Below are 54055 nucleotides of genomic sequence, written 5' to 3'. Positions count from 1 at the left end.
CCCACCAGGAGCGCGTCGCCACGACCGTCTCCTCGGTGCCGGTGCTCTTGTGGGTGTACCTCACCTCGCGCTCCCCCGTCTCACGCACCGTCACCCGGCCCCGTTTGCACCCCGCCGGGTAGTCGTTCCAGTTGATGCCGTGCCGCGACCACAGCATCTCCTGGGCCTGGGCCGAGTTGACGCCGTGCAGTTCGCGCTGCGAGAACCTCGCCTGCGCGGCCATGGAGACGCTGTTGCGGACCGCGTCGCGCTGGCGCCAGATGAAGTAGTTCGCCACCTCGACCGGGTCGCAGATCGCGAAGACGCGCGCGTCGAACAGGGCGCGCGCGCCGGGCCGGCGCTCGTTGAGCACGGCGGTGGCGAGCGAGGCGGCGACCGAGCACCACTTCTGCACCTCGCCCCCGAACCACGGCTGCGTGCCGGGCGTGGCGAAGTCGACGGCGAGCACGGAGACCTCGTCGGACTGCGTGTAGGCGAACACGCTGCCGGAGATCTCGGCGCACAACACCTCGGCGACGGCGTCCATGCCGGCCATGAACCCCTCGTCGTAGGGCTTGGCCGCGCCGCGCAGGTACGTGTGGAACGCCCGGCCGTCGACGCGCAGCAGACTGTACGTACGGCCCGGCAGGATCGCCTTCGAGACCCGCTCGTACCCCTTCATGCGGTCGCCGAGACCCGTGCCGTCGGTGCTCACGATCACTCCCCGGGGTGCGCTGCTGATGGTCGCCCTCGATGGCAACACGTCCGAGCGCCCGCCGCACGCACATTTCTCACGCGGCCCGGCTCATCGCTGTTGCCGTTCCCGGCCGACCTGGTGACGGAGCCAGAAGCAGGCGCTCGCGCTGCCCAGGCACCAGCCCGCCCACATCATGGCGTCGGCCGCGGTGCCGAGCTGGCGCCTGGCGAACAGGGCCGTCAGCACCACCGCGAGCAGGGCGCCGTGCGCGACCACCACGCCCACGGCCAGCAGGACCTTGCCCGTCCATTCCAGGATCGCCACGGCCGACTCCCGAATCTCGATTTCACCGATGTCACCCTCAGGATGCGGTCCGTCACCCCCTGCGCGCCAGTACGGATCGCGGCCTGTGGATAACTCCGCGCTGTTAGCGTGGAAGGGCACAGACGCTGAGAGTGAGGCTGCCTTGGATCCGCGACGGGCGGTGCCCAGGACCGACACGGTGCTCGATGATCCGCGGCTCGCCGGGTTCGCGCGCGACCCCGCCCGGGTGGTGGTACGCGAAGAGCTCGACCGGGTCCGCCGCGGCGAGATCGCGGCCGGCGACGTGGTCGAGGCGGCCGAGCGGCGGCTGCGCCGGGCGCACAGCATGCGGGCCGTGCTCAACGCGACAGGCGTCGTGCTGCACACCAACCTGGGGCGGGCCGCGCTGTCGGCCGAGGCGGTCGACGCGATCGCGGGCGCGGCCGGGTACACCGACGTCGAGCTCGACCTCGAGACCGGCCGGCGGGCGCGGCGCGGGCGCGGGGCCCTGGACGCGCTGGCCCGGCGGGTGCCGGCGGCTGAGCGGGTACACCTGCTGAACAACGGGGCGGCCGCGCTCGTCCTGGTGGCCACGGGGCTCGCGGCCGGCCGTGAGATCGTCGTCAGCCGCGGCGAGCTCGTCGAGATCGGCGACGGGTTCCGGCTGCCGGACCTTCTCGTGTCGACCGGGGCCCGGCTGCGGGAGGTGGGCACGACCAACCGGACGTCGCTGGAGGACTACCGGGCGGCGCTCGGGCCGCAGACCGGGTTCATCCTCAAGGTGCACCCGTCGAACTTCTTCCAGCGGGGGTTCGTTTCGGCGGTACCAACGGACAAGCTCGCGGCCCTCGAGGCGCCGCTCGTCGTGGACATCGGCTCCGGGCTGCTCGGGCCCGACCCGCTGCTGCCCGACGAGCCCGACGCCGCCACGGTGCTGCGCGACGGCGCCGACCTCGTGACCGCCAGCGGCGACAAGCTGCTCGGCGGGCCGCAGGCGGGGCTGCTGCTCGGCCGGGCCGACCTGGTCGAGGCGCTGCGGCGGCACCCGCTCGCCCGGGCGCTGCGCGTCGACAAGCTCACCCTCGCCGCGCTGGAGGCGACGCTGCTTGCGCCGGACACGCCGACCTGGCGCGGGCTGCGCGCCGACGTGGCGCAGCTGCGGCGGCGGGCGGAGGCGATCCGGCAGGAGCTGGGCGACCTCGACGCCGAGGTCGTCGACTGCGTGGCCGTGGTGGGCGGCGGCGGCGCGCCCGCGGTCGAGCTGGCGTCGGCGGGGCTGGCGCTGCCGGCGGTACTGGCGCAACCGTTGCGGCTCGGGGAGCCGCCCGTGCTCGGCCGGGTCGAGCGGGACCGGCTGCTGCTCGACCTGCGCTGCGTGCCCGAGGCGGAGGACAAGGCCGTCGCGGCCGCCGTCCTGCGCGCGGCGGGCCGCTGAGCATGTGGGTCGTCGCCACCGCCGGGCACGTCGACCACGGCAAGTCCACGCTCGTGCGGGCGCTCACCGGGATGGAGCCCGACCGCTGGGCCGAGGAGCGCCGCCGCGGGATGACGATCGACCTCGGCTTCGCCTGGACGCGGCTGGCGTCGGGGGCGACGGTGGCGTTCGTGGACGTACCGGGGCACGAGCGGTTCGTGCCCAACATGCTCGCGGGCGTCGGCCCGGTGCCGGCCGCGATGCTCGTCGTGGCGGCCGACGAGGGCTGGAAGCCGCAGTCGGCGGAGCATCTGGCGGCGCTGGAGGCCCTCGGGGTACGCCATCTGCTGCTCGTCATCAGCCGGGCCGACCTCGCCGACCCCGCCGCGGCCGTCGTCGCGGCCCGCGCGCGGCTGAGGACTCCCGTGGAGGCGGTCGCGGTCAGCGCCGTCACCGGCGCCGGCCTGGACGAGCTGCGCGCCGCGCTGGACCGCCTGGGCTCCGCGCTACCCCCGCCCGACCTCGAAGCGCCCGTCCGCCTGTGGATCGACCGCGCGTTCACCATCCGCGGCAGCGGCACCGTGGTCACGGGCACCCTCGGGGCCGGACGCCTCGCCACCGATGCCGAGCTGGAGCTGAATTCCGCGGCAGTACGCGTACGAGCCCTGCAGTCGCTCGGAGCCCCCGAGTCCACAGTGGACGCCGTGGCCCGCGTCGCGGTGAACCTGCGCGGCGTGGAGCGCTCGTCCGTGAGCCGCGGCGACGCGCTCGTCACGCCCGGCCGGTTCGTCTTCACCGACCTGCTCGACGTCCGCGTCCACGGCGACCCGGTGGCGGACCTGCCGGCGACGGTGGTGTTCCACATTGGATCGGCGTCGGTCGCGGCGCGGGTACGCCCGCTGGGCCCCGACACCGCCCGCCTGCGCCTGGCCCGCCCGCTGCCCCTGCACCTGGGCGACCGCGCCCTGCTGCGCGACCCGGGCCGCCACCGCATCCCCGGCGGCGTAACGGTCCTGGACGTGTCCCCACCCCCACTGACCCGCCGCGGCGCCGCGGCCGCCCGCTCCCTGGAACTGTCCAAGATGGACGGCGAACCCGACCTGGCCGGCGAGCTGCACCGCCGCCGCCTGGTGCACGCGGACAACCTGCGGCGCATGGGCATCCCGGCGCCCGGCGAGGGCTGGCTGCTGGGCCCGGACCACGCGGCCTCGCTGCGGACCCGGCTGGCGTCGGAGGTCCAGGCCTACGCGGCGCAGCACCCGATGGACCCGGACCCGCCGGTGGACGCGATCAGCCGCCGCCTGGGCCTGCCCCACCGGTCCCTTGTGGAGCGCCTGCTGACCCCGCCCCTGACAATCAGGAACGGCCGCATCGGTACCGGCACGGCCCTGCCACCCCGCCTGTCCCGCGCCATCGACGCCGTCCGGGCCGACCTCTCGGCGAACCCGTTCACCGCCCCGGAGTCCGACCGCCTGGCCGCCCTGGGCCTGGGCCCGAAGGAACTCGCCGCGGCGGCGAAGGCGGGCCTGCTGCTGCGCATCGCGGACGGCATCGTGCTGCTGCCGGACGCCCCATCGGCCGCGCTGGAGCGCCTCACGCGGCTGCCGCAGCCGTTCACGTTGAGCGAGGCGCGGCAGGCCTTGGGAACGACGCGGCGGGTGGCGGTACCGCTGCTGGAGTTCCTGCACCGCCGGGGATCGACCAGACGCACCGCCGACGGCCGCCACACGACGGACACCGCGAGCTAGGTCGGTCGGCTGCCGGAGCGGGATCTGCGCGCCGTCGCCGAGTCGGTTTCGACGTTGTTGTCGGCTCTCGCCGTCGCCGGCGGGCAGGTGACGGCGGCCGGCAACCGGCGGATCGAGGAGATTCGCAGGGCCCATCCGAACGCGTACCAGCCGTGGACCGGTGAGGATGACCGCCGGCTGGTGCCGCTGCACGCCGAGCATATCCCGATCAAGGAACTGTCGGCGATCTTCGGCCGTCAGGTGGGTGCGATCGCTTCGCGGCTGCGCCATCTCGGGCAGGTTGTGCCGGAACCGGACTGAGCTCCGGCCGGAATGGCCGGGCCATCGATGGCCGGCGTATGTCAGCCTGATGACTGTGTACAAGAAGGCGACGATCCCGCTGGTCTGCACCTACGACGACGAGGCCGACGCGGCCTACGTCTATCTGCAGCACCCCATCGCCGACGCCGGGGTCGACCGGACCATCACGTTCGACTCCCGGCACGGCATGTTGAACATCGACCTGGACGCCCGCGGTCACGTCCTCGGTCTCGAAATCATCGGGGCCCGCGCGCACCTGCCGCCCGCGCTCCTGCAGGCCGTGCTCGACGCGGAGCGGTGAGGGCTACGGGCCGCTCCAGACGCACAGGGCCAGCACCACCACTACCGCGACCACCACCAGGGCGACCGTGTAAGCCGGGGGCAGCCCCGGCGGCTTCTGGCCCTCCTGCCTGGCCTTGGCCCGCTTCCACTCGCGGCGGTCCTTCGCCGTCGGGGTCTCGGCCGGCCTCTCCTGGTGCAGGCCGCCCGCCAGGCGGGTCAGCAGGGCGTCGACCGCCTCCGGGGTCGCGCCGCGCTCCGACAGCCACTCCTTCACGTCGGCGGGGCCCGTGCGGACCAGGGCGGCCAGCAGGTGCTCGGTGCCGATGTGCTCCGCGCCCGTGGCCAGGGCGATGTGCAGGGACTGCTCCAGCGCGACCTTCGTCGGCTTGTCGAAGGACATCTCCGGGGGCGACGCCGGTAAGTCCGTGGCCGGCCATGGGGACGTCCAGATCTCGGCCGCGTTGCCGTTGCGGTGGGCGTGCAGGGCCTGGGCCAGGTCGATCGGCTCCATGCTCGGGCGGGACGCGGCGTGGGCGAAGCCGGGCACCTGGGTCAGCACGGCGCGGGCGTCGGTGGTGAAGTGCGCAAACACGAGTCATGTTTCTACCCCACGCCGGCACCGCCCCGCCGAGCCGGGCCCGGTCGGGCCGCAAAGCCCGACCGGTCCCAGTCCGCGTTCCTCACGACCGCTGGCCGGAGATCAGCTGGAGAACTCGATACGCGCGTTCTCGAAGTCCAGCGCGCGGATTCGCACGGCCAGCGTGCTGCCGACGGCCGGGCGCTGGGATGTCACCAGCAGGCCCGGAATGTCGCCGGCCACCGTCAGGAACACGCCGAACGGCGTGAGCCGGGTGACGACGCCGGAGACGACGGAGCCGACGCCGTGGCGCGCGACGAACGCGTCCCAGTTCGCAGAGCGGATCATGCACTTCACCTCCCTTCTACGCAGACTCCGCTGAGCGAGCGCGAGGGAGGGCGGGCCCCGAGGGCCGATCAACAGTGCGCCGGGCGCACCTTCCGTGAACGGCCCACGGCCGACCCGGCAGTCATGCGCGCAATCGTACATCCGGCGCATGGCGCCGGCGATCACCCGTCCGTACGCTACGACGAACGCCGATGCGTCCTGCTGCGACCCGCCACGTCTCGCAGGCCGCCTCAGCCCGCCGCGCACCGAGGCCGGCCGGGCTCGGGAGGCCGTGCACTGCCGTCACGAGGATGGGAGGGCCGGCGGATGCCTGCTGCGCCGGAGCGAGTCAGCGTCGGGTTCGAGGGCGGTACGGCGGGCGAGGGCCCGCTGTCCTGGGGCCAGCTGGAGAACTGGTCCGCGATCGTCAAACAGGGCACGTGGCTGCCGCTGGGCGGGGTGAAGCCGCTGCCCCCGGGCACCACCGTCGACGAGGTGGCGGCCGAGCTGCGGTACCTCATGACCCGCTACGAGCCGATGCGCACCCTGCTGCGGTTCGCGCCCGACGGCACGCCCACGCAGGTGGTGTACGGCAGCGGCGAGATCGACCTCGAGATCATCGACGCCGGGGCCGCCGATCCCGGCGAGGCCGCCGAGAAGCTCTGCGACGCCTGGCGGGCCAAGCAGCTCGATTTCGCCACCGAGTGGCCGCTGCGCATGGCGATCGTGCGGCAGAACGACGAGCTCACGCACATGGCGGTGCTCGTCTCGCACTTCGTCACCGACGCGGCCGGTGCGCTCACGATGCTCACCGAGGTCGCCGCGCGCACCGGGACGCCTGTCGACGGGTTGCAGCCCCTCGCGCAGGCGCACTGGCAGGCGTCGCCGGCCGGGCGGCGGCACAACGCGGCGGCCCAGCGGTACTGGGACGAAATCCTGCGCACGGTACCGCCGAAACGTTTTCCACCAACCGGGAACTCCACGAAACCGCGGTACTGGCACGGCGAGTACACGTCCCCGAGTCTGGGTATCGCCGCGCGGCAATGGGCGCGGAGCACCGGCCTCGACAGCTCGACCGTGCTGCTGGCGGCCTTCGCCGGCGCGCTGCACAACGTGCTCGGCTCCGACCCGGTGGTCATCCGGCCGATGGTGAGCAACCGGTTCCGGCCCGGCCTCGCCCGGGTCGTGTGCACGCTCGCGCAGGCCGGGCTGCTCAGCCTGCCGGCCGCGGCCGGGGACTTCGCCGAGCTGCTCGGGCGCGCGCGGCGGGTGACGATGGCGGCGTACAAGTACGCGTACTTCCACCAGGGCGAGATGCAGCGGCTCATGGACCGGTACGACGTCGAGCTGGGCTGCTACTTCAACGACCGCCGCGGCCCGTCCCGCGACGAGCCGATCGAGCCCGGCGAGTCCGCGTTCCGGTGGGTCACGGCCCAGGACGCGCCGACGTTCGAGCCGCTGTTCGTGCACATCGACGACGTGCCGGGCACGCTGCGGCTGAGCGTCTACCTGGACGCGGCGCACCTCGACCCGGCGGCGGCCGAGGCGGTCATGCGGGAGATGGAGCGTCTGTCGGCGCCGTAGCCGAGTCGAGCGCGTCCGCCGGCGCGACCTCGGTCAGCGGGCCCGACGCCCCGAAGCGGTGGCCCTGGCCGTAGCGGCAGCCGATCGCGGCCATGGCCACCGCCTGGTCGGCGCTCTCCACGCCCTCGGCCACCACCGTCACGCCCATGCCCGTGCAGATCTGCACGATCGAGCGGCAGATCGCCTCGCTGCGGCCCCCGGCCACGGTGAACGTCCGGTCGAGCTTGACCTCGTCGACGGGCAGCGCGTGCAGCTGGGCGAGCGCGTTGTACCCGGTGCCGAAGTCGTCGAGCGCGAAGCGCACCCCGAAGCGGCCCAGGCGGCGCACGGCCCCGGCGGCCGCGGAGAGGTCCGGCAGCGGCGCGGTCTCGGTGAGCTCCAGGAGCAGGCGGTGCGGGGCCAGGCCGTGGCGGCGCACCGCCTCGCGCACGGTCGCCTCGTGCTCGGGGCGGCCCAGGCGGGCGGCCGAGGTGTTGACGTGCACGGCGATGCTCGCCCACGAGCCGCGGAAGGCGGCGGCGTCGCGGCAGGCCCGGTCGAGCACGAAGTCGTCGACGAGCCGGATGAGGCCGATCTCCTCGGCGGTGGCGATGAACACGTCGGTGGAGACCGGGCCGAGGCTCGGGTGGTTCCAGCGGGCGAGGGCCTCGACGGCGACGACGGTGGCGTCGGCCAGCCGGACGATCGGCTGGTAGTGCACGTCGAGGCCGTGCCCGTCGCGCAGGGTCGCCGCGAGCGCCTCGGCCAGGTCGGAGCTGCCCGTGCCGTCCGGGAGGTCGACACGGTACCGCACGAGCGCGCCCTTGCCCTGGCGCTTGCCCGCGTACATGGCGGCGTCGGCCCGGCGCAGCAGCGCGTCGGCGCTCGACACGGCGCCGTGCTCGCCCGCCTCGACCAGGCCGATGCTCACGCCGACGTTGACGGTCTCGCCGCCGACGTCGAAGGGGCGGCCGATGGCGGCCATGATGCGCTCGGCCGGCTCGCCGGGGTCGCCGCCGCCCTCGAGCAGCACCGCGAACTCGTCGCCGCCGACCCGGGCGATGGTGTCGCTGTCGCGCACGGCCGAGCGCAGCCGGGTCGCGACCTGGCGCAGCAGCCGGTCGCCGGCGTGGTGGCCGAAGCGGTCGTTGACGCCCTTGAAGTCGTCGAGGTCGCAGAAGAGCACGGCGAGCGGGCGGCCGTCGCGGTGGTGCAGGGCGAGGGCGTGCTCGAGCCGGTCGTGGAACAGGACCCGGTTCGACAGGCCGGTGAGCGCGTCGTGGAAGGCCTGGTACGTCAGGCGCGCCTGGCTGTCGGAGACGCGGTCGAGCAGCACCGCGTTCTCGATCAGCGTCACCGCCTGGCGGATGATGAGCAGCGAGATGACCGCGGTCTCCACGGCGATCTCGACGCCGTCCATGCTGATGCCGCGCACGAGCTGGACGATGAGCAGCACGCCGGTGCCGGCGACCGGCAGGTACGGCAGCATGAGGTGGGCCCAGCGGCCGTGCCGGGCGGCCGGGCGCGCCGCGGCCGGATGGGCCGGGGTGAGCGCGGCGACGGCGACGAGCGCCATGCCGGCCACGAACCCGGCGTCGGCCAGCGGCGGCATGCTTTCGGCGCCCTTGGAGACCAGGTACGCGAAGAAGCTGTCGGAGAACGACAGGCACAGCAGCCCCGCGCCGAGGACGGTCAGCTGGCCGCGGGCGGCAGGAGCGGACGTGGCCACCAGCAGGATCACGATGACGGTCAGCAGGAGGTCGGTGACCGGGTAGGCGATGGCGACGGAGTACGCGAACGGCGTCGCCGCGCCCGCGCGCGCCACCGAGCCGAGGGTGGTCCCCCAGGTCAGCACGAAGAGCGCGCCGACCACGATGAGCCCGTCGAGCACCATCACGAGCTGGCCGGGGCGGCGGCGGGGGCCGTCGCCGGGCGGGCGGGCCACCGCGAGCGAGACGATGGCCGGGAGCGCGAAGACCGGCAGCGTCAGGTAGCCGGCGTCGGCCGCGCTCGGGGACGGCAGGGCGTCGTCGCGGAACAGCTGGTACCAGCTCCAGATGAACTGCCCGATGGTCCAGCCGCAGGCCGCGCCGCCCATCCACAGCCGCCAGCGCCGCTGGGCGCCGGCGTGGCGGGCCGCGGTGAGCCAGCAGGCCAGGGTCGCGGCGAGGCCGGCGCCGAACTGGCCGAGGTCGTCGACGAACTGCGACCACCACGGCGAGAGCAGGCCCGAGCCGCCCAGCGCGACGACGACGGCCACGGACACGGCCGCGACGAGGAGCGGCTTGGAGGCGGTTCCGCGCGGCAAAGTGGATCCATCCTCACCACAGGTGATTGGACGGGTACGGCGGATACGGTACCGCACCGCGCGGGCGTTTCGCGGGGGTTCGGCTATCGGTGCCATCACGATCGCGATTGGCCGCGGCCGGGCGGGCGGGCCTAGCGTCGGGGCATGCTGAATCTCGCGGGGATGCCTGTCTACGTGGCCCGGCCGGACGGGCCCGGCCCGCACCCGGGGGTGGTGGTCCTGCACCAGCTCTTCGGCGTGGACGGCAGCGTGCGGCGCGGCGCCGACCGGCTCGCGGCCGCCGGTTTCCTGGCCGTGGCGCCGGACCTGTACCACCGCACCGAGCCGGGCGCCGAGCTGCCGCAGGACGACGAGGGCCGGCGGCGCGGCTTCGCGCTCATGCACCGGATGGACCGCGACGAGGTGGTCGCGGACGTGGGCCGGTGCCTGGACTGGCTGCGGGGGCCGGGCGGGGCCGGCCCCCGCACGGGCCTGCTGGGCGTGAGCCTCGGCGGGCACGCCGCGTTCCTGGCCGCGGCGCGCCTCGACGTCGACGCGACGGCGGTGCTGTTCCCGGGCTGGCTCACGGGCACCGAGATCCCGCTGAGCCGGCCCGAGCCCACGCTGTCGCTCGCCGCGGACATCCGCGGCCGGCTGCTGTTCCTCGTCGGCGAGCGCGACCACGTGGTACCGCCGGCGGAGGTCGCGCGGATCGCCGCCGCGATCCCCCGCCACGAGGTGGTGGTCTACCCGGACACGCCGCACGCGTTCTTCCTCGACGGCACCACCCCGGCGGCCGAGGACGCGTGGCGGCGGGTGATCGAGTTCCTCTAGAGCTTCTTCGCGGCGTCGGCGGCGTCGGCGCGGGCCTGTTCGCGGCGCGCCCCGACCTCGGTGGTGGCCAGGTTGGGCCGGAACTCGACGGACGCGATGTCGGTGATGCCGGCCCAGCGCAGCCAGCTCTCCAGGTAGGGGGCCTGGAAGTCGGCGCCGAAGGCCGGGCCGCGCCCCTCGCCGTAGACGGCGCTGGTGTAGATCACCGCGGCCCGGCGGCCGGTGACGAGGCCGGAGTAGCCCAGCTCGCCGTCGAAGCCGAAGACCATCCCGGGCTGGCTCACCACGTCGATGAACTGCTTGAGGATGTACGGCACGCCCGCGTTCCACATCGGCACGGAGAACAGGTACTTGTCGGCGGCCGCGAAGCGCTCGAACGCGGCCCGGGCCCGGCGCCACGCCTCGGCGCCCGCCCCGGCCGGCTCCTGCCCCGCGAAGACGTCCATCTTCGCGGCCGCGGCGGCGGGCCCGAACTCGGGCAGGCTCCCGTCCCACAGGTCCCACTCCTCGACCTCGTCGCCGGGGTTCAGCCGGCGGTACCCGTCGAGGAACGCGGCCGCGAGGGCCAGCGACTCCGACCGCTCGCCCCGCGGGGACGCCGAGATGTGCAGCAGCTTGGGCATTGCTCCTCCTCATATTAAGTGCGTGCGCACGCACCTTATGAGAGGGAAGCTAGCCGTGTGCGTGCGCGCGCACAAGACTGCTACGGTGTGAGCATGGACTCCACGGCCGCCTGGGCGGCGCTGCTGCGCGTGCACGCGGCCCTGACGCCGGTGCTCGACCAGGAGCTCCAGGCCGCCCACGGGCTCCCCTTGACCTGGTACGACGTGCTGCTCGAGCTCAGCGCCGCCCCCGGCCGCCGGCTCACCATGTCGGCCCTGGGCGCCGCCGCGGTGGTCAGCCGCAGCCGGGTGAGCCGCGTCGTCGACGAGCTCGTGCGGGCGGGTCTGGTCGAGCGGGTGGCCAACCCCGACGACAAGCGCTCGGCCTTCGCCAAGCTCACCCCGGCCGGCCGCGCGCGGCTCAGGGCGGCCGCCCCCACCTACCTGGCCGGGATCGAGCGCCACTTCACCGGCCGGATGACCCGCGCCGAGGCGCAGGCCGTGACGGCCGCGCTGGGCAAGGTCCTGCGCGCCCACGACGCATCGACAATCATCCCGCTCGGCCCGGCGCGCTGACGGGTTCGTGCGGGGGCCGCCCGCACGGTAGGGTCACGCCTCGTGATGCGCGTGCTGCCGCCCCTGCTCGTCATCGGCGGCCCGGCGGGGGCGGGCAAGAGCACCATCGCCGACGCGGTGGCCCGGCTGCTCGACGCGCCGGTCGTGGGGCTCGCCGACAGCGCCGGCCCCGACCAGCACAGCGTCGACCTGCCGTCCCTGCAGCAGCGCCTCGACTCGCACGAGGAGGCCCCGCTCGTCGTGGTCGAGGGGGTGTACGCGCTCGCACTGTCGCCGATCCGGTGGGCGGCCCGCTGGACGGTCTACGTCGACACGCCCCTGGACCTGAGCCTGGCCCGGCGCGCGCTGAGCCAGGACGACCCGCGGGAGGTGCTGCGCGCGTACCTCGACGGCGGGCGCGAGGCCCACGCCCGCACCGTCGCGCCCGGCCGCCAGCTCGCCGACCTCGTGGTGGACGGCATGCAGGAGCTGCCGGAGATCGCGGCCCGCATCCACACGTTCATCAGCCGCCGCTCGTAGTCACCGCGGCACCGTCAGGGGCGGCGGGGGCGCGCGGCCGTCAGCACCGCCACCGCGGCCAGCACGAGCAGCGCCGCCCCCAGGGCCAGGGCCGGCGGCCCCAGCGACGGCACGCCGCGCAGTTCGGGCGGGGCCGCGGCCGCCCAGGCCGCCACCGTGGCCGGCACCGCCACCACCCCCGCGAACGCGACGAGCAGGAGGGCGGCGAGCGGCTCGACGACCCGGGCCCGCCGCGCCGCCAGGCCCTGGGCCCGCAGCGCCCGCAGGTCGCCGGAGGAGCCCTCGACGGTACCGCTGAGCAGGGCCGCCGCCGCGAGGACCACGGCCAGCAGGCCGGCCACGAGGTAGAAGCGCAGGCCCAGCGCCGAGCCCTCCCCCGCCAGGGCGGCCCGGGCGTCGGCGATCGTGCGCCGCTCGGTGACCGTCACCCCGTTGGCGGCGAGCGCGTCGAGCAGCGCCGGCGGCGCGTCGGCCGAGAGCCACACCTGCGCGCCGGTCGCGGAGCTGTCGGTGGAGAGGCGGTCGGCGTACTCGAGGTCGACGAGCAGGCCGCTGGTGCCCAGGCGGGGCAGGCGCGGCACGGTCGCGGCGACCGTCGCCGGCAGGGGGCGCTGGCGGTCGAAGACGGTCAGCTGGCCGTCCGGCGGCAGCGGGCCGGTCGACACCACGGGCAGGACCGCCGGGCCGTTGCCGGGGCGCAGGACCCCGGTGCCGGCGCCCGGGCCGGGCGGCAGCTTCAGCAGGACGTCGGCGCCCTGGGCCGTGGCGGTACCGCCGGGCGGGGCCTGCCAGGCCGTCGCCGGGGCGTTGTGCAGGGTCAGCTCCAGGGCCGGGCCGGCGTACGTGGCCAGGCGGAACGCGATCTGGAGCAGGCGGCAGCCGCCGGAGCAGGGCGCGGCCGCCGTGTAGGTGTGGCGGTCGGGCCGGACGGCGCCGAACTCGACGGTGGCGTTCGGGCGGCCGTCGAGCGGGGCGACGACGGCGGAGAACGCGTCGTCGGTGCGGTCCAGGTGGGTGACGGTGATGTCGAGGCTGAGGCTGCTGCCACGCACGACCGCCGGCTCGCCGAGGTCGCTCGGGTGCAGCCGCGCGGACAGGCCGTCGCCGAAGGTGAGGCGCGGCGCGTCGACGGCCAGGCCGCCCGGGAACGGCACGACCGCCATCGCGTGGCGGCCGCCCGGGTCGGCGGCGTGCACGGCGTCGAGCAGCGCGCGGCGGCTCGGGGCGCTGACCGACAGTACCGTCGCGGCGCCCATCTCCCGATCGGCGCGCTCGTCGCGGCGCTGCCCGGCGGTGGTCGTGGCCGCGGCCGCGAACGCCAGCGAGGACAGGGCGACCACCAGCACGGCGAGCAGGCGGGCCGACGACGGGCGGCGGGCCAGCCCGAGCCCGGCGAGCGCGCCGGTCAGCCGGCCGCGGCGCAGGGCCAGCCGGCCGAGGCGGGCCGCGAGGGGCGGGGCGGCGACGGCGGCCAGCAGCGCGGCGGCCAGCAGGACCAGCGCGGGGGCGAGGCCGGCCACGCCGCCGCTGGAGCCGCGGACCTGGAACGTGGCGGCGGCCGCGGCCACGGCGGCGAACGCGGCGAGCCGGGCGCCCCACCGCCCGCCGCGCGCGTCGATGCGGCGCAGCAGCGTGGTGACCGGGCCGGAGACGGTGCGGATGCCGACCGCCAGGCCGGCCAGCAGCGCGCCGAGCACGGCCACGGCCGCGTAGAGCGGGGCGCCGGGGGTGCTCCAGCCGCCGATCGCGGTGAACCCGGCCAGGGCGCCGAGCAGCATCGGGACGAGCGTCTCGCCGGTCGCCAGCCACCAGCGGCCGGGGCGGGACACGCCGCGCAGCGCGATGATGCCGTGCTCGAAGCGGCGGGCCCGGGTCGCGGCGGCCACGGCGAGGATGATGACGGCCCAGGCGAGCACCAGGATCGGGGCGACGGCGAACGGCACCGTCCGGCGCACGTCGGCCCGGCGCGCGTCGATGCGGTCGAGCAGGTTGCCGAGCTCGGTGGTGAGCCGCGCGCCGCTGTTGCTGCGCCGCTCGGACTCGTCCACCCACTCGCGCAGCTGGGCGAGGTGGGCCACGCTGATCGCGCCCGGCTCCGGGTACGCGTCGAAGGTCTGCAGGTCGGCCGGGCGGGCGATGGTGGCCAGGGTGCGCCGGTCGACGACGTACGCGGGCCCGCCGGCGTCGGTCAGCGCGCCGCCGCTGCCCCAGTAGGGCTCGGTGCCGTCGGTCGCGCGCACGATCCCGACGACCGTGAGCGGGGTGGGCGGGCCGGCGGCGAGGTAGCGGTTGTTCGTCGAGTCGTACATCGAGCCGGTCAGCTCGACCGCGTCGCCGGGCCGCAGGTGCAGCCGCTCGGCCGCGTTCACCCCGAGCACCGTGTCGCCCGTGCCCATCAGGCACCGCCCGGCGACGACGGCGACGTGGTCGCACAGGCCCTCGCGGTACACCACCCGGGAAAGCTGCTCGGGATCGGCGACCGGCACGGCGGCCGGCTGCGCGGCGAACTGGGCGGTGAAGACCGACGTGTAGCCGGGCGCGTCGAGCCAGCCCGAGCCCAGGCGCTCGAACGTGTTCGGGATCGTGCCGTCGTTGCCGGACTCGACCGTGCCGCTCACGAGGATGTTGCGCTCGCTCACCGAGGCCTGGGCGACGGCGGCGTCGACGATCTGCCGGTCGGTGCGGGCGACGTAGACCGGCGCGGCCACGGCGGCGACCGTGGCCAGCGCGGTGAGCAGCGCCACGGTGAGGGCCCGGCCGAGGCGGGAGCGCAGCATCCCGAGCACGAGCGCGGTCATCGGCGGCCCGCCCGGACAAGCGCCACGGCGCCGAAGAGCACCAGCGCGGCCGCCCCGGCGACGAGCAGCGCCAGGGGCTGGACCGCGGGCGTCGGCACCGGCCACTGGTCGGTGAAGGCCCGCACGGGCGGAGGGGCAAGGGCCCGCAGCAGTACCGCCGCCAGGACGCCGAGCACCACGGCGACGAGCACGGGGACGACCGCGGTGCGCCGCTCGACCCGCGCCAGCAGCCGCCGCGGGAGGCCCTGCCGGCGCAGCGCCGCCCGCTCCGCGTCGCGGTCGCGGCGGTCGACGGCGGCGACCACGAACGCGGCCACGGCGGCGAGCAGCAGCACGATCCCGGCGCCGGCCACGTCGCCGAGCGCGGTGACGGCCGGGGCGAGCCGGTCGGCGCGGGCGGTGGCGGCGGCGAGGCTGTCGCTGCCGGTGATGTCGAGCCCGGCCGAGCGCAGCCGGGCGATGACGGCGTCGCCGGCGCCCGCGGCCAGCCACACCTCGGGGCGCTCGGCGGACGGGACGGTGCCGACGGCCACGGCCGTGATCCGGGCGGCGTACTCGAGGTCGACGAGGATGCCGGAGCCGCCGCCGCGCGGGACGAGCGCGGCCGGGCGCGGGGCCAGCGGTACCGACGCGCCGAAGACGCTCACCGCGGGCTGGTCGTGGCGGTCGTTGTCCGCGGCGCCCCCGGCGGCGAGGGCGGGCAGCGGGACGGGGGCGTCCACGACGTACAGCCGGCTGTCGACCGGCCGCTGGGTGCGCGGCTGCGCGTCGCCGAGGCGCAGCACCCCGGCGGTCTGCACGACCTGGATGCCGGCCGCGGCCTGGGCGACCGTGGTGCGCCAGCGGGCCGGGTCGGCGAAGACGTCCCCGGCGACGACCGTCGCGCCGCCGGCGGTGAGCTCGCGCAGCTCGACCGTCCCCCGGTCGGCCTCGACCGCCTCGACGCGGCAGCCGCGCGCGCAGGCCGGGACGACGGCGGTGAAGGGCTCCGGCTGGTGCGACAGCGGCCCGAACTCGGCCACGGCCTGCTCGCCGGTGCCGTCGGCGGCGAGCAGGACCCGCACCCGGTTGCCGTCGCCGCCGGCCCGCAGGGCCAGGTCGGTGCCGGTGAAGCGCAGCGGCGCCGGGGCGGCCGGGTGCAGGGCGGCCCCGTCGACGCCCGCGACCGCGCGCAGCCGCCCGGCGTCGACGGCGACGACGGGCGAGGGTCCGGCCGCGCCGGTGACGACCACCGCCATCGCCTCGCGCCCGCCCGGGTCGGCCGCGCGGACCGCGGCGAGCAGCCGCTCCCGCGCGACCGGGGCGACGCGCAGCACCCGGTCGGCGCCGAGCTCCACCCGGGCCCGGTCGGCCCGGGCGGCGGCCCCGCCCTGCCAGTCCTGGGCGGCCAGGGCCAGCACGCAGGTGGCCGCGGCGAGGACGGGGATGATGCGGAAGGCCGTGCGGCGCCGCCCCAGCGTCAGCCCCGCGAGGGCCGCGCTCAGCCGGCCCGCGGCCAGGGCGTGGCGCCCGTAGAGGCCGGCGCCGGCCAGCAGCAGCCGGGTGCCGAGCACGCCGAGGCCGGCCGCGACGAGCAGCGGGGCGACCTGGGCCAGGCCGAAGCCGGTGTCGCGGCGCACGTCGGCCGCGGGCGCGGCGACGATCTGGAACAGGGCGGCGCCGGCGAGGCCGAGCGCGCAGACCTCGGCGGTGGCGGCGGCGAGCGGGCGGCGCGGGCGCACGTCGCGCATCAGGTCGGTGACCCCGCCGCGGGTGGCGCTCCAGTCGGCGGCGGCCACGATCACGACCCCGGCCGCGAACAGCCGCGGCGACCAGATCGAGCCGACCGCGAGCGGCACCAGGCTCTGCCCGGCGGTCGCGGCCCGGATGCGCCAGCCGGGCAGGCCCCGCACGGCCAGCCGGGCGGCGTCGCCGCGGCGCTCCTGGGCGGCGTAGGCGGCCGCGACCGCGACCGCCAGCCCGCCGAAGAGCAGGATCTGGGCCTCGGCGAGCCCGACGCCGCGGTGCACCGAGCGCCGGTCGGCGGCCACCGCTTCGGCGAGGGCGGGCGCGCCGGAGGTGACCTCGAAGCGGGCGTTGCGCAGCCGGTCGAGGACGGTCCGCAGCTCGGCGGCGTCGTCGAACGCCCCGGGCTCCAGCACCGCGTCGAACGTGGCGGTGAGGGTCGCCTCGGCCGCGGTGACCGTGGGGGCGGTGGTGTAGGCGGCCACGCCGTCCTGCCCGGCCCAGAACCAGCCGGCCGGGTCGGCGGGGGTGAAGATGCCGACGACCTCCAGGGCGACCGGCACGCCGGTCAGCCCGGTCTCGTGCACGAGCTTCGCGCCGACCTCGACGCCGAGCAGCCGGGCCAGCTCCTCCGGGAGCACCACCTCGCCGTCGGCGCCGACGCACCGGCCCTGCCGCAGCTTCAGGTTGCCGCACAGCTGCTCGGCCGAGCGCAGCTCGGCGCTCTGCCGCCGGGGGCCGGCCGGGTCGACCAGGTCGCCGGGGACCCGCAGGCCGCCGGCGCGCTCGTCGACCGGCACGTCGACGAGGGCGGACATGTGCCGCAGCGTGTCCTCGGGCCGGTCGCCGCTCGACACGGTGCCGCGCACGCGCAGGGTCCGCTCGGCGACGGTGGCCGCCGCGACCCGGGCCCGCACGGCGTTCTCCCCGGCGGTGCCGGCGGCCCCGGCCGCGATCCCGGCCGCGACGGCGGTCACCGCGGCCAGAGCCAGCATCACCAGCGCCTGCACCCGCCGCGCCCGCAGCGCCCCGAACACCAGCCCCCACATCGGCCTGACCCTAGCGTCAGCCGAGCACGGCCACCAGGAACTGCGATGCCGCGGTGAAGGGGCGGAGGTCCCACGTCGACAGGAGCAGGTCCTCACGCAGCCCGGCGGCGGCCGCGTCGGCGCGGAAGTCGTCGAAGGCGTAGCCGCGCCCCGCGCCGAAGCCGACCACGACCCGCCCGCCCTCGCCCAGGTGGGCCTTGAACCGGCGCAGGATCTCGACCCGGGTCGAGGGGGCGACGAAGGCGATGACGTTGCCGGCGCAGACGACGGCGTGGAAGCCGGCCACCGGCAGCTCCAGCTCGGCGAGGTCGCCGACGAGCCAGGTGGGGCCCGGGTGGTCCTGCTCGGCGACGGCGACGAGCTCGGGGTCGAGGTCGACGCCGACCACCTCGTGCCCGGCCGCGTGCAGGAACGCCCCGACCCGCCCGGTGCCGCTGCCGGCGTCGAGGATCCGCGCGCCGCGGGGCACCATGGCGTCGATGAGCCGGGCCTCCCCCGCCAGGTCGGCCCCGCCCGCGGCGAGGTCGCGGAAGCGCTGGACGTACCAGCCGACGTGCCCCGGCTCCTCGGCCTTGCGCCGCAGCCAGGCGTTCTCGTCCTCGGCCACGCGGGCCCCCTCTCGTGAAACTTGCGGTGCAAACCTATCCAAATGCTCAACCGGGCCGCCCGCCGGCCGATCAGCAACTCATGCGCTCCGAACTCGACGACGGGGTGGTCGGCGCCGATGCCCTGCAGGGGATCGTGTGGCAGGTGTGGACCGCGTACCCGGGCGGGACGCCACCCGCCGGTCCGCCGCCCGCCGATGCCTGCGCCGGGCCGTTCGACGTGACGGCCGGCGTGTCGATCGCGGGCGCCTGGAACGGGCACGTGCTCCTGCGCTGCCGGGCCGACGGGGCCGCCGCCATCGCCGCGGCGATGCTGGAGATGCCGGCCGGCAGCGTCCGCCCCGAGGACGTCGTCGACGCCGCCGGGGAGCTCATGAACATCATCGCCGGCAACGTGAAGAGCCTCCTGCCGCAGCCGTCGGTCGTGGCGCTGCCCCAGGTGGTGCTCGGCGAGGCCGACGTGGTCTGCCCGGGCAGCACCGCCTCGTGCGAGCTGCGGACCGCGTTCGAGCAGTGGCCGGTACACCTGTCGGTGCTGGAGGTGCCGGCTAGCCGAGCAGGCTGACCACGTCCACGACGCCGTCGACGCGCTCGACCCGCCGCACGAAGGACGGGATCGCCGCCTCGCGCCGGACCGCGCCCAGCAGCGTCACCACGCCGTCGGCCACCTCCACCTCGACCCCGGACCGCGAGCACAGCCCGGCGACCTCGCGGCGGATCTCCTCGTCGCTGCGCAGGAACACCTTGAGCAGGTCGCGGCGGGTCACCAGGCCGACGAGGCGACCGGTGCCGTCGACGACCGGCAGGCGCCTGAGCCCGGCCGACTCCATGATCCGGGCCGCCGTGGGCAGCGGGGCGGTGCCCGCGACGGTGATGGCCGGCGCGCTCATGAGCTCGCCCGCCACGGCGGCGCGGGCCTTGCCGGAGCCGGCGTGCTCGATCCGGGGCAGCAGGTCGGCGGAGGACACCACCCCCACCACGTGATCGGCGGCATCGACCACCGGGACCGCGTTGACGCCGTGCGCCTCCAGCAGGTCGACGATCGCCTTGAACGGCGTGTCCGGGGTCACCGACACCGCGCCGAAGGTCATGACATCCGCGACATTCCACCGGCTCATTCCGGGCCTCCTTCGCATCTGCCCCGACCGTAGGCGGGGCGCGGAGCCGGGTCGTAGGGCCGAAGGACCCGTCCGTGGGGTACCATGGCCGCGTGATGCTGGGTTATCGCGCGTTTACCGTGGCTCCGGGTGGAGCCGGCGGCCGCTTGCGCTGACCTAGTACACCCGGAGCCAGCAAGGGCAGAGACGTCGGAGTCTCTGCCCTTCGTCGTGTCAGACGGCGGGCTGGTGTGACCGGGCCCGCCTCCCATTTCAGCGGTGAGGACCCAAGGCATGGAAACCAGCAACCTGCGCGTCACCGGATACCGCCCGCTGTTCTCGCCGCGGGAGCTCGTCGCCGAGCTGCCGATGGACGACGAGCGCGCCGCGGTCGTGCAGCGCGGCCGCGACGACGTGCACGGCATCGTGACCGGCGCCGACGACCGGCTCCTCGTGGTCGTCGGGCCGTGCTCGGTCCACGACCCGGTGGCGGCGGTGGACTACGCGCAGCGCCTGGCCGTCGCGGCCGGCCGGCTGTCGGCCGACCTCGCCGTGGTGATGCGGGTGTACTTCGAGAAGCCCCGCACCACCGTCGGCTGGAAGGGCCTCATCAACGACCCCGGGCTCGACGAGACCTTCGACGTGCCGCGGGGGCTGCGCCTGGCCCGGCGGCTGCTGCTCGACGTGCTCGGGCTCGGCCTGCCCGTCGGGTGCGAGTTCCTCGAGCCGACCAGCCCGCAGTACATCGCCGACGCCGTGTCGTGGGGCGCGATCGGCGCCCGGACGCCGGAGAGCCAGGTGCACCGCCAGCTCGCTTCGGGCCTGTCGATGCCGGTCGGGTTCAAGAACGGCACCGACGGCGACGTGCAGGTGGCGATCGACGGATGCCGTACCGCCGCGAGCCGCCACGTGTTCTTCGGCGTGGACGAGGACGGCCGGGCCGCGGTCGTCTCCACGGCCGGCAACCCCGACTGCCACATCATCCTGCGCGGCGCCCGCACCGGCCCGAACTACGGCCCCGGCGACGTCGCCGACGCGCTCGCCCGCCTGGAGAAGGCGCAGATGCCGCGCCGGCTCGTGGTCGACGCGAGCCACGGCAACAGCGGCAAGGACCACGTGCGCCAGGCCGTCGTGGCCCGCGAGGTCGCCGAGCAGGTGGCGGCCGGCCAGGAGGGGATCGCCGGGGTCATGCTGGAGAGCTTCCTCGCGGCCGGGCGGCAGGACCTCGGGGGCGAGCTGACCTACGGCCAGAGCGTCACGGACGCGTGCATGTCCTGGGACACGACCGAGGCGCTGCTGGACGACCTGGCCGCCGCCGTGCGCGCCCGCCGCGGCTGAGCGTTCAGGCGAAGACCGGTGGCTGTCCGGTCGCCTCGAGCACGGACAGCCACAGGTCGCCGTCGGGGTCGACCAGGTTGCGGGAGCTGATGGCCAGAGCGATCGGCACGTGCACGAACCGGCCCCGCCAGCGGCCGACGACCATCTCGGTGCGCCCCGCCATCGCGGCGTGCGCGGCGGCGTGGGCCAGGCGGATGCAGTACACGCTGTCGTACGGGTCGGCCGGGACGCTGCGGATGGTGTAGCTCGGGTCGATGTACTTGAGGTTCGCCTCGACCCCGGCGGCGGCGAAGTGCTCGGCGATGCGCCCCCGCAGGTAGCGCCCGAAGTCCTCCAGCCGCACGTTGCCGGACGCGTCGCGGCCGCTCGCGGTGAGGTACTCCTGCCCCGCCCCCTCCGCGACGACCACCATCGCGTGCCCGCGGTCCACGACCCGCCGGCGCAGGTGCTCGAGGAACCCGCCGGGCCCGTCGAGCGCGAACGGCACCTCGGGGATGAGCACGTAGTCGGCGTCGTTGTTGGCCAGCGCCGCATAGCAGGCGATGAAGCCCGAGTGCCGGCCCATGAGCTGGACCAGCCCGATGCCGTTGGGGAACGCGGTCGCCTCGACGTGCGCGGCGCGGATCGCCTCCGTCGCCTTGCCGAAGGCCGTCTGGAAGCCGAACGAGCGCTCGATGTACGGGATGTCGTTGTCGATGGTCTTCGGCACCCCGACGACGGCGATGCGCAGGCCCCGCTCCGCGACCGTCTCGGCGATGCGCAGCGCGCCGCGCATCGAGCCGTCACCGCCGATGACGAACAGCACGTTGATGCTGAGCTGCTCCAGGCAGTCCACGATCTCGTCCGGGTCCTGGTTGCCCCGCGACGTGCCGAGAATGGTGCCGCCGTACTCGTTGATGCCGGCCACCGCGTCGGGGTCCAGGTCCACGACGGGCCGGCCGTAGCGGGCGGTCATCCCCTGGTACCCGTTGCGGAACCCCACGATCCGGCGCACGCCGTAGTGGTTCGTCAGCTCCAGCACCAGCGCCCGGATGACGTCGTTGAGGCCCGGGCACAGCCCGCCGCACGTGACGATGCCGACCCGCGTCTTGGACGGGTCGAAGTAGATCTTCGAGCGCGGACCGCCGGGCTCGAACCCGGGCAGCTCCGCCACCGGCACGCCGCGCGCGGCGACCAGCGCGACGGTGTCGTCCAGCAGCACCCGGTCGGCCTCGTCCACGTAATGCCACGTCGTGCCCTGGCGGCGCAGCAGGGCCGAGAGCGGCGAGTCGATCCGCCCCTCGCCGAGCCGGGCGATCTCGAGCCGCGCGCGTTCGTCGACCATGCGCACCATCGTCCGCCCGCGGCGTTTCGCGCCGGTTAATCGGTTGAGGCGGCCGGCGGTGGCGCGCCAAGCTGAGGGCATGCGGGTCACCTTCATCCGGTTCCCCGACCACCAGCGGGCGCATGTCGTCGTCGAGCGCGACGACGGCGTCGTCTACCGGCTCGACTCCGGCCCGGCCGGCCCGGAGACGCCGCACGACCTCGTGCACTACACGGTCGAGGACGCCCTCGCGGTGCCCGACGGCATCTGGGGCGCGATCGCCGGCGGCGTGGTCTTCCACAGCATGCGGCACGTCGCGGGCCGGCGGCCGCCGCACGCGGCCGAGCGCTCCAAGGACATGATCCGCGAGCACCGCGACCGGCTGCAGCGCGCCGAGCTCATCGGCGGGCTGTGCGAGCGCGCCGCCGCGCTGTCCGATGCCGACCTGCCCCGGTTCGCCGCGCGCGAGCCGTTCATGCCGCTGACCGTCGAGCAGCTGCGCACGGCGGCGCGGGCGCTGCACCGGGCCGCCGCGGCCTGGGCGGAGCTGGGCGCCGGGGAGGAGCTGCGCCTGGAGTGGCCGGGCTGGCGCCGGCTCACAGCAGCGGCGACGCCTGAGCGGACGCAACGACCGGGACGATCTCGAAGTCGACCAGGTCGTTCCAGCGCGCGACCCAGGTCATGAGCAGGGTCAGGTCGTCGCACTCCATGAGCTGGTAGCAGCGGCCGAAGTCGGCCGTGACCCAGCTGTCGACGTACCGCAGGCCCTCCGGGATCATCCGGCCCTGCTCGCGGGCCCGCTCGTACACCGGCCGCGCCTGTCCGCCGCGGAACGTCTCGACCACCATGAACAGCATGTGCTCACGGTAGCGACCGGGTCCCGGACGACCACCCCACCGGCGTCGTCCGGGACCCGGGCGTCCTCATGCGGGCAGGTTCCAGCGCTGGTTCGCGCCCGCGAAACAGGTCCAGATCTGCAGCCGCGCGCCGTCGGCCGTCGAGTTGTCGGTGACGTCGAGGCACTTGCCGAGCGCCCGCAGCGTCCCGTCCGCGTTCGCCGTCCAGGTCTGCGCGGCCGAGCCGTTGCAGTCGTACAGCTGCACCTTCGTCCCGTCCGTCGCGGTCGCGCCGGTCACGTCGAGGCACTTGCCCAGGGCGCGCAGGGTGCCGTCGGTGCCGACCGTCCACTGCTGGGCGCCGGTGCCGTTGCAGGTGTACAGCTGCACCGCCGTGCCGTTGGCCGAGCCCCCGCCGGCGACGTCGACGCACTTGCCGCCGAGCCCGGTGATCTGGCCGGTCCGGGTCGGCGTCGACGTGCCCGCCTTCCACGTGAACGTCGCCGACGTCTTGGCCGGCAGGCTGTACGTGAAGTGCTGGCCGCTCCAGTTGACGGTCACCGCCTGGGTGCTGCCGGTGTTGTTGTACGCGATGAGCGCGCGGGTCCCGTCCGGGTTGAGGTACGCGATGTTCGGCACGCTCGCGTTCGCCGTGGAGTCCACCCGCGAGGCGCCGGGCCGGACGAACTTGGTGAGGTGGCCCATCGTGTAGTACTCGATGGTGTAGTCGACCTGCCCGGAGCGCGAGTCTCCGTTGTGGACGGTGATCAGGCCCGTGCAGGTACCGCAGCCGCCGTAGTGCGGGCCCATGTTCTGGTCCACGGCCAGGCTCCACTTGGTGAAGCTCTTGGACCAGTTCCGGCCGTAGTCGATCATGTTGAGCATGTCTTCCTGCTGCTGGTTCGCGATCCACGTGCCGCCGGAGTGCTCGGTGCTGTAGGCGTTGACCGCCGGGTACTGGTTGTGCACCGACGTCTGCTTGGTGACGTCGCCGCCGTAGCCGTGCCAGGCGATGCCGCCGAACAGGGAGTCGTTGCGGATCGCGGCGTCGTTGACGGACTGGGCGGCGTAGGAGTCGTACACGTCCCAGTTCCAGTCGTGCACCAGCACCTTGGTGGACAGCCCGGCCGCGTGGAAGGCGGGCAGCAGGTTCGAGCCGACGAAGAAGTCCAGGCCATTGGCGTTCCAGCTCATCGACGGGTACCCGGCGCAGCAGGTGGGCTCGTTCTGCGGGGTCACGAAGTCGACCTTGACGCCCTGGGCCTGGTACGCCTGGACGTACTTCACGAAGTACTGGGCGTAGGCCGCGTAGTACTGGGACTGCAGCCAGCCGCCGTTGAGGCTGCCGCTGTCCTTCATCCAGCCCGGCGCCGTCCACGGGCTCGCCATGGTCGTGAGCTGCGGGTTGAGCTGCTGGGCCTGCTTGGTGAGCGGCAGTACGTCGGCGAGGTCGTGGGCGATGCTGAAGTTGGCGAGGCCCGGGTCGGTCTGGCCGGCCGGGCGGTCGTCGTAGGAGTACCCGCTGCGGGCCAGGTCGGAGGCGCCCATCGGGTTGCGCAGGAAGCTCAGCCCGATGCCGTTGACCGGGTCGAAGAGCTTCTGCATGACGGCGGTGCGGGTGCTCGCCGACAGCGCGCCGGAGCTGTTCATGAGCCAGGCCGCGGTGTCGGTGAAGGAGGCGCCGCCGCCGGTGAACGTCTGGTACTTGGTGGCATCGTTGACCGTGATGGTCTGGCCGCTGCCCACGCCGGTGGTGAAGGTCAAGGCCGGCTGCTGGGCCAGGCCGCGGGTGACGGTGCGGCCGCCGGCGTCGCTGGTGGTCGTGAGCCAGACGTTGACGGACTCGCCGGCGGCGAGCGCGTTCGGCGCGGCGATGAAGCCGGCCACGCCGACGGTCGCCGCCGCGAGGGCGGCGATCCCGTAGCGGAGCTTGATGCGGGGGCGGTGCATTGCGGCCTCCTCGGCCAATATGAAGGCGGTGCGGACGCCGACGGCGATGTAACGGAATGAAACGTCCTGTAACATCGCTGGGCATCAGCAAACCGCTGCGGGGATTGACTGTCAAGAGTCCTTATAGAAAGAGGCGCGCCGATGGCGGGGCATCGACGGGTGACCGTGCGCGACATCGCGGCCGAGACGGGCATGTCGATCGCGACCGTGTCGCGCGCGCTGAACGACCACCACGCGGTCACGCCCGCCACCCGGGCGCTGGTGCACGAGGCGGCCGAGCGGCTGCGGGCCCGCATCGGGGTGAGCGGCCGGTCCAAGGGCGGGGCCGTCTTCGTGCGCTGCCCGTACGTGCTCACCGACTACTTCGGCCTGATCGTCTCCTCGATCGCCGAGACGCTGACCCTGCACGGCCGCCAGCTCGTGCTCACCGCCGGCGAGGCGGGCCAGCGCACCCCGCTGCTGGCCGACCTCGACGGGCGCGAGGGGGTCACCGGTGTCATCGTGATCCTGCCCCCCGAGCCCGGCGACGACCTCGTGGAGCTGCAGCGGCGCCGGATGCCGTTCGTGGTCGTCGACCCGCGCACCACCCTCCCCCGCGACATCGTCTCGGTCTCGGCCGCGCACTTCGCCGGCGCCCGCCGCCTCACCGGCCACCTGGTCGAGCTCGGCCACCGCCGCATCGGCGTGATCGGCGGCCCGACCGAGTGGCTGGCCAGCGACGCCCGCCTGGCCGGGCACAACGCGGCCCTCGCCGACGTCGGCGTGCTCCCCGCCGCGGAGCTGCTGCGCAGCGTCGAGCCGACCACCGGGCGCGGCCACCGCGCCGCCGGCGAGCTGCTCGACCAGCCGGCGCGCCCGACCGCGCTGGTCTGCTTCAACGACAAGGCCGCGGTCGGCGCGCTGCGGGCCGCCGCCGAGCGGGGCCTGCGCGTGCCGGAGGATTTGTCAATCACCGGTTTCGATGACCTCGACCTGGCCCAGGCGACCGGCCTGACCACGGTGCGCCAGCCGCTGCAGGAGATGGGCCGCATGGCCGTGTCGCTGCTCGTCCGGCTGCTGGAGCAGCACGAGCTCGACGCCCTGCACGTCGAGCTGGCCACCGAGCTCGTGGTGCGCTCCTCGACCGCCCCGCCGCCGCCCGTGTGACGGGTGCGATCCTGGTGGCTATGACCCCGCGCATCTGGTTCGTCCTGCAGCACCGCCCCGGCCCGGCCGCCACCCCCGGCGTCCGCATCACCGACCAGCCGGGCTTCCAGGAGCACCTGGCGTTTCTCAACCGGCGGGCGGAGGACGGCACGTTAGTCGCGGCCGGACCGTTCGACGATACGGACGGCGCGGTGGACGAGGGCATGACGGTACTGGCCGCGCCGACCCTCGAGGACGCGCGGCGCCTCGCCGAGTCCGACGACGAGGCGGTGCGCTCGGGCCTGCTCGCCGTGACCGTCCGCACGTGGACGGTCGTCATGACCCCCGGCGTCGCGGAGGACTGACCCGCTCGCCGGTTGACCCGCTTCGCTCGGGGGTCAGTCGCCTCCCGGCCCGGGAGTGCGATAGCGGAGGTACACGACGCCGTTGGCGAACCGGTGCTCGTCGAGCAACTCGAGGGCGCCGCGCATGTCGGCCGGCAGGGCCGGCTTGCCGCCGCCGACGACGTGGGGCCAGACGAGGAGCTGGCACTCGTCGACCAGGCCGGCCGCGAAGGCCTGCGCCGCGAGGTTCGCCCCGCCGATGAGGAGATCGCGGCCGGCGGTGGCCTTCAGCTCGCGTACCGCGGCGGGGTCGCCCTCGAGCAGCTCGCCGTCGACGACGTCGGTGAGGTCGACGCGGAGGCCGGCTAGGAGATCAACGCGTTTGCGGCGGCCTTGCGCGCCGGGTTGGCGCTGCCCCGGCTCGCGTCCGGGTGGACGCGGTTGGTCAGCAGGACCAGGATCGCGCGGCGGTGCGGGTCCAGGACCATCGACGTGCCCGTGAAGCCCGTGTGGCCGAAGGCGCCGCGGCCCGCCAGGCGGCCCATGTACCAGCTCTGGTCGATGTCGAAGCCGAGCCCGTGCGCCGCCGCGGCGCCGAAGCGCGTGTTCTGGTTCGTCCGGAGCTGCTCCACAGTGGACGGTTTGAGCAGCGGGCCGCCGCCGTCGAGCAGGGCCCTTCCGAACCGGGCCACGTCGGCCGCGGTCGAGAAGATGCCCGCGTGGCCGGCCACGCCGCCCAGTCCGGCCGCGGCGGGGTCGTGGACGGTACCGCGGATCCCACCCTCCGTCGCGGCGATGCGGTGCAGCAGCGAGGGCGGCGGGAGGTACCCGGTGTCGGCCAGGCCCAGGGGCGCGGCGATCTCGCGCCGCACGAGGGTGTCGAGGTGCTCGCCGTGCAGGCCGGTGACGATCGCGCCCAGGGCGATGAAGTTCTGGTCGGCGTACAGGAAACCGGTCCCGGGCGCGGCGACCGGCGGCTGCCCGAGCACCGACGCGAGGCGCTCGTCGGGGGTGTCGCCGGACAGCGGCGTGTCCTTCGACAGGCCCGAGGTGTGGGTGAACAGCATGCGGACCGTGATCCCGGGCTTGGCCTCGAAGAACGGCACGTACCGCGACACCGGCGCGTCGAGGTCGAGTTGCCCGCGCTCGACCAGCCGCAGGGCGAGCACGGCGGTGAACGTCTTGGTCAGTGAGGCCAGGTCGTAGAGGGTGCCGGGGCCGGCCGGGACCCGGCCGGCGGCGGGCAGCTCGGTCTTGTCCGCCGCGTACCGCACCGCGTCGCCGACCGCGAAGTGCGCGGCGACGCGGCCGTCGAGCGCGGCGAAGGCGACGCCGCCGGGGTACAGCGGGTGCTGCGGGTTCTCCGGCGTTGTGCTCAGGTAGCGGCCGACCGCGGCGCGCAGCCCGGCCTCGTAGCGGGTCACCGGCGGGGTGGCCCAGGCCTCGGGCGTCCCGACCGGGATCGACCACGCCGAGGTGCCGGCCGGGGGTGCGGCCTCGGCCGGCGCGTGGACGGTCCTCGGCGGCGCGTCGCACGCCGCGGTCACGGATGCGGCGCTCAGCAGCAGCAGGCCGCGCCGGGTCAGCCTCACTCGGGCGAGCGGACGGCCTCGTACACGGCCGCCATGTCGTCCTCGCCGAACCCGCGGGCGACCGCCTCGTCGAGCAGGCCGCGGGCCGCGTCCACCACCGAGGAGTCAACGCCGACCGCCGCGGCGAGCTCGCCGACGAGCCGGGCGTCCTTGGCCGCGCCCGCCGCCGGGAACGCCACCGGGTAGTCGCGCCGCTGCATGAGGGGGACCTTGAACTGCGCGTACGGCAGGTCGAGGGCCCCGCCGGCGACCAGCGGCAGGAAGTCGACGCCGATCGCGTCGGCCAGGGCGGCGCTCTGCGCGAGGGCGGCGGTCGCGGTCACCACCCAGCTGTTGACGACGAGCTTGGTGCGGCTGCCCCGGCCCGCCTCGCCCAGCCAGGTGACCTTCGCGGCGATGGGCCCGGCCAGCTCCTCGACCCGGCCCCGGACGTCCTCGGGCCCGGAGGCGAGCACGTGCAGCTTCCCCTGCTCGGCCGGGCCGCGGGTGCCCAGCACGGGCGCGTCGACGTACACCAGACCCAGCTCGTCGGCGAGCCCGGCCAGCTGGTCGGCGCCGTCCGCCCCGACGGTGCTCAGCTGCAGCCACAGGGTGCCCGGGGCCAGCCCGGGGGCCGCGGCCCGCATGACCTCGGCGACCGAGGCGTCGTCGAAGAGCATGGTCACCACCGGGTCGGCCCCGGCGACGGCGTCGGCCGGGCTGTCGGCCACGACCGCGCCGTCGGCCGCGAGGGGCTCGGCGTGGGTGCGGGTACGGTTCCACACCCGCACCTCGCGCCCGGCCCTGAGCCAGTTGCGGGCGACGGCCGCGCCCATGATCCCGGTGCCCAGTACTGCCAGTGTCATGCCCTCGATCGTGCCACGGGGCCCGCGGCTCAGGTGACGTGACCGCACACGCACGCCTGCGAGATGCTGCGCAGCATCGGGCGCGTCTGCACGGTCTTCAGCCCGGAACCGATCACCACGACCGTGGTGCCGTCGACGAGCGAGGGGACCATGCCCAGCTCGTTGTCCACGTAGTCGTTCATCGTGTGGGAGTCCTGGAAGGTGAGGTAGACGGCCTGCGCCACCCGGTGCGGGATCATCTCGCCGTCCGCCAGGTGGCAGTCGTACTCCCCGAACGCCGTCACGTTCGCGCGGTACTTCGCGTCGATGTTGGCCGGGTCGGTGACCCACTCCCCCTTCGGGCAGTCCGGGTCCTTGACGAACACGGGCTGGATCTGCGACTTGACCACGTCGAGGGTGAGCTTGCCGGCCGCCGCGGTCGTGGGTGCGGCGGACGTGGGTGCGGCGGACGTGGCCGGGGCCTGACTCGCCGCCGGGGCAGCGACCGTGGGGGCGGCGGTCTTCGGGGAGGAGCAGGCCGCGAGCAGCAGCAGGGCGGCGGCCGTGGCCGAAACGGTGAGGGTTCGCATGCCGCTCAAGGTAGAAATCGGCCCGGATCCCGGACATCAGTGTCAGCACGTATTCCCCTGATACGTCGGGTGCCCGACGATACGGTGGTGCGCACGGCCCTGCGGAGTCTGGCGGCGGCCGCGGCCGTCGCCGTCGCGGTGCTGGGCCGCGACGCCTTCGGCGCGTGGGAGCTGGCCTGCTTCGTGGCCACCGGCCTGCTGCACACCGAGGTCGGCCAGCGCATGTGGCGGGAGCGGCCGGACTCGCGGATGGGCCCGCTCATGCTCGCCGCCGGGCTGTGCTGGCTCGCCGACGGGGCGGGGCGGATCGCGCTACCGGGGCTGTTCCGCGACGACCTGATGCTGGGGATGGTGTACCAGCCGCTGGTGCTGCACTGCGCGCTGGTCATCCCGATCGGCCGGCTGCGCGGGAGGCTGGACCGGGCGACCGCCCTGGCCGGCTACCTGTTCTGGCCGGCCGCGCTCCTGGCGTGGTGGCTGACGCCCGGGCACCCGCCGGGGACCGCCGGCCTGCTGCAGCTGCGGGCCGCGACCTACCCGGCCGTGGGCGTGTTCCTGCTGCTCTTCCTGTTCCATCGGTACCGTGCGGCAACCCCGCTGTACCGTGCCGCCTACACCCCGTTCTGGATCGCCAACCTGGGCAACGTCGCCGCGACCGCGGTGGTCAGCGCCGACTGGTACGTCGGCGGCTCCATCCCCGAGATCGTCTACTACGCCGGCAGCGCCGCGATCCCGGTCGGCGCCTGGCTCAGCCTCGCCCGCAGCCAGCCGCCCCCGCCGGCGATCCGCTCGCTCGTCGCCGCCCTCGGCGCCGAGCAGCCCGCCCCGGCCGCCCTGCGCGACGCCCTGCGCACCTCCCTCGGCGACCCCAGCCTGGAGGTGCTCGCCCTCGACGAGGTCGCCGCGCACGCCCGCGACCACCCGCACACGGTCGTGACCCCGCTGCGGGCCGGCGGCCGCGCGGTCGGCGCCCTCGCCCACGACCCGGCGCTGGCCGCCGCGCCCGACGTGCTGCACGCGGTGCTGCGCATGGCCGCGCTGGTCCTGGACAACCAGCTGCGCCTCGACGAGGTCCAGCGCTCCCGGCGCCGGATCGTCGAGGCCGCCGACGCCGAGCGGCGCCGCATCGAGCGCAACATCCACGACGGGGTACAGCAGCGGCTCATCGCCGCGTCGCTGCTGCTGCGCCGCGCCCAGCGGGCCGCCGGGACGACCTCGCCGCTGCTCGACCAGGGCCTGGCCGAGCTGGACACGGCGGTGGCGGAGCTGCGCGAGATCGCGCGGGGCATGAACCCGCCGGCGCTGGTCCTGCACGGCCTCGCCGGGGCCCTGGAGAGCATCGCGGAGCGGTCGGCCGTGGCGGTGCGTGTCGACGACCGGGTCGGCGGCGCGGCGCTGAGCGACGAGACGGCCGTGACCGCGTACTACGTGGCCCTGGAGGCGGTGACGAACGCCGAGAAGCACGGCGGCGCCGACGAGCTGGAGCTGCGGCTCACCACGGCGGACGAGGAGCTCGTCGTGCTCGTGCGCGACACCGGGGCGGGCGGCGCGGCGTTCGTGCCCGGCGGCGGCCTGGAGGGGCTGCGCGACCGGGTCGAGGCGTGCGGCGGCCACCTGCTGCTGGACAGCCCACCCGGCGGCGGTACCCGGCTGACCGCCCGACTGCCGCTGACACCCGAGGAGTCGCTGTGACCGACCGGATCGTGCTCGCCGACGACTCCCTGCTGCTGCGCGTCGGGCTGGAGCGGCTGCTCGCGGCCGAGGGCTTCGAGATCGCCGGCTCGGCCGGCGACGCGGACGAGCTGCTGCGCTGCGTCGCGAAGGAGCGCCCCGACGCCGTCATCGTCGACATCCGCATGCCGCCGACCTTCACCGACGAGGGGCTGCGGGCCGCGCTGCGCCTGCGCCGCGAGGAGCCGGGGCTGGCGATCCTGCTGCTGTCGCAGTACATCGAGACCCGCGACGTGGTCACGATCCTCGAGCAGGGCGAGGCCGGGGTCGGGTACCTCCTCAAGGACCGCATCACCGACATCGACCGCTTCCTGGCCGACGTGCGCCGGGTCCTCGCGGGCGGCACGGCGATCGACCCGCTCGTCGTGGAGCGGGTCATGCGCCGCCCGCGCCGCCGCGCCGACGAGGGCATCGGCGCCCTGTCCGAGCGCGAGCGCGAGATCCTCGCCCTGATGGCCGAGGGACTGTCCAATGTGGCCGTCTCCGAGCGGCTGTTCCTGGCCGAGCGCACCGTCGAGGCGCACATCCGCAGCATCTTCCTGAAGCTCGGGCTGCCCGCGCTACCGGACACCAACCGCCGCGTGCTCGCCGTCCTGTCGCTGCTGCGCGCCTGAGCCGCGCTCCGGGCGCCGCCCCCCGAAGCTGCCCAGCGCCGCCTCCAGCAGCGGCAGGGCGTGCAGCACCTGGCGGGTGCGGATCAGGGCGTCCCAGACGCGCTCGAACTTCTTCCAGGCCCCCGCGTACGCCAGGTGCCGCAGCCGGTCGCCGGCCCGCCCGTGGCTCGCGGCGCCCCGCCAGAGCGCGCCCCAGCGGTAGAAGTCCTTGTACGCGCGCCAGTACCCGTCCTCCAGCTGCCGGGCGGTCATCCCGCGCGGCTGGTAGACGACGTGGCGGGTGTCGTACAACTCCCAGTCGCGGTGCACGATGCGCCCCTCGGCCTCGATCCGGCGGAACAGGCCGGTGCCCGGGTACGGCGTCATGATGTGGAAGGTCGCGGTCTCGATCCCCTGCGCGACCGCCCACTCCACCGTCCGGTCGAACACGTCGGGCCCGTCCTCGTCCATGCCGAACACGAAGCTCGCGTTCACCATCGCCCCTGCGTCGTGGATGCGCCGGGCCACGGCCGCGTAGTCGCGCCCGATGTTCTGCCGCTTGCGCTGGGCCGCGAGGTTGGCCGCGTTGACCGACTCGAAGCCGACGAACAGGCTGCGCAGCCCGGCGCCGGCCGCCGCCTCGAGCAGGTCCGGCGCGAGCACGGCGTCGACCGTGGAGGCCGCCTGGAACACGCGGCCCATGCCCCGCATCCCCTCGAACAGTGCCAGCGCGAAGCGGCGGTTGCCGAACAGGTGGTCGTCGAGGAAGTACAGGTGGCGGCCGGGCAGCCGGTCGATCTCGGCGAGCGCCGCGTCGACGGCCTGGGTATAGAACGACTTGCCGCCCTCGAAGAAGGCGTCCTTGTAGCAGAAGTCGCAGTGGTGCGGGCAGCCGCGCGACACCACGATCGAGTTGGGCACCAGGTAGCGATGCCGCTGGATCAGGTCGCGCCGGATCGGCGGCAGGTGCTCGAGGGTGCGTTGCTTCGAGGTGTACCGCGGCCGCGGCGCCCGGCGCCGCAGGTCGGCCAGGAACACGGGCCACGTGTCCTCGCCCGGCCCGAGGAAGACCGCGTCGGCGTGCGCGGCCGCCTCGTCGGGCAGCGAGGTGACGTGCAGCCCGCCGAGGGCGACGAATACCCCGCGGGCCCGGTACCAGTCCGCGAGCTCGTAGGAACGGCGCGCCGAGGTGATGTACACCTGGATCACGACGAGATCGGGAAGCCGGTCCCCGCCGGCCGGGTCGAAGCGTTCGACGTGCTCGTCGACGATCCGCACGTCGTCGTCGTCGGGCAGGTACGCCGCGAGGGTGGCCAGCCCCAGCGGCGGGAAGAGGGAGTACTTGATCGGGCGGAACAGCGGACTCGTGGCCTCGGTGAGCGCCGGCAGAATCATCAGGACCCGCATGCCCCCGACGCTAGGACGTGTTTCGGCGCATGCGGTGGCGGATGTGTGTGCATTCAGAAAGCGAGATCGACCCAGACGGCCGCGTGGTCGCTCGCGCCGTGCTTGGCCGCCGTCAGCTCCGGGTAGATGCCCCACAGCTTCGGCGGCTTCTTGTTCTCCGGACTGCCCCACAGGCCCTTGCGGAACACGCCGCCGCCGGTCACCTTCGCCGCCAGCGCGGGCGAGAGCAGGATGTAGTCGAGCCGGTTGGAGATGGTGCAGGACTGGAACGTGCCGGGCCGCTCCTGGCCGGTGTCCTTCGGGTCGAACAGCCCGCCGAAGGCGTCGAGGTCGTAGCAGCTGACCAGCGGCGAGCCGGCGTCGAGCAGCGGCTCCAGGGTCGGGTGGTGCTTGGGGTCGCGGCGGTCCGGGCCCTTGTTGAAGTCGCCGAGGACCGCGACGTAGTCGGCGCCGTCGGCGCGCAGCCGGTCGTAGAGGGCGCGGACCTCGGCGCTCTGCCGCGAGCGCAGCGGGTCCGGGTCGCCGGACGCGAACGACTGGCTCTTGAGGTGGTTCAGCAGCAGGTAGAGGTCCTCGCCGCCGGGCAGCCGCAGCTTGTACAGCGGGCAGTCCCGGCTGAACAGCCGCTTGCCGGCCACCGCCGGGTCGGGCACGTCGACGTGGCTGCGCACCCAGTCGATGCCGACGTCCCCGGTGCACAGCAGCCCGACGTCGATGCCGCGGGGGTCGTTGCCGTCGACGAGCATCGCGTGCTCGTACCGCCGCCCCAGCAGCTCGTCGTTGAACCGCACGAGCGCGGGCCGGTTCTCGGCCTCGACGAGGCAGAGCACGTCGGCGGCGAGGTCGCCGATCACCCGGGCGGTCATCCGGGTGCCGGTCTCGTCGACGGGCTCGGTGATGAGCTCGACCCAGCCGGTCCAGTCGCCGCGGCCGGCCGCCACGATGTGCGGCTCCCGGTCGGCGGGCGCGGCGAGGAAGTCGCCGCGGTTCTCGCGCAGCAGGGCCCACGCGGTGTCGAACTGCCGCGGGTTGAGCCGCCGCCCGTCGCGGGTCTGCACGAGCACGCCCAGCGTCACCAGGGCGTCGAGCAGCGCCGCCTTGTCTTCCGGGGTGTACTCGTCGTGCGCCGCGATCCGGTTGAAGGCTTCGAAGGCCGCGAGCGCCGGCTGGCCGGTCTCGCGCACGGTGTTGTCCATCGCCTTGGCCCGGGCGAAGAGATTCTCCACGTTGAACGTAGCGAGCCGCATGTCACGCAACGTAGCAGCCGCCCACACAACGTCAGGTCGGCTAGGCGACAAGCCCGTTCCGCTTGAGCGCCTCGTCGAGGATGCGCAGCGCCTTGGGCCCCACCCCGTGCAGCTTGCCGAGCTCGGCCGGCGGCACTCCCGCGAGGTCGCGCAGGCTGCGGTAGCCGGCGTCGTGCAGCGCCCGCGTCGCCGGCGCGCCGATCTTCGGCAGCGTGTCGAGCTCGTCGTCCACGCCGCCGATCGTACGCGGCCGGCCGTTACCCCCCGTCCGGCGCCAGGTGCCGGTTGTGCTGCTGCGTGGAGAACTCCAGGACCTCGATCATGCCGGCCAGCACGGTGTCGTCGTAGCGCTGGAGGAACGCGTTGCCCTCCTCGACGACCGGGCCGTAGATCTCGTATACCGACCGCAGGGCGAGCGGGGTCGGGCGCACCGTCACCCGCCGGCGGTCGCCCGCGTCCCGCTCGCGGGTCACGTACCCGGCGCGCTCCAGCCGGTCGATCGCCGTGGTCACCCCGCCGGTCGTCATGCCGGCCGCGACCGCCAGCTCGCCCGGCGACATCGGCCCCGCCTCCGGGCCGAACAGCAGCTCCAGGCAGCGCATGTCGGTGCGGTTGAGGCCCAGCCGGTCCGCCGCGCGCTGGTCGAGCGCGTCGACCGCCCGCTGGTACTCCTGCATCGCCCGCCCGAACGCGGCGATCAGTTCCGAACTCACCCTTGCGATCCTACCGGATCACTCGTACGCTAAGTAACTAGAAATTCTAGCGACTAGATGGGCGAGGTAACCTGACGTGAAGGTCATCATCATCGGGGCGGGCACCGGCGGCATGTGCCTGGCCCACGGGCTGCGGCGGGCCGGGGTCGACGTGGCCGTGTACGAGCGCGACCGCACCCGCGCCAGCGGCCTGCACGGATACCGGGTCGGCATCGACCCCCACGGATCGCGAGCGCTCAAGGCCTGCCTGCCCCCCGAGTTGTACCGCACGTTCGTTGCCACCTGCGCCAAGGCCCCCGAGCGCTTCATGTTCCTCGACGAGCGCCTGCGCCCGACGCTCACCCTCACGCTGCGTGAGCCCACCGACGACGTGAACGACGAGAAGTCCGTGAGCCGCATGACCCTGCGCCAGGTGCTCTTCACCGGGATGGAGGACGTGCTGCATTTCGACAAGACCTTCGTCCGGTACCAGCACGAGCCCGACGGCCGCGTCACCGCCCACTTCGCCGACGGCACCAGCGACACCGGCGACGTGCTCGTCGGGGCCGACGGGGTGCACTCCCCGGTGCGCAAGCAGCGGCTGCCGCACGCCCGGCTCGAGGACGCGGGGATCATCGCGGTGGCGGCGAAGGTACCGACGACGCCCGAGGCTCTTTCGCTCATGCCCGGAGGACTCTTTCCGGGCATCGGCATGGTGCTGGCGCCGCGCGGCATGGCGTGCATCCTGCACTCGATGGAGTTCCCCTGGACCGCCGACGGGCGCCCCAAGTCGGGGATCGGCGGCAGCGACCGGGAACTGCTCGCGGCGTGGCCCGGGCTGCTGTTCGACAACACGCGGGACTACCTGAACTGGGGGTTCTGGGCGTCGACGGACAAGTACCCGGCCGACGTCATGCAGCGCTCCGGAGCCGACCTGGCCCGGCTCGTCACCGCGATGACCCCGCGCTGGGACCCGCGGCTGCACCGGCTGTTCGCCCTCACGGACGCGAGCACCTGCTTCCCGATCACCATCCGCACGTCGGTGCGCGTCGAGCCCTGGCCCACCGACAACGTGACCCTGCTCGGCGACGCGATCCACACCATGACGCCGGGCCAGGGCGTGGGCGCGAACACCGCCCTGCGCGACGCGCACAACCTGGTGCGGGCCCTGACCGGCGGCCGCCCGCTCCTCGACGCGGTGCGGGACTACGAGCGGGAGATGATCGAGTACGGCTTCAAGGCCGTCGAGGCCTCCAAGAAGCAGACGGGCGGCGACCAGCTCGTACACCGCCCGGTCGTGGGCCGCGTGGCCCTGGCCGCGCAGCGCACCTTCCTGCGCGCGACGGACCGCATTCCGGCCCTGAAGCGCCGCTTCGAGGCCGAGCTGTACGAGGTGCGCGGCTGAGACCTACTCCGTCACGGACGTGATGCCGATGACCCGGGTGAGCGCCGCGTGCAGCTGCAGCAGCTCGTCGAGCGGCATCCCGAGCCGCTCGAACACCGCCGGCGGGATCTTCTGCGCCTCGGCCCGCAGCGCCCGCCCCGTCTCGGTGAGCGTGACCTCGAGCAGCCGCTCGTCGTGCTCGGCCCGCCGCCGGTGGATCAGCCCGCCGGCCTCGAGCCGCTTGAGCAGGGGCGAGAGCGTGCCCGGGTCGAGCTGCAGGAGCCGGCTCAGGTCCTTGACCGAGAGCGTGGCGTGCTGCCACAGGGCGAGCATCACCAGGTACTGCGGGTGCGTCAGCCCCATCGGCTCCAGCAACGGCCGGTAGAGCGCGATCACGTTGCGCGACGCCACGGCGAGCGCGAAACAGACCTGATGCTCCAGCGCGAGCGGATCGGGCACTCCTGCGTCCTCGGTCACCACGGCAGCCCTTCCTCACGACGCTGTCGGCTGCCATACTAGCGGTACACCAATAATTGGTACACCAACCATTGGACCGCAAAGGAGTGCCGCTCATGTTCGGTTTGCTGCGCCGCGACCGTGCCGCCGGGAAGAAGGACCGCGTGGGCAACTTCTTCTTCCAGATCTTCGGGCCGCCGACGGTGGAGGGCGCCATGCAGGGGTGGAGCCCGCAGGCGCGGGACCAGTACCGGCAGATGCGCGAGAACCAGCGCCGGGCCGCCGCCGCGAGGCGGGCCGCCGAGGATTCGGATCGCTGAGGTCTTCGCTAGCTGGTTGCGCCTTTTGCCCTCAGCCTCAGTCCCGTGCGGTCTTGATGCACCAGCTGGCACAGTGCACCCAGTTTTCCGCACCGGCGCGCAGGTCTCCATTCCACGCCGTCGCCCAGTCCCATATCCGCGACGGCGCGCCGGTCTCGACCCCACGAGGCCACCCAGCTCCGCATTTGCGCGGGCGAGACGCCACTCCGGCCTCTATCTCACGAGGCCACCCAGTCCGGCATCCGCCCGGGCGCGACGCCGCCCTATTCCCGCATCGACTCCCACGTCGGCGCGGTCATGATGCGCCGGTCTGCACGATGCCGCCCTGTTTCCGCGGCTCGCATCTCCCAGCCAGGGTCAGCGCAACCGCCGCTGTTTCCACGGCTCGCATCTCCCAGCCGGGATCAGCGCAACCGCCGCTGTTTCCACGGCTCGCATCTCCCAGCCGGGATCAGCGCAACCGCCGCTGTTTCCACGGCTCGCATCTCCCAGCCGGGATCAGCGCAACCGCCGCCGGGCAGCCTCCTGCAGCAACGCCAGCCGAATCGCCCCGACAGCCACGACCGCCAACGCCGTCCGCCACACCGCAACCCCGAACTCCATGGTCGTCACATGCCCGGCCCCGTACCGCCCAGCCACCCCATCGAGCCCCGGCATACTGACGATGAGCGTGAGAATCGCGACCCCCGCCAACGCCGGCGCAACCCAGACCACCCGCGGCCGCTCGAACGTGGCCCAAGCCCCACCCACGACCACAAACGTGGCCGTAATGATCAGCATCGCCATCGCCACGGTAACCGGCCGATGCCCGTCGAGCCGGCTGGCCCCGTTGAGCACCCACCCGCTCCACTCGTCACCGCCCCGCTGCAGCAGCGTCGCGTTGCCGAAGTTCGTCTCCACGATGACCGCGTTGTCCTCCCGAGCCCACGGCAACGCCAACGCGAGCAGCGCCCCGATCGCCCCGGCGAGCGCCACGATCCGGCTGCCGAGCCCGGCCGTGGTCGGCCCCGGCGGCGGCGTAACCTCGCCCGGCCCGGCCCCGGCGTCCTGCGGTGAACTCATGCCCGTAGACCGTAGTGGTCGCGCACCGGCCAAGTCACGGCCCCGGCCGATGGTCGTCGAAACGCTACCTGCCCCCGCCCGGACGGTTTTCGGGACTCGGTCACACCATTTCCTCGCAACGACGGCTTATGCGGCGATTGACTACCGTCGAGCGCCGCCGGAGCCCTGTCCGCGACCGACGCCCACCGCTTCACCATCGAACCCCGCATGGCCGCGACAGGCGTTCGGCGCCCGGTAGTGGTCCAACGCCTCACTTCTCCGCCGCAACAGGTTCTCAGCGCCCGATCGCCGCCCAGGCGGTTCACTTCCTCACCGCGCCGTGTTGTCGCCGCCCAACCCTCCACTCCCCCCGCCGCGGCAGGTTCTCAGCGCCCGGTCACCGCCCAACGCTTCACTCCCCCGCCGCGACTTGTTCTCAGCGCCCAGTCGCCGTCCAGCGCTCCATTTCCCCGCCGCGGCAGGTTCGCAGCGCCCAGTCGCCGTCCAGCGCTCCGCTTCCCCGCCGCGGCAGGCTCGCAGCGCCCGGTCGCCGTCCAGCGCTCCGCTTCCCCGCCGCGGCAGGCTCGCAGCGCCCAGTCGCCGTCCAGCGCTCCACTTCCCCGCCGCGGCAGGCTCGCAGCGCCCAGTCGCCGCCGAGACGGTTCACTTCCCTGGTGCGACAGGTTTTCGGCGCCCAGTCGCCTGCCGATAGCCTGGATGGACCCCCGGCGCCAATCCCTGCTGGTCCGCGATCCTCTGCAGCAGCCCCGTCAGCTGTGCGCGCTCGTCCGGATCGAGCGCGGCGAGCAGTTCGTCGTCGTGCTCGGTGGCGATCGATCGCATGTCCATCATGACCTGCTCCCCGTCGACCGTCAGATAGAGCTCGTGATGACGCCGGTCGGTGGCGCCGGTGCGCCGCTCGACGAGGCCCTTGTGCCCGAGGTTGTCGATGAGCACCACCACGCGGCTGGGCACCACGCCGAGGTCGACGGCGACCGACTGCTGGCTGCGCCCGGGCTGCCCGTTGATCATCCGCAGCAGTCCGACCTCGGCCGGTGAGAGCCCGAGCCGCTGCACCCGGTCTGCAAACCGTTCCGAGGCGTGTGCGCCGACCTGCGCCAGCAGGAAGGCCGCCCCTCGTGGCCTCCTGGGTTGCCCGCCGTCCGTCATGCCGCTATGGTACACCACAACGAACGATTCACTCCACTGAACTATTCAGCCTCGAGAAGGGAGTGGTCCGATGTCGTTCACCAGCCATCCCGACCTGGCCGGCAAGGTCGCCCTCGTCACCGGCGGGTCCCGCGGAATCGGCGCCGCCACATGCCGGGCGCTCGCCGCCAACGGGGTCCGCGTCGCCGTCAACGGGCGTGACCCCGCCGCGGTCGAGAGCCTCGTCGGCGAGATAGCCGCGGCCGGCGGGACGGCGCTGGCCGTGCCCGGCGACGCCACCGACGGCGCGGCCGTGCACCGCATCCGCGAAGAGGTCGAGCGCGCGCTCGGCCCGGTCGACATCCTGGCCCCGTTCGTCGGCGGCCAGGGCCGCCCGGTGCCCACGCACGAGCTCGGCGCCGAGCAATGGCGCGCCACCATCGAGGCCGACCTGACCTCGGTCTTCCTCGCCGTCAGCGAGGTCCTGCCCGGCATGATCGAGCGGCGCACCGGGACGATCGTCACGATGTCCTCCACCGCCGGCCGCATGCCCGGCCTGGCAAGCGCCGCCTACGCCGCGGCCAAGGCGGGCGTGGTCATGTTCAGCAAGCACCTGGCCTCCGAGGTCGGCCGGCACGGCATCCGAGTCAACTGCCTCGCACCGTCGGCCGTGCTCAACAGCCGCATGCGGCAGCACATGACCGACGAGCAGCTCGACGAGCTCGCCACCTATTTCCCGCTGGGCCGCATCGGCCGCCCGGAGGACGTCGCCGAGGCCGTGCTCTACCTCGCCTCCGACGCCGCCTCCTGGATCACCGGCGCCACGCTCGACCTCACCGGCGGCAGGGTGATCGTATGAGTGCCACGGCAGGCGCGGCCGAGCGCCGCCGGGTCCAGGGCGGGCCGCACCTCGGGGCGCTGGCGATCGTGTTCGCGGCGCTGTTCCTCGTCGGGCTGGTCCTGAGCACGCTGCTGGCAGGTGGCAAGCCGTACCCGTCGCCGTTCGGGGACGGGGCGGGCATCGTGGCGTACTTCCGCGACAACCCGGACGCGGTGCGGATCGGCGGGGCCTTCCAGTTCGGGGCGGCCATCCCCCTCGCCATCTACGCGGCGACCGCGAGCGCGCGGCTGCACCAGCTCGGCATCCGGGTGCCCGGCCCGACGATCGCGCTGGCCGGCGGGTTACTCGCCGCGGGGTTCCTGGCGCTGTCGGGCGTGATCGGCTGGGTGCTGTCGCGGCCCGAGGTGCACGAGGACCCGGCGCTCGTCCGGGCTCTGCAACTGCTGAACTTCGGCGCCGGCGGCGTCGCCCACGTCGTGCCGCTGGGGCTGTTGCTGGCCGGCATCGCGGTGCCGGGGCTGCTGGCCCGGCTGCTGCCGAGGTGGCTGGCCTGGGCGGGGCTGGCGATCGCGGCCGTCGCGGAGCTGTCGACGCTGGCGCTGCTGGTGGACGGGGCTGCCTACCTGCTGCCGGTCGCGCGCTTCACCGCCCTCGCCTGGCTCATCGCCGCCGGGTTCCTGCTGCCACGGCAGAGGGTGCGATCCGAGACATAGAGCGACTGGCGGGAGATGATCGCGGAGATCGGCACCGGCTACGAGGTTGGGTCGGGCAGGTCTCGGCTGGCCGTGGATTTTGTCCGGGCTCCGCGGTCGGCTGAGAGATTCCGTGGCCGCGCTTCCGCTGGGGCCGGTGGTGGGTCGCCGAACGGACGCACACGTGGATGAACGTCCACGGCAAGCTGCGCCGCCACACCGACCCGCACGCCGCGGCTTGGTGGCCCGCAGAAGCCCGCGGCCTGGCCGCCCGTAGAAGCCCGCGGCCTGGTCGCCCGCAGAAGCCCGCGGCCTGGTCGCCCGCAGAAGCCCGCGGCCTGGTCGCCCGCAGAAGCCCGCGGCCTGGTCGCCCGCAGAAGCCCGCGGCCTGGTCGCCCGCAGAAGCCCGCGGTTTGGTGACCCGTAGAAGCCCGGAGGGAGATAGCTGTTGCCGAGTCGCGGTGTCCGGTCCTGCTGTCACGGCTGGAGCTCCCGCCGGCCGGGGAATCAGGGTCCGCCGGCGCGCGGGTCAGGGGTGGAGGCCCCATTGCGGCGCCGCAGCCTCCGGGCCCCCGCTGTTCCCGCTGTTCCCGCTGTTCCCGCTGTTCCCGCTGTTCCCGCTGTTCCCGCTGTTCCCGCTGTTCCCGCTGTTCCCGCTGTTCCCGCTGTTCCCGCTGTTCCCGCTGTTCCCGCAGAAGGGTGCGATCCGGGATCAGCCGGCGCGTAGAAGGCGAGGATCAGGCCGTCACGGCTGAAGCTCGTGCGAGCCGAGGTTCGGCCTGCGCACAGGTCGGGGCGAAAGATCCCGCTGCGGCGCTGCAGCCTCCGGGCCGGCCCCTGCTGTTCCTGCAGAAGAGTGCGATCCGGGATCAAGCGGCGTGCAGGAGCGAGGATTAGGCCGCCGCGGCTGACGCTCGTGCGAGCTGGGGATGGATCAGCCGGAGCACAGGAGCGATGGGTAGTAGACGTTGCTGGGGCCGGTCCGGAGAGTGGGCTGCGCGGGGCCGCCGGCGCGGTGACGCAGGAGCGCGGGCGGTGAACTGCCTCCGCGGGTGGAGCTGTGCGCGCCGGGGGTCAGCCCGCCCGTAGGAGTGGGGGGTAGAGGGCCGTTGCCGGGCCGCGTTTGAAGAGCTGGGCCGGGCGGCCTCGGTCGCCTGTTGTTGAGCGGCCCGTTGGTACCACGAAGCCGGGAGTCGATGTGGCCTTGCGGTGGAAGTTGCGCGGGTCCAGCCGGGCCGACCAGACGGCCTCGTAGACCTGGCGTAGCTCGGCGATGGTGAACTCCGGGGGGCAGAAGGCGGCGGCCAGCGGGGAGTACTCGAGCTTCGCCCGCGCCCGTTCCACGCCGTCGCGCAGGATGCGCTCGTGGTCGAAGGCCAGGGGCGGGACCTCCGCGACCGGGAGCCACACGGCCTCGGCGGCGTCGCTGCCCGCGGTCGGCGTCGGGGCCTCCGGGAGCAGGGCCAGGTAGGCGACGGTCACCACCCGGGCTCTCGGGTCGCGGCCGGGCGCGCCGTACGTGGCCAGCTGCTCCAGGTGGGCCGCCGGGTGGTGCACCCCCGTCTCCTCCGAAAGCTCGCGTATCGCCGCGTCGGTCAGGTCCTCGTCGTCCCGCACGAAGCCGCCCGGCAGGGCATAGGCGCCCTCGTGCGGGGGGATGGCGCGGCGGATGAGCAGGACGCACAGCGCGTCCGCGCGGACCGTGAGCATGACCAGGTCGACCGTTACGGCAAAAGGCATGTATTTATCACCACGTTGACGAGAAACTGCTCGGACTTATATCGTCGTTATGACGATAACCGAGGGGAAGGTCGCCATGGCGGATGTGACACGGCGGTTGTTTCTGCGGCACCTGCGCGGGGCGCCCACCAGCTGGGTGCGGCACCACGTCAAGGGCAAGGTGCGCCACGAAGGGGTCGGGCAGTCGTTCTGGTACCGGCCGTTGAACGCCGTGCTCTCCGAGGTGCCCGTCGACGACCGGGAGCTGCCGCTGCTGTTCCACGCGCGCACGAGTGACTTCGCCGATGTCACGGTGCAGGCGACCGTCACGTACCGGATCAGTGCCCCGGCCACCGCGGCCGAGCGGCTCGACTTCTCCGTGGACCCCAAGGCCGGGCAGTGGCGGGCGCAGCCGCTCGACCAGGTTGCCACGCTGCTGGCCGAGCTCGCGCAGCAGCCGGCGCTCGACCTGCTCGCGCGGCTGCCGCTGACCGAGGCGCTCACCGCCGGCATCGCGCCGGTGCGGGAGGCGGTCTCGGCGGCGCTCGGCAGCGATCCGCGGCTCACCGACACCGGGGTCAGCGTGGTGTCCGCGCGGGTCGTCGCGATCCGGCCGGAGCCCGATCTCGAGCGGGCGCTGCAGACGCCGACCCGGGAGGCGGTACAGCAGGAGGCCGACCGGGCCACGTACGCGCGCCGGGCGCGGGCCGTCGAGCAGGAGCGGGCCATCGCCGAGAACGAGCTGCAGAGCAAGATCGAGCTCGCGCGGCGGGAGCAGCAGCTCGTCGAGCAGCACGGCGCGAACACGCAGCGGCAGGCCGAGCTCGACGCGGCCGCGGCGCTCGTGGCGGCGCAGGCCGAGGCGGACCGGGCCAGGGTCGCGGCCGTCGCCGAGGCCGAGCGGGCCCGGTTGGCGGCGGAGGCCGAGGCGGAGCGGGCCCGGGTCGCCGCGGCGGCCGAGGCGGAGGCGGACCGGCTGCGCAGCCTGGCGCGTGCGGACGGGGTGCGGGCGGTCGGGCTGGCCGAGGGCGAGGCCGAGGCGGCGCGGCTCGCGGCGTACCGGGATCTGCCGCCCGCGGTACTGCAGGCGCTGGCCCTTCGCGAGCTCGCCGGGCAGCTGCCGGAGATCGGGCAGCTCACGGTCACGCCCGATGTGGTCACCGGGCTGCTGAACCGGCTGGGGAAGTAGCGCATGAGCACGCTCGCGCCCCGCGCCGTCGTCGTGTCGCGGCGCAGTGAGCTCGACGAGCTGATCGCCCGGCACGGCACCCGCGCCGCCGCCGACTACTACCTGCGCCAGCGCGGGCGGGACCTCGACGAGGTGGCGCGGCGGCACGCGGCGCTGCAGGCCGCGCTCACCACGGTGGGCGCGGCCGTCCCGGCCGACTGGCGCCGCGGCCACATCGACCGGGAGGACCTGCCGCGGTTCCTGTTCGGGCCCGAGGACGTCGTGATCGCGGTGGGGCAGGACGGGCTGGTGGCGAACGTGGCCAAGTACCTCGACGGCCAGCCCGTGATCGGGGTCGATCCGGAGCCGGGCCGCAATCCCGGGGTACTGGTGCGGCACGAAGCAAGCTCGCTCGGCCGGACGCTGCGGAGCCGGGCCACGCAGGAGCGCACCATGGTCTCGGCCCGGCTCGACGACGGGCAGGAGCTGCTGGGCCTGAACGAGGTGTACTTCGGGCACGTCGGCCACCAGTCCGCGCGGTACACCATCACAACTCCGGACGGGCAGGGCGAACGCCAGTCGTCGTCGGGCGTGGTGGTCGGCACCGGCACCGGCGCCACCGGCTGGTGCTCGTCGATCGCGCTGGAGCGCGCCGACCCGCCCGAGCTGCCGGAGCCCCAGGCGGCCGAGGTGTGCTGGTTCGTGCGCGAGGCCTGGCCGTCCCCGGCCACCGGCGCGACGCTCACCGCCGGGCGCCTCACCCGCGACGAGCGGCTGGAGCTGGCCTGCGAGGGCGAGCGGCTCGTGGTGTTCGCCGACGGGCTGGAGGCGGACCGGCTCGAGCTGGCCTGGGGGCAGCGGGTGAGCATCGGTGTAGCGCAGCGGCGGCTGAACCTGGTCGTGTGAAACGCTAAGGAGCGTGAAAACGTACCCGCTGGGCAAGCGCACCGTCCACCGCGTCGGGTTCGGCGCCATGCAGCTGCCGGGCCGCGGCGCCTTCGGGCCGCCCCGCGACCGCGCCGAGGCCCTCGCGGTGGTGCGCCGGGCCGTCGACCTGGGCGTCGACCACATCGACACCGCCCAGTACTACGGCCCCGACGTCGCCAACGAGATCCTCCGCAGCGCCCTGCACCCGTTCCCGGAGCGGCTCGCCCTGGTCAGCAAGGTCGGGGCGCGGCGGGACGCGAAGGGCGCGTGGCTGCCGGCCGACCGGCCGGAGGAGCTGCGCGCCGGCGTGCTGGAGAACCTGCGCTCCCTGGGCGTCGAGCGGCTGGCCGCGGTGAACCTGCGGCTGCACACGAAGGGCGATCCGGCGGTACTGGACGAGCAGCTCGACGCCATGATCGCCCTGCGCGACGAGGGGCTGATCGAGGGCATCGGGTTGAGTAACGTCGACGAGGAGCAGCTGCGCCAGGGCCTCGGCCGGACCGAGATCGTGTGCGTGCAGAACCCGTTCAACCTCGTCGACCAGCAGTCCCGGCCGGTACTGGAGCTGTGCACCGAGCGCGGGATCGCCTTCGTGCCGTTCTTCCCGCTCGGCGCCGCCTTCGGCCGCGAGCGGGTGCTCGGCCACCCGCAGGTCAAGGCGGTCGCCGCGCGCCTGGACGCCACCCCGGCGCAGGTCGCGCTCGCGTGGGTGCTCGCCGTCGCGCCGAACACGCTGCTCATCCCCGGCACCGCGTCGCTGGAGCACCTGGAGGAGAACATGGCGGCCGGGCACCTGAAGCTCGACGACGAGGCGCGGGCCGCGCTGGGCGTCACGGGTACACCCGCGTGAAACGACGGAAGGTCGGGAACCTTCTCGCGCTCGCGGTGCTGAGCTATCTGAGCCAGGCCCCGATGCACCCCTACGAACTGGCCAAGACGCTGCGCAGCCACGGCGACGAGCGCAGCATCAAGTTCAACCACGGCTCGCTGTACATGGTGGTGCAGCAGCTGGCCAAGGCCGGCTTCGTGGCCGAGCAGGAGGTCAACCGCGAGGGCGCGCGCCCCGAGCGCACCGTGTACCAGATCACCGACGCCGGCCGCGCCGAGCTGCATGACTGGCTGCGCGAGCTGGTCGGGGAGGCCCAGCACGAGTACCCGGCGTTCGTCTCGGCCCTGTCGATGGTCTCGGCCCTCACCCCGAACGAGGTCATCCCGCTGCTGCGGGCCCGGCTGGACGGGCTCGCGACGCAGCGCGCGGAGACGAGCCGGCAGATCGAGCAGTCCGAGGCCGAGGGGGTGCCCGCATTGTTCCTGATCGAGGAGGTGTACCGCCTGCGCCTGCTCGACGCCGAGATCGCCTTCGTGCACGAGTTCCTCGCCCGGATCAACGAGTGGGGCCCGATGTGGGCCGGCGCACACGGCGTGGAGTTCAAGCCCGAATAGTTGACACTGACTAGTCGTTCCCGGATAGTTGGTACCAACCAATCCAGGAGCGGGGGTTCGTCATGCGGGCGATCGTCATCGGTGGCGGCATCGGAGGACCGGTTGCGGCCATGGCGCTGCAGAAGGCCGGCATCGAGGCGACGGTCTACGAGGCGTACGACGGCACGGCGACCGGCGTCGGCGGCGCGCTCGGCCTCGCGCCGAACGGGCGGCAGGCGCTCGCGGCGATCGGCGCCGACGCGGCGGTGGCCGCGGCCGGGCGGCCGATGCGCGCGATGGTCATGCAGAGCTGGACGGGCAAGCGCCTGGCCGAGTTCGCCGCCCCCGAGCGGCTGCCCGAGCAGCTGCTGATCTGGCGCTCCGACCTGTACCGCGCCCTCTACGCCGAGGCCGAACGGCGCGGGATCCGCATCGAGCACGGCAAGCGCCTGGTCTCGCTGCAGGACGCGACCGCCACGTTCGCCGACGGCAGCACGGCGGCCGGGGACATCCTCATCGGCGCCGACGGCATCCGCTCCACCGTGCGGGCCGCCATCGACCCCGGGGCGCCGTCGCCGCGGTACGCCGGGCTGCTCGGCTTCGGCGCACGGTGCCCGGGCGACGGGCTGGCCCCGACCGGCCCGAAGATGCACATGGTCTTCGGCAAGCGGGCGTTCTTCGGGTACCAGATCGAGCCCGACGAGGCCGGCTGGTTCGCGAACCTGCCGCACCCCACGCCGATGAGCGCCGCGGAGGCCCGCTCGACCCCGGCCGAGGAGTGGCTGCGCCGCATCGCCGAGCTCTTCCGCGACGACCGCACCCCCGCGGTGGAGATGGTCCGCCGCACGCGCCCCGAGGAGCTCGTCATCACCGGCGGGCTGGAGGACATGCCGAGCGTTCCCGTGTGGCACCGGGGCCGGGTGGTACTCGTCGGCGACGCCGCCCACGCCACGTCCCCGAGCTCGGGCCAGGGCGTGTCGCTGGCCATCGAGAGCGCGGTACAGCTGGCCCGGTGCCTGCGCGACCTGCCCGTCGAGCGCGCCTTCGCCACCTACGAGCAGCTGCGCCGGGCGCGCGTCGAACGGATCATCAAGATGGCCGGGCGCACCAACGCCGACAAGGCGGCCGGCCCGGTCGCCCGCGTCCTGCGCGACCTGATCATGCCCGTGGCGATGAAGGCGTTCGGCGATCCGGAGAGGTTCGCCTGGCAGTTCGACCACCCGATCGACTTCGACGCGCCCGTCGTGCCGGGCGAACGGATGATGTCGCGCAGCACCGGCTGACAGGGGGCGGGTGCGGTTCAGTGAGCGTTGCCCGCGCACTGATGACGGCAGCGCCGCCGCGGCGACAGCCACGTGGTGCGCGACAACGTCGCCCTGAGCGGCGAGGCCACGGTCTGGGGCCCGCTGTCGAGCGCGACCTGGGCGCCGAGGAGCGCGTCGCTGGACGCCTGGAGCGGCGGGCTCTGGATGGGCTACCGCCTGACCGGCGACGGCTGGACGGGGAAGTCGTGGGCCTCGAAGACGTGGGCTGCGGCGTCGTGGACGGGCTCCCCATGGGGCGGCGCGTCGACGTGGAGCGACCCGGACTGGTCCGGGCACTACTGGTCGGGGCACTACTGGTCGACGGCACGTGGTCCGGGCACTACTGGTCCAGCGACGACTGGTCCACGGCGTCCTGGAACTGAGCCGGGCCGGGCCGGGCGGTTCGCGGCGGCGTTTCCGATAAGTCGGGCGCTCCGCGCCGCGACTTATCTCATTTATCGCCTGACGACCTATAAATCCGACATGTCGTGGCGCGGAGCGCCCGACATGTCGGGATCAGGCCACAGCAGGCCGGGGCTAAGACCGCAGTTCCACATGCTGTGGCACGGAGCACCCGACATGTCGGGAAGACCGCAGCATGTCGGGCTCAGACCGCAGGTCCACATGTCGTGGCGCGGAGCCCCGGCATGTCGGGATCAGGCCAGAGCATGCCGGGCTGAGAGCGTAGAACCCGCCGCCGCCCCACCGCCGACCGCGGTGGGGCGGTTGCCCGTCAGCGCAGCACCTTGTAGTAGAGGTGCGTCACCCGGGTACCGGCGACGATCTCCGGGTCGGACAGCCGCACCGGCGCCGAAGCCACGTCCGCGAACCACGGGATGCCCTTGCCCAGCAGTACCGGCGCCAGCGACACCCGGATCTCGTCCAGCAGCCCCAGCTCGAGGCACTGCCGGGCGATCGACGCGCTCGCCACCCCCACCCACCTCGACGGGCCCGCGAGCTCCTTCGCCGCCGCGATCGCGGACTCGACCGAGCCGGTGAAGGTGAACGGGGAGCCGGGCGCGGCCGGGCGGTGCGACACCACCACGACCGGCACGCCCATCGGGTGCGACCCGTCCCAGCCGTTGGTGTAGTCGAAGAGGCGCCGGCCGCAGACCAGCGCGCCGACGTTCTCGATGCCGGAGCGCAGGTGGCGGGCGCTGGCCTCGGACGTCTGGAAGGCGAAGCCCGGCGAGCCCGGGGCGGGTACGGCGACGGGGCCGTTGGAGAACCAGCCGAAGAGCTCCTCGCACCCGTCCTGCGGGTCCGCGATGAAGCCGTCGAGGGACATCGTCATGTCGGCGATCACTGTGTTCGTCACGCCCGTGTAACGCCGGCGCCGCACCGGACTCATCGGCGTTCGGCAAAAGTAATGTCGGGCAGGTCGCGCACGGAGTCCAGGACGTGGGTCGCGCCCGCGGCGTGCAGGGCCTCGGCGTCGTGGGCGCCGGTCAGCACGCCGGTGACGATGCGGGCGCCCGCGCGCAGGCCGCACTGCACGTCGTACGTCGTGTCCCCCGCCGTCGCCACCGCGCGCACGTCGTCGAGGCCCAGGCGCATGACGGTCGTGAGCACGAGGTCCGGGTACGGGCGGCCGCGCCCCGCCTCGGCCGGCACCAGCGTGAGGTCGGCGATGTCCTGCCACCCCAGCGCGGCGAGGATGCGGTCGGCCGTGGCGCGCGAGAAGCCGGTGGTGAGCGCGACCTTCACGCCCGCGGTACGCAGCCGCTCGATGACGTCGGCGGCGCCGGGGATCGGGGCGCAGTGGCCCTCGGCGACCAGCTCGCCGTAGGCGTGCTCGAACGCCGCGTTGCCGGCCTGCGCGCGGGCCTCGTCGCCGCCGAGCAGGTGCCGGAAGACGCTGATCTTCGACTCGCCCATGGTGGCGCGCACGTGGGCGAGCATGTCGTCGTAGACCGGGTCGCCGGGGTGCACGCCCTGCTCCCCGATGGCCGCGGTGAAGGCGCGCTCGACGAGCCCGCCGTCCTGCACGGTGGTGCCGGCCATGTCCAGCACCACGAGGTCGACGGCTACCACGACAGCTCCTCGGCGGTCTGCTCGGCGATGGCGGGGGAACAGGTCATGCCGCGCCCGCCCGGCCCGGTCACGAGCCAGACCCCGGGCGCGACGGCCGAGCGGAAGGCGACGGCGGCGGGGTCGAGGCACTGCGCGTACACGCCGTTCCAGCGCCGCTCGATGCGCGGCAGCGCCCGGCCCAGCAGCGCGGACGCGACCTCGGTCAGGTGGTCGTAGGGCGCCTCGACCTCGTCGAACGGGAACGGCTCGGCGTACGCGTGGGTGTCGCCGATGGTGAGCCCGCCGTCGAGGCGCTGCACCATGAGCAGCTGCATCCTGTGCTCGGCGGCGACCGGCGGCTGCGGCTGGGCCGCCAGTGGCGCCGGGTCGTAGGCGGGGTAGTACCGGAAGCTGTCGGCATCCGCGACGGACGTGGTCAGCGGCTCCCCCAGCGGTGCCGTCTGCGCCATCTGCAGCCACACGCGCCGGACCGGTACCGCCGCCGCAAGCTCGCGCACCAGCCCGCCCAGCGCCGCCCCGGTGGCCAGGACCACGTGGTCGGCGCCGTGTACCGCGCCGGTGTCGTCGCGCACCGACCCCTCGGCGACGGCGCGCACCTCGCGCCCGGGCAGCCACGTGTAGCGGCCGGTCGGGGCCAGGGCGGCCCGCAGCGCCGGCAGCGCCACGCGGGATTCGACGGCACCGTCGCGGGCGCAGTGCAGCGCCCCGAGGAAGTCCCCGCGCAGCGCCGGGTTCAGCAGTTGTACCTCACGAGCTTCGACCAGCCGCCACCCGCGCGCGGCCGCGTCGGGAGCGGCCGCGGCCGCCGCGGCGACCGCCCACTCGGCCTCGGTGCGGATCAGGGTCAGGGAGCCGTTGGCGCGGAAGCCGACCCCGGGCACCTCGGCGCCGATCTGCTCCCACAGCGTGCGGGCGCGCTGCGCGGTCGCCAGCTCGGCCCCGCCGGCGCGCCCGGAGACCCAGACGAGCCCGAAGTTGCGCACCGACGCGCCGCGGGCCTCGGCCTCGCGCTCCAGCTGCACCACCTCGTGGCCGCGGCGTACCGCGTGCCACGCGTGCATGGTCCCGAGCACGCCCCCGCCGACGATCACGATTCGCACGCGTGGAGCATGCATAGTGCGGATGAACGCACCGAGAAGGCGAGCCGAAGAGGCGGGGCGAATGCACGAACTGGTCAGCGGTACCGTCGCGAAGGGTTTCGAGCCGGTCGCCGAGGTCTTCGGCGAACTGCTCGGGTCCGGCGCGGAGACGGGTGCCTCGGTCGCCGCCTACGCCGGCGGCGAGCTGGTCGTGGACCTGTGGGGCGGCTGGGCCGACGCCGCCCGCACCCGGCCGTGGCGGGCCGGCACCCTGGCCACGGTGTTCTCGGCCGGCAAGCCGGTCGCGGCCCTGGCCGTGCTCGCCCGCGTCGCCGAGGGCCGGATCGGGCTCGACGAGCCGGTCGCGACGTACTGGCCGGCGTTCCGGCACGAGCGCGGCACCGTCCGCCACGCCCTGGCCCACCAGCTCGGCCTGCCCGCGGTCGCCGAGCCGCTCGACGCCGCGGCGGGCCTGGACTGGCCGCGGTTCACGGCCGCGATCGCCGCCTCGCCGCTGGAGTGGGAGCCGGGCACGGCGGTGGGCGAGCACGCGCTGACGTACGGCAACATTCTCGGCGCCATCCTGCGCGGCGCGACCGGGGAGACGGTCGGCGACGTGGTGCGCGGCCTCGGCCACGACGTGCACTTCGGGGTGCCGGCGGCCGACCGGGCCCGCTGCGCCGAGCTGGAGCACCGCGACCCGGGCTGGGCCGAGGAGTCGGTGCACGGCCACGGCGAGCTGTGGGCCCGCGCGCTGGGCAACCCGGCCGGGCTGCTCGACCCCGCGGTGCTCAACGGCGACGCCTGGCGCGGCGGCGAGCTGCCGGCCGTGAACCTGCACGCGACCGCGCGCGGGCTGGCCGGGCTGTACCAGGCCCTCCCCCGGCTGCTGCCCGCGGACCTGCTGGCCGAGGCGCTCGCGCCGCAGGCGGAGGGGGTGGACCGGCTGCTCGAGGAGGAGGCGGTCTGGACCCTGGGCTTCCGCCGCGACGAGGCGTGGATCGGCATGGGCGGCATCGGCGGCTCGTCGGCGGGCGGGTACCTCGCCGAGCCGGACGGGTACCGGATGGCCTACGTGACGCGGCACCTGGCCGGGCATGATCGCGGCAACGCGCTCTACGACGCGGTCGAGGCCGGGCTCGCTTAGAACGACGGCGTACGATGCGTCAGTCCATGGGGAGGACTGACGCAGATGACCAGAAAACGGGTGCTCGCCGGGGCCGCGATCGTCGTCGTGCTGCTCGGCGGGGCCGCCGCGGCCGCCGGCATCTACGCCGGCAGCGTCGCCGTGCCCGACCTGCCGGAGCCGGGCGGGTCGACCGAGATCCTCTACGCCGACGGCACACTCATGGCCCGCACTGGCAAGGACGACCAGGTGCCGATCGACACCGCGCGGCTGCCGGGGTACGTGGCCGACGCCGTCATCGCCGCCGAGGACCCCGGCTTCCGCGACGGGCACTGGTTCGGGCGGCCGACGCGCATCAGCGTGCAGTACACCCGCAAGGTGCTCGACGACGAGAACCTCGGCGGGACCCGGCTGCAGGTGATCGCGGGCAAGATCGAGGACCGCCTCGGCCGCGACGCCGTCCTCGACCGGTACCTCAACACGATGTACTTCGGGCGCCTCGCCTACGGTATCGAGGCGGCCGCGCAGGCCTTCTACGACAAGCCGGCCGCGACCCTGTCGCCGGGCGAGGCGGTCGTGCTCGCCGCGCAGCTGGACGCGCCCGGCAACGGCGCCTACGACCCGACGATGCACGCCGACGCGGCCCGCAAGCGGTTCGACGAGATCCGCAAGCAGATGACCGGCGGCGGGGCCGGCGTGGTCTTCCCCGAGGGCACCACCCGCACCGCCGAGGACGCGGCGAAGCGGCACGACGCGCTGCGCCCGGCCGGCAGCGAGGGGGTCATCCGGCAGCGGGTCATGGTGGAGTACGACGCGCTCAAACTGCCCGCCGCGGGCGCCCGGATCTCGACCACCATCGACCGGAAGCTGCAGGGCTCGCTGCTCGGCGCGGTCGGCGGGGCGATGGACGGCCAGCCCGCCAACGTGCAGGCCGGCGCGGTGGCGGTACAGCCGCTGACCGGTCGTGTCCTGGCCTACTACGGCGGCAACAGCGGCGCCGGGGTCGACTACGCCGGGGCCCACCCGCCGGGCAATGTGTTCGCCCCGATCACGGTGGCCGCGGCGCTGAAGGCCGGCATCTCGCTGCAGTCGAAGTGGCAGGCGCCGGCGGAGATGGACTACCCGGGCTCGGGCCGCACCGCCAAGGCCGGCAACCCGGTGCGCGACGTGCACCGCTGCCCGGGCGGCAAGCCGTCGTGCACGCTGCTGGACGCCCAGCGCGACGGGCTGCGCGTGCCGCTGTTCGGGGTGGCCGAGAAGACCGGCCCGGCGGCCGTGCTCGACATGGCCCGGGCGGCCGGGGTCGGCACCATGTGGTCCGCGGTGGACGGCAAGGCCGAGGCGGTCGCGCTCGACCGCCCCGGCAACGAGCTGTTCCCGAAGTGGTTCGGCCCGGAGATGGCCTTCGGGCAGTACCCGATGACGCTCACCGACCAGGCCAACGTCATGGCGACGTTCGCCGCGGACGGGCGCCGGGCCCGCCCGCACCTCATCGCGTCGGTGACCCAGGGCAGCCGCACCACCTACCGCGCCCCGGAGACCGCGGACACGGGCGTCGACCAGGCCATCGCGCGCAACGTGGCCTGGGCGCTCACCCAGCAGCCGGCCGGGCGCCTGGCCGACGGCCGGCAGACCTCCCTGGCGGTCGGCGACTGGCCCCTCGGCGGCGACCTGAACCGTCCCGCCCACGCCACCGCGGCCGGCTTCGCCCCGCAGGTGGCGGCCGCGGTGTGGGTCGGCAACAAGGCCGAGGAGCGCCCGCTGATCGACCGCGCCGGCGCCCCCGTGACCGGCGCGACCCTGCCGGCGACCGTCTACCGGCAGTTCATGGGCGCGGCCCTGGGCACGGCCCGCACGGACATCGCCCAGCCCCCGCTGATCGGCGACCCGAAGGCGGGCAACGCCTGACCGGCCATCTTCGCGGCGTCGTGGCCGTCGCGTACCCCGCGCGAGGTCAGGAACCGCGTTTCGCGGCGGCCATCTTGGCCGAGTCGTGGTCGGCGGCGACGCCCTCGAAGAGGATCGCGGCGCCGTCGATGTGGTCGGTGCGTAAATGCTTGATCTTCTGGTAGGCGGGCGAGTCGTACCACGAGCGCGCCGCGGTCAGGCTCGGGAACTCGAGGATCACCACCGTGCCGGGCCACTCGCCCTCGCGCACCTCGACCTGTGGGCCGTGGGCCAGGAAGTGACCCCCGAACGGCGCGAGCGTCGCATCGATCCGCTCCAGGTAGTCGAGAACGTCATCGTGATCGCTGCGGTCGTAGAGGTGCGCTATCGCGTATCCGTTCATACTTTCGATCATGATCGCCCGGTGATCAACATGTCGATGACCTGCGAGGTCATCATCCTGCAGGAGTACCGCAATGAGGGCGCAGCTCCCCCGCCGCGAGCGGCAGCGAGCTAGAAACTCAGCAGGTTGGTCGCGGCGCGCAGGGACAGGCCGGACAGGGGCTCGGCTCGCATGACCGCTCGCACGGCCGCGCCGTCGAAGAGCATGGTCAGCTGCGCGGCCAGGAAGGGCGGGTCGGCGGCGCCCAGT

General features: G+C 74.2%; 57 protein-coding genes (2 of these 57 cut by a window edge). 27 read left to right on the top strand and 30 right to left on the bottom strand.

What is annotated here, in order from left to right; all coding sequences use genetic code 11:
- Nucleotides 1–694, bottom strand: partial view of a tRNA(His) guanylyltransferase Thg1 family protein gene (locus ACPPVO_RS16030; RefSeq protein ID WP_426511995.1) — the 5' portion only. It extends 86 nt beyond the left edge of the window; only the first 694 of its 780 coding nucleotides appear in the window; its start codon is at nucleotides 692–694; its stop codon lies off the left edge, out of view.
- Nucleotides 695–784: 90 nt separating this feature from the next.
- Nucleotides 785–1000: a hypothetical protein gene (locus ACPPVO_RS16025; RefSeq protein WP_426511994.1), complete on the bottom strand. Its 216-nt coding sequence runs from the start codon at nucleotides 998–1000 to the stop codon at nucleotides 785–787.
- Between the two features lie 142 nt (nucleotides 1001–1142).
- Between ACPPVO_RS16025 and selA the strand changes: the two genes are divergently transcribed.
- Genes selA through ACPPVO_RS16005 form a run of 4 tightly spaced genes read left to right on the top strand, consistent with a single transcriptional unit; the run spans nucleotide 1143 to nucleotide 4742 of the window.
- Nucleotides 1143–2414, top strand: a complete 1272-nt coding sequence (gene selA, locus ACPPVO_RS16020) for an L-seryl-tRNA(Sec) selenium transferase (protein WP_426511993.1) — start codon at nucleotides 1143–1145, stop codon at nucleotides 2412–2414.
- 2 nt (nucleotides 2415–2416) lie between these two features.
- Nucleotides 2417–4141, top strand: a complete 1725-nt coding sequence (selB, locus tag ACPPVO_RS16015) for a selenocysteine-specific translation elongation factor (RefSeq protein WP_426511992.1) — start codon at nucleotides 2417–2419, stop codon at nucleotides 4139–4141.
- A 54-nt stretch (nucleotides 4142–4195) separates the two neighbouring features.
- Nucleotides 4196–4441, top strand: a complete 246-nt coding sequence (locus tag ACPPVO_RS16010; protein ID WP_426511991.1) for a hypothetical protein — start codon at nucleotides 4196–4198, stop codon at nucleotides 4439–4441.
- A 49-nt stretch (nucleotides 4442–4490) separates the two neighbouring features.
- Nucleotides 4491–4742: a DUF2283 domain-containing protein gene (locus tag ACPPVO_RS16005; protein ID WP_426511990.1), complete on the top strand. Its 252-nt coding sequence runs from the start codon at nucleotides 4491–4493 to the stop codon at nucleotides 4740–4742.
- A gap of 3 nt (nucleotides 4743–4745) precedes the next feature.
- On the opposite strand, the gene ACPPVO_RS16000 is transcribed toward ACPPVO_RS16005, so the two are convergent.
- Both ACPPVO_RS16000 and ACPPVO_RS15995 read right to left on the bottom strand, forming a co-directional pair.
- Entirely contained in the window at nucleotides 4746–5315 is a 570-nt protein-coding gene (locus ACPPVO_RS16000) for a Clp protease N-terminal domain-containing protein (RefSeq protein WP_426511989.1), read from the bottom strand.
- Nucleotides 5316–5423: 108 nt separating this feature from the next.
- On the bottom strand, nucleotides 5424–5648 hold the full coding sequence (locus ACPPVO_RS15995) for a hypothetical protein (protein ID WP_360381481.1): 225 nt from the start codon (nucleotides 5646–5648) through the stop codon (nucleotides 5424–5426).
- Nucleotides 5649–5954: 306 nt separating this feature from the next.
- Between ACPPVO_RS15995 and ACPPVO_RS15990 the strand changes: the two genes are divergently transcribed.
- On the top strand, nucleotides 5955–7211 hold the full coding sequence (locus ACPPVO_RS15990) for a condensation domain-containing protein (protein WP_426511988.1): 1257 nt from the start codon (nucleotides 5955–5957) through the stop codon (nucleotides 7209–7211).
- Here ACPPVO_RS15990 and ACPPVO_RS15985 read toward each other — a convergent pair.
- Nucleotides 7177–9498: a putative bifunctional diguanylate cyclase/phosphodiesterase gene (locus tag ACPPVO_RS15985; RefSeq protein ID WP_426511987.1), complete on the bottom strand. Its 2322-nt coding sequence runs from the start codon at nucleotides 9496–9498 to the stop codon at nucleotides 7177–7179. The genes ACPPVO_RS15990 and ACPPVO_RS15985 overlap by 35 nt on opposite strands.
- 144 nt (nucleotides 9499–9642) lie before the next feature.
- Between ACPPVO_RS15985 and ACPPVO_RS15980 the strand changes: the two genes are divergently transcribed.
- Nucleotides 9643–10311, top strand: a complete 669-nt coding sequence (locus tag ACPPVO_RS15980) for a dienelactone hydrolase family protein (protein ID WP_426511986.1) — start codon at nucleotides 9643–9645, stop codon at nucleotides 10309–10311.
- Here ACPPVO_RS15980 and ACPPVO_RS15975 read toward each other — a convergent pair.
- Entirely contained in the window at nucleotides 10308–10934 is a 627-nt protein-coding gene (locus ACPPVO_RS15975) for an FMN-dependent NADH-azoreductase (RefSeq protein WP_426511985.1), read from the bottom strand. The genes ACPPVO_RS15980 and ACPPVO_RS15975 overlap by 4 nt on opposite strands.
- A gap of 93 nt (nucleotides 10935–11027) precedes the next feature.
- Between ACPPVO_RS15975 and ACPPVO_RS15970 the strand changes: the two genes are divergently transcribed.
- Together ACPPVO_RS15970 and ACPPVO_RS15965 are read left to right on the top strand one after the other, a co-directional pair.
- Nucleotides 11028–11489 carry a MarR family winged helix-turn-helix transcriptional regulator gene (locus tag ACPPVO_RS15970; RefSeq protein WP_426511984.1) on the top strand — a complete coding sequence of 154 codons (462 nt, stop codon included), beginning with the start codon at nucleotides 11028–11030 and terminating at the stop codon, nucleotides 11487–11489.
- Nucleotides 11490–11531: 42 nt separating this feature from the next.
- Nucleotides 11532–12008, top strand: a complete 477-nt coding sequence (locus ACPPVO_RS15965) for a hypothetical protein (protein ID WP_426511983.1) — start codon at nucleotides 11532–11534, stop codon at nucleotides 12006–12008.
- A gap of 14 nt (nucleotides 12009–12022) precedes the next feature.
- On the opposite strand, the gene ACPPVO_RS15960 is transcribed toward ACPPVO_RS15965, so the two are convergent.
- The 3 genes from ACPPVO_RS15960 to ACPPVO_RS15950 are packed head-to-tail and all read right to left on the bottom strand — an operon-like array spanning nucleotide 12023 to nucleotide 18187.
- Nucleotides 12023–14806 carry a hypothetical protein gene (locus ACPPVO_RS15960; protein WP_426511982.1) on the bottom strand — a complete coding sequence of 928 codons (2784 nt, stop codon included), beginning with the start codon at nucleotides 14804–14806 and terminating at the stop codon, nucleotides 12023–12025.
- Nucleotides 14803–17580 (bottom strand): hypothetical protein, encoded by a 2778-nt coding sequence (locus ACPPVO_RS15955; RefSeq protein ID WP_426511981.1) that lies wholly within the window; start codon nucleotides 17578–17580, stop codon nucleotides 14803–14805. Before ACPPVO_RS15955 ends, ACPPVO_RS15960 begins: the two co-directional genes overlap by 4 nt.
- Nucleotides 17581–17596: 16 nt before the next feature.
- Entirely contained in the window at nucleotides 17597–18187 is a 591-nt protein-coding gene (locus tag ACPPVO_RS15950) for a class I SAM-dependent methyltransferase (RefSeq protein WP_426511980.1), read from the bottom strand.
- Between the two features lie 80 nt (nucleotides 18188–18267).
- On the opposite strand from ACPPVO_RS15950, the gene ACPPVO_RS15945 reads away from it, so the two are divergent.
- Nucleotides 18268–18750, top strand: coding sequence for a chemotaxis protein CheX (locus ACPPVO_RS15945; RefSeq protein ID WP_426511979.1), 483 nt, complete (start codon nucleotides 18268–18270; stop codon nucleotides 18748–18750).
- Here the strand turns inward: ACPPVO_RS15945 and ACPPVO_RS15940 are convergent.
- Nucleotides 18734–19303: a CBS domain-containing protein gene (locus ACPPVO_RS15940; RefSeq protein WP_426511978.1), complete on the bottom strand. Its 570-nt coding sequence runs from the start codon at nucleotides 19301–19303 to the stop codon at nucleotides 18734–18736. The two genes, ACPPVO_RS15945 and ACPPVO_RS15940, sit on opposite strands and share 17 nt — an antisense overlap.
- Nucleotides 19304–19576: 273 nt before the next feature.
- On the opposite strand from ACPPVO_RS15940, the gene ACPPVO_RS15935 reads away from it, so the two are divergent.
- Nucleotides 19577–20620 carry a 3-deoxy-7-phosphoheptulonate synthase gene (locus tag ACPPVO_RS15935; protein ID WP_426511977.1) on the top strand — a complete coding sequence of 348 codons (1044 nt, stop codon included), beginning with the start codon at nucleotides 19577–19579 and terminating at the stop codon, nucleotides 20618–20620.
- A 4-nt stretch (nucleotides 20621–20624) separates the two neighbouring features.
- Here ACPPVO_RS15935 and ACPPVO_RS15930 read toward each other — a convergent pair whose 3' ends face one another.
- On the bottom strand, nucleotides 20625–21944 hold the full coding sequence (locus tag ACPPVO_RS15930; RefSeq protein ID WP_426511976.1) for an ATP-dependent 6-phosphofructokinase: 1320 nt from the start codon (nucleotides 21942–21944) through the stop codon (nucleotides 20625–20627).
- A 79-nt stretch (nucleotides 21945–22023) separates the two neighbouring features.
- On the opposite strand from ACPPVO_RS15930, the gene ACPPVO_RS15925 reads away from it, so the two are divergent.
- On the top strand, nucleotides 22024–22608 hold the full coding sequence (locus ACPPVO_RS15925) for a hypothetical protein (RefSeq protein WP_426511975.1): 585 nt from the start codon (nucleotides 22024–22026) through the stop codon (nucleotides 22606–22608).
- Here the strand turns inward: ACPPVO_RS15925 and ACPPVO_RS15920 are convergent.
- Together ACPPVO_RS15920 and ACPPVO_RS15915 are read right to left on the bottom strand one after the other, a co-directional pair.
- Entirely contained in the window at nucleotides 22520–22780 is a 261-nt protein-coding gene (locus ACPPVO_RS15920; protein WP_426511974.1) for a DUF3303 domain-containing protein, read from the bottom strand. The two genes, ACPPVO_RS15925 and ACPPVO_RS15920, sit on opposite strands and share 89 nt — an antisense overlap.
- Before the next feature lie 66 nt (nucleotides 22781–22846).
- Nucleotides 22847–24709 (bottom strand): ricin-type beta-trefoil lectin domain protein, encoded by a 1863-nt coding sequence (locus tag ACPPVO_RS15915; RefSeq protein WP_426511973.1) that lies wholly within the window; start codon nucleotides 24707–24709, stop codon nucleotides 22847–22849.
- 141 nt (nucleotides 24710–24850) lie between these two features.
- Here ACPPVO_RS15915 and ACPPVO_RS15910 point away from each other — a divergent pair, with 141 nt between their 5' ends.
- Nucleotides 24851–25855: a LacI family DNA-binding transcriptional regulator gene (locus ACPPVO_RS15910; protein WP_360381507.1), complete on the top strand. Its 1005-nt coding sequence runs from the start codon at nucleotides 24851–24853 to the stop codon at nucleotides 25853–25855.
- Nucleotides 25856–25875: 20 nt separating this feature from the next.
- On the top strand, nucleotides 25876–26199 hold the full coding sequence (locus ACPPVO_RS15905; protein WP_360381509.1) for a YciI family protein: 324 nt from the start codon (nucleotides 25876–25878) through the stop codon (nucleotides 26197–26199).
- Nucleotides 26200–26232: 33 nt separating this feature from the next.
- Here the strand turns inward: ACPPVO_RS15905 and ACPPVO_RS15900 are convergent, their stop codons facing one another.
- From ACPPVO_RS15900 to ACPPVO_RS15885, 4 genes are all read right to left on the bottom strand, one after another.
- The gene (locus tag ACPPVO_RS15900) at nucleotides 26233–26439 is read right to left on the bottom strand and encodes a dihydrofolate reductase family protein (protein ID WP_426514636.1); all 207 of its coding nucleotides are present in this window, start codon (nucleotides 26437–26439) and stop codon (nucleotides 26233–26235) included.
- 104 nt (nucleotides 26440–26543) lie between these two features.
- Complete coding sequence (locus ACPPVO_RS15895; RefSeq protein WP_426511972.1) at nucleotides 26544–27770, bottom strand: serine hydrolase domain-containing protein; 1227 nt, start codon at nucleotides 27768–27770, stop codon at nucleotides 26544–26546.
- The gene (locus tag ACPPVO_RS15890) at nucleotides 27767–28615 is read right to left on the bottom strand and encodes an NAD(P)-dependent oxidoreductase (RefSeq protein ID WP_426511971.1); all 849 of its coding nucleotides are present in this window, start codon (nucleotides 28613–28615) and stop codon (nucleotides 27767–27769) included. The genes ACPPVO_RS15895 and ACPPVO_RS15890 overlap by 4 nt, the downstream gene beginning before the upstream one ends.
- Before the next feature lie 29 nt (nucleotides 28616–28644).
- Complete coding sequence (locus tag ACPPVO_RS15885; protein WP_426511970.1) at nucleotides 28645–29184, bottom strand: hypothetical protein; 540 nt, start codon at nucleotides 29182–29184, stop codon at nucleotides 28645–28647.
- A gap of 69 nt (nucleotides 29185–29253) precedes the next feature.
- Here ACPPVO_RS15885 and ACPPVO_RS15880 point away from each other — a divergent pair, with 69 nt between their 5' ends.
- Both ACPPVO_RS15880 and ACPPVO_RS15875 read left to right on the top strand, forming a co-directional pair.
- Nucleotides 29254–30876 carry a sensor histidine kinase gene (locus ACPPVO_RS15880; protein ID WP_426511969.1) on the top strand — a complete coding sequence of 541 codons (1623 nt, stop codon included), beginning with the start codon at nucleotides 29254–29256 and terminating at the stop codon, nucleotides 30874–30876.
- Nucleotides 30873–31529 carry a response regulator transcription factor gene (locus ACPPVO_RS15875; RefSeq protein ID WP_426511968.1) on the top strand — a complete coding sequence of 219 codons (657 nt, stop codon included), beginning with the start codon at nucleotides 30873–30875 and terminating at the stop codon, nucleotides 31527–31529. Before ACPPVO_RS15880 ends, ACPPVO_RS15875 begins: the two co-directional genes overlap by 4 nt.
- Here the strand turns inward: ACPPVO_RS15875 and ACPPVO_RS15870 are convergent.
- The 4 genes from ACPPVO_RS15870 to ACPPVO_RS15855 are packed head-to-tail and all read right to left on the bottom strand — an operon-like array spanning nucleotide 31476 to nucleotide 34875.
- Nucleotides 31476–32915 (bottom strand): B12-binding domain-containing radical SAM protein, encoded by a 1440-nt coding sequence (locus tag ACPPVO_RS15870; RefSeq protein ID WP_426511967.1) that lies wholly within the window; start codon nucleotides 32913–32915, stop codon nucleotides 31476–31478. The genes ACPPVO_RS15875 and ACPPVO_RS15870 overlap by 54 nt on opposite strands.
- 53 nt (nucleotides 32916–32968) lie before the next feature.
- Nucleotides 32969–34162: an endonuclease/exonuclease/phosphatase family protein gene (locus tag ACPPVO_RS15865; RefSeq protein ID WP_426511966.1), complete on the bottom strand. Its 1194-nt coding sequence runs from the start codon at nucleotides 34160–34162 to the stop codon at nucleotides 32969–32971.
- A 40-nt stretch (nucleotides 34163–34202) separates the two neighbouring features.
- Complete coding sequence (locus tag ACPPVO_RS15860) at nucleotides 34203–34394, bottom strand: helix-hairpin-helix domain-containing protein (RefSeq protein ID WP_426511965.1); 192 nt, start codon at nucleotides 34392–34394, stop codon at nucleotides 34203–34205.
- Nucleotides 34395–34419: 25 nt separating this feature from the next.
- Nucleotides 34420–34875 carry a MarR family winged helix-turn-helix transcriptional regulator gene (locus tag ACPPVO_RS15855; protein WP_426511964.1) on the bottom strand — a complete coding sequence of 152 codons (456 nt, stop codon included), beginning with the start codon at nucleotides 34873–34875 and terminating at the stop codon, nucleotides 34420–34422.
- A gap of 112 nt (nucleotides 34876–34987) precedes the next feature.
- Here ACPPVO_RS15855 and ACPPVO_RS15850 point away from each other — a divergent pair, with 112 nt between their 5' ends.
- Complete coding sequence (locus ACPPVO_RS15850; RefSeq protein ID WP_426514635.1) at nucleotides 34988–36259, top strand: FAD-dependent oxidoreductase; 1272 nt, start codon at nucleotides 34988–34990, stop codon at nucleotides 36257–36259.
- Between the two features lie 3 nt (nucleotides 36260–36262).
- On the opposite strand, the gene ACPPVO_RS15845 is transcribed toward ACPPVO_RS15850, so the two are convergent.
- Entirely contained in the window at nucleotides 36263–36715 is a 453-nt protein-coding gene (locus ACPPVO_RS15845; RefSeq protein ID WP_360381529.1) for a MarR family winged helix-turn-helix transcriptional regulator, read from the bottom strand.
- Nucleotides 36716–36810: 95 nt separating this feature from the next.
- On the opposite strand from ACPPVO_RS15845, the gene ACPPVO_RS15840 reads away from it, so the two are divergent.
- On the top strand, nucleotides 36811–37014 hold the full coding sequence (locus tag ACPPVO_RS15840; RefSeq protein WP_360381531.1) for a hypothetical protein: 204 nt from the start codon (nucleotides 36811–36813) through the stop codon (nucleotides 37012–37014).
- Between the two features lie 498 nt (nucleotides 37015–37512).
- Here ACPPVO_RS15840 and ACPPVO_RS15835 read toward each other — a convergent pair whose 3' ends face one another.
- Both ACPPVO_RS15835 and ACPPVO_RS15830 read right to left on the bottom strand, forming a co-directional pair.
- On the bottom strand, nucleotides 37513–38076 hold the full coding sequence (locus tag ACPPVO_RS15835) for a hypothetical protein (protein ID WP_426511963.1): 564 nt from the start codon (nucleotides 38074–38076) through the stop codon (nucleotides 37513–37515).
- A gap of 642 nt (nucleotides 38077–38718) precedes the next feature.
- A complete protein-coding gene (locus ACPPVO_RS15830) occupies nucleotides 38719–39225 on the bottom strand; it encodes a MarR family winged helix-turn-helix transcriptional regulator (protein WP_426511962.1) in 507 nt (168 codons plus the stop codon).
- A gap of 70 nt (nucleotides 39226–39295) precedes the next feature.
- Here ACPPVO_RS15830 and ACPPVO_RS15825 point away from each other — a divergent pair, with 70 nt between their 5' ends.
- Nucleotides 39296–40063 carry an SDR family NAD(P)-dependent oxidoreductase gene (locus tag ACPPVO_RS15825; RefSeq protein ID WP_426511961.1) on the top strand — a complete coding sequence of 256 codons (768 nt, stop codon included), beginning with the start codon at nucleotides 39296–39298 and terminating at the stop codon, nucleotides 40061–40063.
- Nucleotides 40060–40758 carry a hypothetical protein gene (locus ACPPVO_RS15820; protein WP_426511960.1) on the top strand — a complete coding sequence of 233 codons (699 nt, stop codon included), beginning with the start codon at nucleotides 40060–40062 and terminating at the stop codon, nucleotides 40756–40758. The genes ACPPVO_RS15825 and ACPPVO_RS15820 overlap by 4 nt, the downstream gene beginning before the upstream one ends.
- A gap of 1053 nt (nucleotides 40759–41811) precedes the next feature.
- Here ACPPVO_RS15820 and ACPPVO_RS15815 read toward each other — a convergent pair.
- Nucleotides 41812–42477: an NUDIX hydrolase gene (locus ACPPVO_RS15815; protein ID WP_426511959.1), complete on the bottom strand. Its 666-nt coding sequence runs from the start codon at nucleotides 42475–42477 to the stop codon at nucleotides 41812–41814.
- 76 nt (nucleotides 42478–42553) lie between these two features.
- Between ACPPVO_RS15815 and ACPPVO_RS15810 the strand changes: the two genes are divergently transcribed.
- From ACPPVO_RS15810 to ACPPVO_RS15785, 6 genes are all read left to right on the top strand, one after another.
- Nucleotides 42554–43645 carry an SPFH domain-containing protein gene (locus ACPPVO_RS15810; protein ID WP_426511958.1) on the top strand — a complete coding sequence of 364 codons (1092 nt, stop codon included), beginning with the start codon at nucleotides 42554–42556 and terminating at the stop codon, nucleotides 43643–43645.
- Between the two features lie 3 nt (nucleotides 43646–43648).
- Nucleotides 43649–44530: a hypothetical protein gene (locus ACPPVO_RS15805; RefSeq protein ID WP_426511957.1), complete on the top strand. Its 882-nt coding sequence runs from the start codon at nucleotides 43649–43651 to the stop codon at nucleotides 44528–44530.
- Between the two features lie 13 nt (nucleotides 44531–44543).
- Nucleotides 44544–45401 carry an oxidoreductase gene (locus ACPPVO_RS15800; RefSeq protein ID WP_426511956.1) on the top strand — a complete coding sequence of 286 codons (858 nt, stop codon included), beginning with the start codon at nucleotides 44544–44546 and terminating at the stop codon, nucleotides 45399–45401.
- Nucleotides 45398–45994: a PadR family transcriptional regulator gene (locus ACPPVO_RS15795; RefSeq protein WP_426511955.1), complete on the top strand. Its 597-nt coding sequence runs from the start codon at nucleotides 45398–45400 to the stop codon at nucleotides 45992–45994. Before ACPPVO_RS15800 ends, ACPPVO_RS15795 begins: the two co-directional genes overlap by 4 nt.
- Before the next feature lie 62 nt (nucleotides 45995–46056).
- Nucleotides 46057–47256 carry an FAD-dependent oxidoreductase gene (locus ACPPVO_RS15790; protein WP_426511954.1) on the top strand — a complete coding sequence of 400 codons (1200 nt, stop codon included), beginning with the start codon at nucleotides 46057–46059 and terminating at the stop codon, nucleotides 47254–47256.
- A gap of 227 nt (nucleotides 47257–47483) precedes the next feature.
- Nucleotides 47484–47660 carry a hypothetical protein gene (locus ACPPVO_RS15785; RefSeq protein ID WP_426511953.1) on the top strand — a complete coding sequence of 59 codons (177 nt, stop codon included), beginning with the start codon at nucleotides 47484–47486 and terminating at the stop codon, nucleotides 47658–47660.
- A 350-nt stretch (nucleotides 47661–48010) separates the two neighbouring features.
- Here the strand turns inward: ACPPVO_RS15785 and ACPPVO_RS15780 are convergent, their stop codons facing one another.
- Genes ACPPVO_RS15780 through ACPPVO_RS15770 form a run of 3 tightly spaced genes read right to left on the bottom strand, consistent with a single transcriptional unit; the run spans nucleotide 48011 to nucleotide 50411 of the window.
- Nucleotides 48011–48595 (bottom strand): dihydrofolate reductase family protein, encoded by a 585-nt coding sequence (locus ACPPVO_RS15780; protein ID WP_426511952.1) that lies wholly within the window; start codon nucleotides 48593–48595, stop codon nucleotides 48011–48013.
- Nucleotides 48596–48624: 29 nt separating this feature from the next.
- Nucleotides 48625–49281 (bottom strand): phosphonatase-like hydrolase, encoded by a 657-nt coding sequence (locus tag ACPPVO_RS15775; RefSeq protein WP_426514634.1) that lies wholly within the window; start codon nucleotides 49279–49281, stop codon nucleotides 48625–48627.
- A gap of 23 nt (nucleotides 49282–49304) precedes the next feature.
- On the bottom strand, nucleotides 49305–50411 hold the full coding sequence (locus ACPPVO_RS15770; protein ID WP_426511951.1) for a TIGR03364 family FAD-dependent oxidoreductase: 1107 nt from the start codon (nucleotides 50409–50411) through the stop codon (nucleotides 49305–49307).
- 61 nt (nucleotides 50412–50472) lie between these two features.
- Here ACPPVO_RS15770 and ACPPVO_RS15765 point away from each other — a divergent pair, with 61 nt between their 5' ends.
- Both ACPPVO_RS15765 and ACPPVO_RS15760 read left to right on the top strand, forming a co-directional pair.
- Nucleotides 50473–51537, top strand: a complete 1065-nt coding sequence (locus tag ACPPVO_RS15765) for a serine hydrolase domain-containing protein (RefSeq protein ID WP_426511950.1) — start codon at nucleotides 50473–50475, stop codon at nucleotides 51535–51537.
- A gap of 45 nt (nucleotides 51538–51582) precedes the next feature.
- Nucleotides 51583–53424 (top strand): transglycosylase domain-containing protein, encoded by a 1842-nt coding sequence (locus tag ACPPVO_RS15760; protein ID WP_426511949.1) that lies wholly within the window; start codon nucleotides 51583–51585, stop codon nucleotides 53422–53424.
- 46 nt (nucleotides 53425–53470) lie between these two features.
- Here ACPPVO_RS15760 and ACPPVO_RS15755 read toward each other — a convergent pair whose 3' ends face one another.
- Nucleotides 53471–53806: a DUF1330 domain-containing protein gene (locus ACPPVO_RS15755; protein WP_426511948.1), complete on the bottom strand. Its 336-nt coding sequence runs from the start codon at nucleotides 53804–53806 to the stop codon at nucleotides 53471–53473.
- 110 nt (nucleotides 53807–53916) lie between these two features.
- Nucleotides 53917–54055 carry the end of a TetR/AcrR family transcriptional regulator gene (locus ACPPVO_RS15750; RefSeq protein ID WP_426511947.1) on the bottom strand. Its footprint extends 416 nt past the window's final position, so only the last 139 of its 555 coding nucleotides appear in the window; its start codon lies off the right edge, out of view; the stop codon is at nucleotides 53917–53919.

Source organism: Dactylosporangium sp. McL0621 (assembly GCF_049995355.1).
Classification (GTDB): Bacteria; Actinomycetota; Actinomycetes; order Mycobacteriales; family Micromonosporaceae; genus Dactylosporangium.
The sequence above is the reverse complement of the archived record's forward strand: the minus strand, read 5'-3'. Positions and strand labels throughout refer to the sequence as shown.

Bases quoted from the DNA above. Each gene is read 5' to 3' on its own strand.
- selB (WP_426511992.1), top strand. From the start codon at position 2,417: ATGTGGGTCGTCGCCACCGCCGGGCACGTCGACCACGGCAAGTCCACG.
- ACPPVO_RS16005 (WP_426511990.1), top strand. From the start codon at position 4,491: ATGACTGTGTACAAGAAGGCGACGATCCCGCTGGTCTGCACCTACGAC.
- ACPPVO_RS15995 (WP_360381481.1), bottom strand. From the start codon at position 5,648: ATGATCCGCTCTGCGAACTGGGACGCGTTCGTCGCGCGCCACGGCGTC.
- ACPPVO_RS15990 (WP_426511988.1), top strand. From the start codon at position 5,955: ATGCCTGCTGCGCCGGAGCGAGTCAGCGTCGGGTTCGAGGGCGGTACG.
- ACPPVO_RS15980 (WP_426511986.1), top strand. From the start codon at position 9,643: ATGCTGAATCTCGCGGGGATGCCTGTCTACGTGGCCCGGCCGGACGGG.
- ACPPVO_RS15975 (WP_426511985.1), bottom strand. From the start codon at position 10,934: ATGCCCAAGCTGCTGCACATCTCGGCGTCCCCGCGGGGCGAGCGGTCG.
- ACPPVO_RS15970 (WP_426511984.1), top strand. From the start codon at position 11,028: ATGGACTCCACGGCCGCCTGGGCGGCGCTGCTGCGCGTGCACGCGGCC.
- ACPPVO_RS15960 (WP_426511982.1), bottom strand. From the start codon at position 14,806: ATGACCGCGCTCGTGCTCGGGATGCTGCGCTCCCGCCTCGGCCGGGCC.
- ACPPVO_RS15955 (WP_426511981.1), bottom strand. From the start codon at position 17,580: ATGTGGGGGCTGGTGTTCGGGGCGCTGCGGGCGCGGCGGGTGCAGGCG.
- ACPPVO_RS15945 (WP_426511979.1), top strand. From the start codon at position 18,268: ATGCGCTCCGAACTCGACGACGGGGTGGTCGGCGCCGATGCCCTGCAG.
- ACPPVO_RS15940 (WP_426511978.1), bottom strand. From the start codon at position 19,303: ATGAGCCGGTGGAATGTCGCGGATGTCATGACCTTCGGCGCGGTGTCG.
- ACPPVO_RS15935 (WP_426511977.1), top strand. From the start codon at position 19,577: ATGGAAACCAGCAACCTGCGCGTCACCGGATACCGCCCGCTGTTCTCG.
- ACPPVO_RS15930 (WP_426511976.1), bottom strand. From the start codon at position 21,944: ATGGTCGACGAACGCGCGCGGCTCGAGATCGCCCGGCTCGGCGAGGGG.
- ACPPVO_RS15925 (WP_426511975.1), top strand. From the start codon at position 22,024: ATGCGGGTCACCTTCATCCGGTTCCCCGACCACCAGCGGGCGCATGTC.
- ACPPVO_RS15920 (WP_426511974.1), bottom strand. From the start codon at position 22,780: ATGCTGTTCATGGTGGTCGAGACGTTCCGCGGCGGACAGGCGCGGCCG.
- ACPPVO_RS15915 (WP_426511973.1), bottom strand. From the start codon at position 24,709: ATGCACCGCCCCCGCATCAAGCTCCGCTACGGGATCGCCGCCCTCGCG.
- ACPPVO_RS15910 (WP_360381507.1), top strand. From the start codon at position 24,851: ATGGCGGGGCATCGACGGGTGACCGTGCGCGACATCGCGGCCGAGACG.
- ACPPVO_RS15905 (WP_360381509.1), top strand. From the start codon at position 25,876: ATGACCCCGCGCATCTGGTTCGTCCTGCAGCACCGCCCCGGCCCGGCC.
- ACPPVO_RS15890 (WP_426511971.1), bottom strand. From the start codon at position 28,615: ATGACACTGGCAGTACTGGGCACCGGGATCATGGGCGCGGCCGTCGCC.
- ACPPVO_RS15885 (WP_426511970.1), bottom strand. From the start codon at position 29,184: ATGCGAACCCTCACCGTTTCGGCCACGGCCGCCGCCCTGCTGCTGCTC.
- ACPPVO_RS15870 (WP_426511967.1), bottom strand. From the start codon at position 32,915: ATGCGGGTCCTGATGATTCTGCCGGCGCTCACCGAGGCCACGAGTCCG.
- ACPPVO_RS15865 (WP_426511966.1), bottom strand. From the start codon at position 34,162: ATGCGGCTCGCTACGTTCAACGTGGAGAATCTCTTCGCCCGGGCCAAG.
- ACPPVO_RS15850 (WP_426514635.1), top strand. From the start codon at position 34,988: ATGTGCCTGGCCCACGGGCTGCGGCGGGCCGGGGTCGACGTGGCCGTG.
- ACPPVO_RS15840 (WP_360381531.1), top strand. From the start codon at position 36,811: ATGTTCGGTTTGCTGCGCCGCGACCGTGCCGCCGGGAAGAAGGACCGC.
- ACPPVO_RS15835 (WP_426511963.1), bottom strand. From the start codon at position 38,076: ATGAGTTCACCGCAGGACGCCGGGGCCGGGCCGGGCGAGGTTACGCCG.
- ACPPVO_RS15830 (WP_426511962.1), bottom strand. From the start codon at position 39,225: ATGACGGACGGCGGGCAACCCAGGAGGCCACGAGGGGCGGCCTTCCTG.
- ACPPVO_RS15825 (WP_426511961.1), top strand. From the start codon at position 39,296: ATGTCGTTCACCAGCCATCCCGACCTGGCCGGCAAGGTCGCCCTCGTC.
- ACPPVO_RS15820 (WP_426511960.1), top strand. From the start codon at position 40,060: ATGAGTGCCACGGCAGGCGCGGCCGAGCGCCGCCGGGTCCAGGGCGGG.
- ACPPVO_RS15815 (WP_426511959.1), bottom strand. From the start codon at position 42,477: ATGCCTTTTGCCGTAACGGTCGACCTGGTCATGCTCACGGTCCGCGCG.
- ACPPVO_RS15810 (WP_426511958.1), top strand. From the start codon at position 42,554: ATGGCGGATGTGACACGGCGGTTGTTTCTGCGGCACCTGCGCGGGGCG.
- ACPPVO_RS15805 (WP_426511957.1), top strand. From the start codon at position 43,649: ATGAGCACGCTCGCGCCCCGCGCCGTCGTCGTGTCGCGGCGCAGTGAG.
- ACPPVO_RS15790 (WP_426511954.1), top strand. From the start codon at position 46,057: ATGCGGGCGATCGTCATCGGTGGCGGCATCGGAGGACCGGTTGCGGCC.
- ACPPVO_RS15775 (WP_426514634.1), bottom strand. From the start codon at position 49,281: ATGGCCGGCACCACCGTGCAGGACGGCGGGCTCGTCGAGCGCGCCTTC.
- ACPPVO_RS15765 (WP_426511950.1), top strand. From the start codon at position 50,473: ATGCACGAACTGGTCAGCGGTACCGTCGCGAAGGGTTTCGAGCCGGTC.
- ACPPVO_RS15760 (WP_426511949.1), top strand. From the start codon at position 51,583: ATGACCAGAAAACGGGTGCTCGCCGGGGCCGCGATCGTCGTCGTGCTG.
- ACPPVO_RS15755 (WP_426511948.1), bottom strand. From the start codon at position 53,806: ATGAACGGATACGCGATAGCGCACCTCTACGACCGCAGCGATCACGAT.